At 72.4% G+C, this 57,209-nt stretch carries 51 protein-coding genes and 1 tRNA gene (2 of these 52 only partly in view); 24 read left to right on the forward strand and 28 right to left on the reverse strand.

Going from position 1 to position 57,209, the window contains the following annotated elements; all coding sequences use genetic code 11:
• Both ABZW32_RS06700 and ABZW32_RS06705 read left to right on the forward strand, forming a co-directional pair.
• Positions 1–537, forward strand: partial view of a PAS domain-containing protein gene (locus ABZW32_RS06700; RefSeq protein WP_356212075.1) — the 3' portion only. 2,835 nt of this gene lie to the left of the window's left edge; 537 of the gene's 3,372 nt are visible here — the last part of the coding sequence; its start codon lies off the left edge, out of view; the stop codon is at positions 535–537.
• Between the two features lie 13 nt (positions 538–550).
• Positions 551–1,126, forward strand: coding sequence for an antibiotic biosynthesis monooxygenase (locus ABZW32_RS06705; protein ID WP_356212078.1), 576 nt, complete (start codon positions 551–553; stop codon positions 1,124–1,126).
• Here ABZW32_RS06705 and ABZW32_RS06710 read toward each other — a convergent pair whose 3' ends face one another.
• The 15 genes from ABZW32_RS06710 to ABZW32_RS06780 form a co-directional block, all read right to left on the reverse strand.
• Positions 1,127–2,776 carry a long-chain fatty acid--CoA ligase gene (locus ABZW32_RS06710; protein ID WP_356212081.1) on the reverse strand — a complete coding sequence of 550 codons (1,650 nt, stop codon included), beginning with the start codon at positions 2,774–2,776 and terminating at the stop codon, positions 1,127–1,129. It abuts the gene before it with no gap.
• Between the two features lie 227 nt (positions 2,777–3,003).
• Positions 3,004–3,537 carry a SigE family RNA polymerase sigma factor gene (locus ABZW32_RS06715; protein ID WP_356212084.1) on the reverse strand — a complete coding sequence of 178 codons (534 nt, stop codon included), beginning with the start codon at positions 3,535–3,537 and terminating at the stop codon, positions 3,004–3,006.
• 135 nt (positions 3,538–3,672) lie between these two features.
• Positions 3,673–4,839 (reverse strand): lipid-transfer protein, encoded by a 1,167-nt coding sequence (locus ABZW32_RS06720; protein WP_356212087.1) that lies wholly within the window; start codon positions 4,837–4,839, stop codon positions 3,673–3,675.
• Positions 4,836–5,225 (reverse strand): MaoC family dehydratase, encoded by a 390-nt coding sequence (locus ABZW32_RS06725; RefSeq protein WP_356212090.1) that lies wholly within the window; start codon positions 5,223–5,225, stop codon positions 4,836–4,838. The genes ABZW32_RS06720 and ABZW32_RS06725 overlap by 4 nt, the downstream gene beginning before the upstream one ends.
• On the reverse strand, positions 5,222–6,262 hold the full coding sequence (locus tag ABZW32_RS06730; RefSeq protein WP_356212093.1) for an acyl-CoA dehydrogenase family protein: 1,041 nt from the start codon (positions 6,260–6,262) through the stop codon (positions 5,222–5,224). The genes ABZW32_RS06725 and ABZW32_RS06730 overlap by 4 nt, the downstream gene beginning before the upstream one ends.
• Position 6,263: 1 nt before the next feature.
• Entirely contained in the window at positions 6,264–7,208 is a 945-nt protein-coding gene (locus ABZW32_RS06735; protein WP_356212096.1) for a bifunctional MaoC family dehydratase N-terminal/OB-fold nucleic acid binding domain-containing protein, read from the reverse strand.
• Complete coding sequence (locus ABZW32_RS06740; protein ID WP_356212099.1) at positions 7,205–8,356, reverse strand: acyl-CoA dehydrogenase family protein; 1,152 nt, start codon at positions 8,354–8,356, stop codon at positions 7,205–7,207. Before ABZW32_RS06740 ends, ABZW32_RS06735 begins: the two co-directional genes overlap by 4 nt.
• Before the next feature lie 651 nt (positions 8,357–9,007).
• The gene (locus ABZW32_RS06745; protein ID WP_356212102.1) at positions 9,008–9,430 is read right to left on the reverse strand and encodes a DUF6344 domain-containing protein; all 423 of its coding nucleotides are present in this window, start codon (positions 9,428–9,430) and stop codon (positions 9,008–9,010) included.
• A 277-nt stretch (positions 9,431–9,707) separates the two neighbouring features.
• Positions 9,708–9,902, reverse strand: coding sequence for an antitoxin (locus ABZW32_RS06750; protein ID WP_356212105.1), 195 nt, complete (start codon positions 9,900–9,902; stop codon positions 9,708–9,710).
• A 144-nt stretch (positions 9,903–10,046) separates the two neighbouring features.
• Positions 10,047–10,131: transfer RNA gene (locus ABZW32_RS06755), tRNA-Ser, on the reverse strand.
• 72 nt (positions 10,132–10,203) lie between these two features.
• The gene (locus tag ABZW32_RS06760; RefSeq protein WP_356212108.1) at positions 10,204–11,151 is read right to left on the reverse strand and encodes a peptidase; all 948 of its coding nucleotides are present in this window, start codon (positions 11,149–11,151) and stop codon (positions 10,204–10,206) included.
• A gap of 236 nt (positions 11,152–11,387) precedes the next feature.
• Positions 11,388–12,446 (reverse strand): putative sulfate exporter family transporter, encoded by a 1,059-nt coding sequence (locus ABZW32_RS06765; RefSeq protein ID WP_356212111.1) that lies wholly within the window; start codon positions 12,444–12,446, stop codon positions 11,388–11,390.
• Positions 12,446–13,003 (reverse strand): cysteine dioxygenase family protein, encoded by a 558-nt coding sequence (locus ABZW32_RS06770; RefSeq protein WP_356212114.1) that lies wholly within the window; start codon positions 13,001–13,003, stop codon positions 12,446–12,448. The genes ABZW32_RS06765 and ABZW32_RS06770 overlap by 1 nt, the downstream gene beginning before the upstream one ends.
• Before the next feature lie 99 nt (positions 13,004–13,102).
• Entirely contained in the window at positions 13,103–14,008 is a 906-nt protein-coding gene (locus tag ABZW32_RS06775) for a LysR family transcriptional regulator (RefSeq protein ID WP_356212117.1), read from the reverse strand.
• Between the two features lie 82 nt (positions 14,009–14,090).
• Positions 14,091–15,569, reverse strand: a complete 1,479-nt coding sequence (locus ABZW32_RS06780; protein ID WP_356212120.1) for a trypsin-like peptidase domain-containing protein — start codon at positions 15,567–15,569, stop codon at positions 14,091–14,093.
• Between the two features lie 270 nt (positions 15,570–15,839).
• Between ABZW32_RS06780 and ABZW32_RS06785 the strand changes: the two genes are divergently transcribed.
• From ABZW32_RS06785 to ABZW32_RS06800, 4 genes are all read left to right on the forward strand, one after another.
• A complete protein-coding gene (locus ABZW32_RS06785; RefSeq protein WP_356212307.1) occupies positions 15,840–16,628 on the forward strand; it encodes a glycerophosphodiester phosphodiesterase in 789 nt (262 codons plus the stop codon).
• 85 nt (positions 16,629–16,713) lie between these two features.
• Positions 16,714–17,316 (forward strand): ATP-binding protein, encoded by a 603-nt coding sequence (locus tag ABZW32_RS06790; protein WP_356212123.1) that lies wholly within the window; start codon positions 16,714–16,716, stop codon positions 17,314–17,316.
• 39 nt (positions 17,317–17,355) lie between these two features.
• Positions 17,356–17,547, forward strand: coding sequence for a PT domain-containing protein (locus ABZW32_RS06795; RefSeq protein ID WP_356212309.1), 192 nt, complete (start codon positions 17,356–17,358; stop codon positions 17,545–17,547).
• A 49-nt stretch (positions 17,548–17,596) separates the two neighbouring features.
• The gene (locus tag ABZW32_RS06800) at positions 17,597–18,571 is read left to right on the forward strand and encodes a DUF5926 family protein (RefSeq protein WP_356212126.1); all 975 of its coding nucleotides are present in this window, start codon (positions 17,597–17,599) and stop codon (positions 18,569–18,571) included.
• 182 nt (positions 18,572–18,753) lie between these two features.
• Here the strand turns inward: ABZW32_RS06800 and ABZW32_RS06805 are convergent, their stop codons facing one another.
• Both ABZW32_RS06805 and ABZW32_RS06810 read right to left on the reverse strand, forming a co-directional pair.
• Complete coding sequence (locus ABZW32_RS06805) at positions 18,754–19,317, reverse strand: hypothetical protein (RefSeq protein ID WP_356212129.1); 564 nt, start codon at positions 19,315–19,317, stop codon at positions 18,754–18,756.
• Positions 19,318–19,408: 91 nt separating this feature from the next.
• The gene (locus ABZW32_RS06810; RefSeq protein WP_356212132.1) at positions 19,409–20,128 is read right to left on the reverse strand and encodes a bifunctional DNA primase/polymerase; all 720 of its coding nucleotides are present in this window, start codon (positions 20,126–20,128) and stop codon (positions 19,409–19,411) included.
• A 418-nt stretch (positions 20,129–20,546) separates the two neighbouring features.
• On the opposite strand from ABZW32_RS06810, the gene ABZW32_RS06815 reads away from it, so the two are divergent.
• Positions 20,547–22,121 carry a PP2C family protein-serine/threonine phosphatase gene (locus ABZW32_RS06815; RefSeq protein WP_356212135.1) on the forward strand — a complete coding sequence of 525 codons (1,575 nt, stop codon included), beginning with the start codon at positions 20,547–20,549 and terminating at the stop codon, positions 22,119–22,121.
• Between the two features lie 124 nt (positions 22,122–22,245).
• Positions 22,246–23,712: an aminopeptidase P family protein gene (locus tag ABZW32_RS06820; RefSeq protein ID WP_356212138.1), complete on the forward strand. Its 1,467-nt coding sequence runs from the start codon at positions 22,246–22,248 to the stop codon at positions 23,710–23,712.
• Positions 23,713–23,797: 85 nt separating this feature from the next.
• Here ABZW32_RS06820 and ABZW32_RS06825 read toward each other — a convergent pair whose 3' ends face one another.
• Complete coding sequence (locus tag ABZW32_RS06825) at positions 23,798–24,301, reverse strand: ATP-binding protein (protein WP_356212141.1); 504 nt, start codon at positions 24,299–24,301, stop codon at positions 23,798–23,800.
• Positions 24,302–24,552: 251 nt separating this feature from the next.
• Between ABZW32_RS06825 and ABZW32_RS06830 the strand changes: the two genes are divergently transcribed.
• The 9 genes from ABZW32_RS06830 (at position 24,553) to ABZW32_RS06870 (ending at position 34,381) form a co-directional block, all read left to right on the forward strand.
• A complete protein-coding gene (locus ABZW32_RS06830; protein ID WP_356212144.1) occupies positions 24,553–25,368 on the forward strand; it encodes a hypothetical protein in 816 nt (271 codons plus the stop codon).
• A 108-nt stretch (positions 25,369–25,476) separates the two neighbouring features.
• Positions 25,477–26,211, forward strand: a complete 735-nt coding sequence (locus tag ABZW32_RS06835) for a YcnI family protein (protein ID WP_356212147.1) — start codon at positions 25,477–25,479, stop codon at positions 26,209–26,211.
• A gap of 70 nt (positions 26,212–26,281) precedes the next feature.
• Entirely contained in the window at positions 26,282–26,935 is a 654-nt protein-coding gene (locus tag ABZW32_RS06840) for an SCO family protein (RefSeq protein ID WP_356212150.1), read from the forward strand.
• Positions 26,932–27,450 carry a copper chaperone PCu(A)C gene (locus tag ABZW32_RS06845; RefSeq protein WP_356212153.1) on the forward strand — a complete coding sequence of 173 codons (519 nt, stop codon included), beginning with the start codon at positions 26,932–26,934 and terminating at the stop codon, positions 27,448–27,450. Before ABZW32_RS06840 ends, ABZW32_RS06845 begins: the two co-directional genes overlap by 4 nt.
• A 22-nt stretch (positions 27,451–27,472) precedes the next feature.
• Entirely contained in the window at positions 27,473–29,500 is a 2,028-nt protein-coding gene (locus tag ABZW32_RS06850) for a copper resistance protein CopC (protein WP_356212156.1), read from the forward strand.
• Positions 29,501–29,505: 5 nt separating this feature from the next.
• Positions 29,506–30,789, forward strand: coding sequence for an iron uptake transporter deferrochelatase/peroxidase subunit (efeB, locus tag ABZW32_RS06855; protein WP_356212159.1), 1,284 nt, complete (start codon positions 29,506–29,508; stop codon positions 30,787–30,789).
• Positions 30,790–30,831: 42 nt separating this feature from the next.
• Positions 30,832–31,767, forward strand: coding sequence for a prephenate dehydratase (pheA, locus tag ABZW32_RS06860; RefSeq protein WP_356212162.1), 936 nt, complete (start codon positions 30,832–30,834; stop codon positions 31,765–31,767).
• Positions 31,768–32,294: 527 nt separating this feature from the next.
• Positions 32,295–33,572 (forward strand): serine--tRNA ligase, encoded by a 1,278-nt coding sequence (gene serS, locus ABZW32_RS06865; protein ID WP_356212165.1) that lies wholly within the window; start codon positions 32,295–32,297, stop codon positions 33,570–33,572.
• Positions 33,569–34,381 carry an HAD family hydrolase gene (locus ABZW32_RS06870; protein ID WP_356212168.1) on the forward strand — a complete coding sequence of 271 codons (813 nt, stop codon included), beginning with the start codon at positions 33,569–33,571 and terminating at the stop codon, positions 34,379–34,381. The genes serS and ABZW32_RS06870 overlap by 4 nt, the downstream gene beginning before the upstream one ends.
• Before the next feature lie 187 nt (positions 34,382–34,568).
• Here ABZW32_RS06870 and ABZW32_RS06875 read toward each other — a convergent pair whose 3' ends face one another.
• The 5 genes from ABZW32_RS06875 to ABZW32_RS06895 form a co-directional block, all read right to left on the reverse strand.
• The gene (locus ABZW32_RS06875) at positions 34,569–35,216 is read right to left on the reverse strand and encodes a rhomboid-like protein (RefSeq protein WP_356212171.1); all 648 of its coding nucleotides are present in this window, start codon (positions 35,214–35,216) and stop codon (positions 34,569–34,571) included.
• Between the two features lie 82 nt (positions 35,217–35,298).
• Positions 35,299–36,018 (reverse strand): ABC transporter permease subunit, encoded by a 720-nt coding sequence (locus ABZW32_RS06880; protein WP_356212174.1) that lies wholly within the window; start codon positions 36,016–36,018, stop codon positions 35,299–35,301.
• Positions 36,019–36,032: 14 nt separating this feature from the next.
• Positions 36,033–36,944 (reverse strand): ABC transporter ATP-binding protein, encoded by a 912-nt coding sequence (locus ABZW32_RS06885; RefSeq protein ID WP_356212177.1) that lies wholly within the window; start codon positions 36,942–36,944, stop codon positions 36,033–36,035.
• Positions 36,941–37,828, reverse strand: a complete 888-nt coding sequence (locus ABZW32_RS06890) for an ABC transporter permease subunit (RefSeq protein ID WP_356212180.1) — start codon at positions 37,826–37,828, stop codon at positions 36,941–36,943. The genes ABZW32_RS06885 and ABZW32_RS06890 overlap by 4 nt, the downstream gene beginning before the upstream one ends.
• Positions 37,818–38,858 carry an ABC transporter ATP-binding protein gene (locus ABZW32_RS06895; protein ID WP_356212183.1) on the reverse strand — a complete coding sequence of 347 codons (1,041 nt, stop codon included), beginning with the start codon at positions 38,856–38,858 and terminating at the stop codon, positions 37,818–37,820. Before ABZW32_RS06895 ends, ABZW32_RS06890 begins: the two co-directional genes overlap by 11 nt.
• A gap of 255 nt (positions 38,859–39,113) precedes the next feature.
• Here ABZW32_RS06895 and ABZW32_RS06900 point away from each other — a divergent pair, with 255 nt between their 5' ends.
• The 3 genes from ABZW32_RS06900 (at position 39,114) to ABZW32_RS06910 (ending at position 42,910) form a co-directional block, all read left to right on the forward strand.
• The gene (locus tag ABZW32_RS06900; RefSeq protein WP_356212186.1) at positions 39,114–39,983 is read left to right on the forward strand and encodes a M24 family metallopeptidase; all 870 of its coding nucleotides are present in this window, start codon (positions 39,114–39,116) and stop codon (positions 39,981–39,983) included.
• A 5-nt stretch (positions 39,984–39,988) separates the two neighbouring features.
• The gene (locus ABZW32_RS06905; protein WP_356212312.1) at positions 39,989–41,761 is read left to right on the forward strand and encodes an SDR family oxidoreductase; all 1,773 of its coding nucleotides are present in this window, start codon (positions 39,989–39,991) and stop codon (positions 41,759–41,761) included.
• Positions 41,762–41,995: 234 nt separating this feature from the next.
• Entirely contained in the window at positions 41,996–42,910 is a 915-nt protein-coding gene (locus tag ABZW32_RS06910; protein ID WP_356212189.1) for a MerR family transcriptional regulator, read from the forward strand.
• 104 nt (positions 42,911–43,014) lie between these two features.
• On the opposite strand, the gene ABZW32_RS06915 is transcribed toward ABZW32_RS06910, so the two are convergent.
• On the reverse strand, positions 43,015–43,809 hold the full coding sequence (locus ABZW32_RS06915) for an MIP/aquaporin family protein (protein WP_356212192.1): 795 nt from the start codon (positions 43,807–43,809) through the stop codon (positions 43,015–43,017).
• A 133-nt stretch (positions 43,810–43,942) separates the two neighbouring features.
• On the opposite strand from ABZW32_RS06915, the gene ABZW32_RS06920 reads away from it, so the two are divergent.
• The 3 genes from ABZW32_RS06920 (at position 43,943) to ABZW32_RS06930 (ending at position 49,590) form a co-directional block, all read left to right on the forward strand.
• A complete protein-coding gene (locus ABZW32_RS06920; RefSeq protein ID WP_356212195.1) occupies positions 43,943–44,482 on the forward strand; it encodes an RNA 2'-phosphotransferase in 540 nt (179 codons plus the stop codon).
• A 141-nt stretch (positions 44,483–44,623) separates the two neighbouring features.
• On the forward strand, positions 44,624–46,594 hold the full coding sequence (locus ABZW32_RS06925; RefSeq protein ID WP_356212198.1) for an HSP90 family protein: 1,971 nt from the start codon (positions 44,624–44,626) through the stop codon (positions 46,592–46,594).
• Positions 46,591–49,590, forward strand: coding sequence for a tetratricopeptide repeat protein (locus ABZW32_RS06930; RefSeq protein ID WP_356212201.1), 3,000 nt, complete (start codon positions 46,591–46,593; stop codon positions 49,588–49,590). Before ABZW32_RS06925 ends, ABZW32_RS06930 begins: the two co-directional genes overlap by 4 nt.
• Positions 49,591–49,672: 82 nt before the next feature.
• Here ABZW32_RS06930 and ABZW32_RS06935 read toward each other — a convergent pair whose 3' ends face one another.
• Positions 49,673–50,575: an LLM class flavin-dependent oxidoreductase gene (locus tag ABZW32_RS06935; protein ID WP_356212204.1), complete on the reverse strand. Its 903-nt coding sequence runs from the start codon at positions 50,573–50,575 to the stop codon at positions 49,673–49,675.
• A 172-nt stretch (positions 50,576–50,747) separates the two neighbouring features.
• On the opposite strand from ABZW32_RS06935, the gene ABZW32_RS06940 reads away from it, so the two are divergent.
• Entirely contained in the window at positions 50,748–51,626 is an 879-nt protein-coding gene (locus tag ABZW32_RS06940; protein ID WP_356212207.1) for a Cof-type HAD-IIB family hydrolase, read from the forward strand.
• A 6-nt stretch (positions 51,627–51,632) separates the two neighbouring features.
• Here the strand turns inward: ABZW32_RS06940 and ABZW32_RS06945 are convergent, their stop codons facing one another.
• The 3 genes from ABZW32_RS06945 to cydB form a co-directional block, all read right to left on the reverse strand.
• Positions 51,633–53,369 carry a GAF domain-containing protein gene (locus ABZW32_RS06945; protein WP_356212210.1) on the reverse strand — a complete coding sequence of 579 codons (1,737 nt, stop codon included), beginning with the start codon at positions 53,367–53,369 and terminating at the stop codon, positions 51,633–51,635.
• A 24-nt stretch (positions 53,370–53,393) separates the two neighbouring features.
• Positions 53,394–56,939: a thiol reductant ABC exporter subunit CydD gene (gene cydD / locus ABZW32_RS06950; RefSeq protein WP_356212213.1), complete on the reverse strand. Its 3,546-nt coding sequence runs from the start codon at positions 56,937–56,939 to the stop codon at positions 53,394–53,396.
• A gap of 87 nt (positions 56,940–57,026) precedes the next feature.
• Positions 57,027–57,209, reverse strand: partial view of a cytochrome d ubiquinol oxidase subunit II gene (cydB, locus tag ABZW32_RS06955; RefSeq protein ID WP_356212216.1) — the end only. 819 nt of this gene lie beyond the right edge of the window; only the last 183 of its 1,002 coding nucleotides appear in the window; the start codon falls outside the window, past its right edge; the stop codon is at positions 57,027–57,029.

The following is a 57,209-nucleotide window of genomic DNA, read 5'->3' on the forward strand; positions in this document are numbered from 1 at the left end:
CGGACCGCCCTGCAGTCCCTGCGCCAGGCCGCGGTGGCCGCCGAGGTGCCCGTACTGGTGACGGCCGGGCTGGGACACGCCACGCGGGAGGCCGCGTACGGCGCCGATCCGGCCGTGCTGCTGAAGGCCCTCGCGCCCCGCGACAGCGAGCAGCACCCTTCCCGGGTCCTGCTCATCGAGGAGCACGAGGAGATCGCGACCGCGCTGACCGCCGCGCTGGAGCGGCGGGGCCTGCAGGTCGCGCGGGCCGGCGCGGACACCGACGCCGTGGAGCTGGCGACCCGGATGCGGCCCAACCTGGTGGTCATGGACCTGATGCAGGTGCGGCGGCGGCGGGCCGGGATCGTGGACTGGCTGCGTGCCAACGGGATGCTGAACCGCACCCCGCTGGTCGTCTACACGGCCACCGGGATCGAGCCGGACCAACTGCCGCGGCTGGCCTCGGGCGAGAGCGTGCTGTTCCTCGCCGAGCGGGCCACGACGGCCGACGTGCAGGGCCGCATCGTGGACCTGCTGGCCAAGATCGGGACCAACTAGTCATCCTGGCCCGATGGCCATCACCAGCACGTCCGAGCAGACCGTACCCGCCGACAACGGAGAGGTGAACCTGCTCATCGCGCGGCAGGTGGAGCCCGGGCACGAGGAGGCGTTCGAGGCCTGGGCCCACGGGATCCTGGAGACCGCCGCCGGATTCCCGGACCACCTCGGGTACGGACTCTTCCGGCCCGCGGCGGAGGGCGGGCCCTGGTTCCTGGTGCACCGCTTCCGCAACCAGGCGGCGTTCCAGCGCTGGCAGGACTCCCCGGAGCGGGCGCAGTGGTTCTCGAACTGCCTCGGCCACCACCACACCGAGATAGCCCGGCGCGAGCTGCAGGGCATGGAGACCTGGTTCGCCAAGCCGGGTACGACCCGGCCCGCGCCGCCGCGCTGGAAGATGGCGATCAGCTCGGGGCTGGCCATCTTCCCGATCTCGCTCGCGGGCAACGCGGTGCTCGGGCCGTACCTGGTGGACGTGAACTTCGTGCTGCGGACCGCCGCCTTCGCGGTGGTCTTCAGCACCCTGATGACCTACGTGGCCATGCCCGCGGTCAGCAGGCTGCTGCGGCCCTGGCTCACGCGCGGCTGATCAGGCCAGGGTGGTGACGTCGAGGTCGCCGTCGGCGTACTGCTTGCGGATCACCTTCTTGTCGAACTTGCCGACGCTCGTCTTCGGTACCGCCTCCACGACCGTCCAGCGCTCCGGCAGCTGCCACTTGGCGATCGACTCGGAGAGGAAGGCGCGCAGTCCCGCGTAGTCCACCGTGGCGCCCTCCTTGAGGACCACCGTGGCCAGCGGGCGCTCGCCCCACTTCTCGTCCGGGACCGCGACGACGGCGGCCTCGGCCACCTCGGGGTGCGCCATCAGCGCGTTCTCCAGTTCCACGCTGGAGATCCACTCGCCGCCGGACTTGATGACGTCCTTGGCCCGGTCGGTCAGGGTGAGGAAGCCGTCGGGGCTGATCACGCCGACGTCCCCGGTCTTGAGCCAGCCGTCGGCGCTGAACTTGTCGTCCGGGTGCAGGGGTTCCCCGGCCGCGCCGCCGTAGTAGGCGCCCGCGATCCAGTTGCCGCGCACCTCCAGCTCGCCCGCGGCCTCCCCGTCCCAGGGCAGGCGGTCGCCGGCGGGGCCGATGAGGCGGGCCTCGACGCCCGCCGGGAAGCGGCCCTGGGTGACCCGGTACGGCCACTCCTCCTCGGCGCTCAGTCCGGCCGGCGGGTGCGCCATGGTGCCGAGCGGGGAGGTCTCCGTCATGCCCCAGGCGTGGCAGAGCCGGACGCCGAGCTTGTCGTAGGCCTCCATCAGGGAGGGCGGACAGGCCGCGCCGCCGATGGTGACCTGCTTCATCGAGGTCAGGTCGCGCGGGTGGGCGGTGACCTCGGCGAGCAGGCCCTGCCAGATGGTCGGGACGGCCGCGGCGTGCGTGGGCTTCTCGCGCTCGATCATCTCGGCGAGCGGGGCGGGCTGCAGGAACCGGTCCGGCATCAGCATGTTGATGCCGGTCATGAAGGTGGCGTGCGGCAGGCCCCAGGCGTTCACGTGGAACTGGGGGACCACGACGAGGCTGGTGTCCCGGTCGGTGAGGCCCATCGACTCGGTCATGTTGACCTGCATGGAGTGCAGGTAGATGGACCGGTGGGAGTAGAGGACGCCCTTGGGTTCTCCGGTGGTGCCGGAGGTGTAGCACATGGCCGCGGCCTGGCGCTCGTCCAGCTCGGGCCAGTCGTAGTGGTCGGAGCGGCCCTCCAGGAGGTCCTCGTACTCGTGGACCCGTACGTCGAGTCCGTCGAGGGCGGAGCGGTCGCCGATGCCCGTGACCACCACGTGCTCGACGGTCGGCAGGTGCGGCAGCAGGGGGGCCAGCAGCGGCAGCAGGGTGCCGTTGACCAGAACGACCCTGTCGGCGGCGTGGTTGACGATGAAGACCAGCTGCTCGGGCGGGAGCCGCAGGTTGAGCGTGTGCAGGACGGCGCCCATGGACGGGATCGCGAAGTACGCCTCCACGTGCTCCGCGTTGTTCCACATGAGGGTGGCGACCCGCTCGTCCTGCCGGACGCCGAGTTCATCGCGGAGTGCTCCCGCGAGCCGGGTGGCGCGGACACCGATCTCGGCGAAGCTGCGGCGGTGCGGCTCGGCCTCCCCGGTCCAGGTCGTGACCTGGGACTTCCCGTGGATCGTCATCCCGTGCTGCAGTATGCGGGTGACGAGGAGTGGTACGTCCTGCATGGTGCTCAGCAAAGCGTCCTCCCGGTGAGCGCTGCGGCGCTGCGGCGGCTGTCGGATGCTGCCGATTCTGTGCACATACCGGTCGGCATGTCACTACCCGGGGGTACAACAGCGGGGCGGATCACTGTCCGGAGCCGCGGGCGGGTCGGTGTTTCACGTGAAACACGCACGTCTGTTTCACGTGAAACATCGCGGGGCCGGGCGGACCGTTGTCAGGGACCGGGGTCAGCGGACTGGGGTCAGCGGACCGGGGTCAGCTCCGGGTCCTCGCGGAGCTTGACGAGCGCGCGGGAGACGGCGCTCTTGACCGTTCCGACCGAGACCCCGAGGAGCTCCGCGGTCTGCGCCTCGCTGAGGTCCTCGTAGTAGCGCAGGACGACCATGGCCCGCTGCCGGTCGGGCAGCCGGGTCACCGCGCGCCACATCGCGTCGCGCAGCGCCTGGGCCTCGGCGGGGTCGGCGGTCGGCGACTCCTCGACCTCCGGGATCTCGTCGCAGACGAACTCGTCGACCTTGCGCTTGCGCCACTGCGAGGTCCGGGTGTTGACCAGGGCCCGCCGGACGTAGCCGTCCAGGGCCCGGTGGTCCTCGATCCGGTCCCAGGCGACGTAGGTCTTGGCGAGGGCCGTCTGGAGCAGGTCCTCGGCATCGCAGGGATTGGCGGTGAGGGACCGCGCCGTGCGCATCAGGACCGTGCCGCGCGTCCGGACGTACGCCGAGAACGACGGGTACGGCGTCGGGTTCGAGGCGAGTGTGCACACAGGCGTGGTCATGACTCCACGCTAGGAGCGGACGGCGCCCCTGGGATCGGCCGCAGGTGCCGAAGGCGGGTCCATCTCAGGTTGTAGGGCCGGGCCGCGACCCACCTCCTGTAGGTGGAGGAGGCGGGGCGCGGACCGGGACCGCGGTCAGACGTCGGCGCCCAGGATCAGCCCGGAGGTGGGCACCCCGGTTCCGGCCGTGACCAGCACGTGCCCGGCGCCGGAGACCTGGTTGACGGAGGTGCCGCGCAGTTGGCGGACGGCCTCGGCGATGCCGTTCATGCCGTGCAGGTACGCCTCCCCGAGCTGGCCGCCGTGCGTGTTGAGCGGGAGCGCGTCGGCGGCGACGAAGTCGGCGGCCTCGCCCGGTCCGCAGAAGCCGAACTCCTCCAGCTGCATGAGCACGAAGGGGGAGAAGTGGTCGTAGAGGACGGCCACGTCGATGTCCGCGGGGCCCAGGCCACTGGTGCGCCACAGCTGGCGGGCGACCACGTCCATCTCCGGGAGCCCGGTGAGGTCGTCGCGGTAGAAGGAGGTCATCGCCTCCTGACGGCGGCCGGCCCCCTGCGCCGCCGCGGTGATCACGGCGGGGCGTTGGCGCAGGTCCCGGGCCCGCTCGGCGGTGGTGACGACGAGGGCCTGGCCGCCGTCGGTCTCCTGGCAGCAGTCGAGGAGCCGCAGGGGCTCCACGATCCAGCGGGAGGCGGCGTGGTCGGCGAGGGTGATGGGCTTGCCGTGGAAGTAGGCGGCGGGGTTGTTCGCCGCGTGCCGCCGGCCGGTGACCGCGACGTGGCCGAACGCCTCGGGGGTCAGGTGGTACGCGTGCAGGTAGCGCTGGGCCGCCATGGCCACCCAGGAGGCCGGGGTGAGCAGGCCCCAGGGCAGGGCCCAGCCGAGGGCCGCGCCCTCCGCCGAGGGCTCGCGCTGCTGGACCCCGGAGCCGAAGCGGCGCCCGGAGCGCTCGTTGAAGGCGCGGTAGCAGACCACCACCTCGGCCACTCCCGTGGCGACGGCGAGGGCGGCCTGCTGGACGGTGGCGCAGGCCGCGCCGCCGCCGTAGTGGATGCGGGAGAAGAAGGAGAGGTCCCCGATGCCGGCCGCCTGGGCCACCGTGATCTCGGGGCTGGTGTCCATCGTGAAGGTGACGAGGCCGTCGACGTCGGCGGGGGTGAGGCCGGCGTCGTCGAGGGCGGCGTGGACCGCCTCGACCGCGAGCTTGAGCTCGCTGCGGCCGGAGTCCTTGGAGAACTCGGTCGCGCCGATGCCCGCGATGGCGGCCCGGCCACCGAGGTCGTCCCGGGTGCGGACGCTCATGCCCCGGCCCCCAGGGTGACGGTCACGGTGCCCGTGACGTGGTGGCCGATGCGGTTGGCGCCGACGACCCGGATCTCGGCTGTGTCCCCGTCGAGGGCGCTGACGGTGCCGGTGAGGGTCATGGTGTCGCCGGGGTAGTTGGGGGCGCCCAGGCGGATGGCGACCTTGCGCAGGACGGCGTGCGGGCCGAGGTGGTCGGTGACGTAGCGGCCGACCAGGCCGTTGGTGGTCAGGATGTTCATGAAGATGTCCGGGGAGCCCTTCTCGCGGGCGAGTTCCGCGTCGTGGTGCACGTCCTGGTAGTCACGTGAGGCGATGGCGCCCGCGACGATCAGGGTGCGGGTGACCGGGATCTCCAGGGGCGGCAGTGCGTCGCCGACGTTCATGCGCTCTCCTCCTGCGTCGCGGCGAGGGTGTCGCCCAGCTCGGCCAGCAGTGCGCTGCCGCAGCCCAGGTAGGCGTCCAGCTGGCGCCCCCACAGGAAGTGCCGGTGGACGGGGTGGTCCAGGTCGGCGCCCATGCCGCCGTGCAGGTGCTGGCCGGTGTGGACGACCCGCTTGCCCGCTTCCGAGGCCCACCAGGCCGCCGTGAGCGCGTGCTCGCGGGCCCCGAGCCCCTCGTCGATGCGCCAGGCCGCCTCGTACGTGGTGACCCGGATCGCCTCGGTGTCCATGTACGCGTCGGCGGCGCGGAGCATGACCCCCTGGTTCGTGGACAGCGGCCGGCCGAACTGCTCGCGGGTGGAGGTGTACTCGACCGCGCGGGCCAGCGAGCCGGCGCAGACGCCCGCCTGGAGGCCGGCGAAGGCGGTGCGGGCGGCGGCGAGCACCCGGTCGTAGGCGTCCTCGCCGCCCAGCCGCTCCGCTGCGGCGCCCGTCAGGGTCAGTCGGCCCGCCGACCAGGGGGCGGTCGTCTCCACCGGCGCCGTGGCCACGCCTGGTGCGTCCGTCCGTACGAACCACAGGGCCCGCTCCGCGTCGGGGACCAGTAGGTGCGTGGCGTCGCGCAGCCAGGGGACGGCGGGCGCGGTGCCGGTGAGCCGGCCGTCGGGCGTGGCGGTGATCCGGCCGAGGTCCGGGAACGCGCCGGTGGCGACGGCCTCGCCGGAGCCGAGCGCGGGCAGCAGGGCGGCGCGCTGGGCGGGGCTGCCGTGGGCGGCGACCGGCAGGATGCCGTACGCGCAGGTGGCGGCGTACGGGACCTGCGCGGTGGTGCGGCCCTGCTCCTCCAGCAGCAGGACCAGGCCGAGGAGGCCGACCTCCTCGACGGCCGCGGTCAGTCCGGCGGAGGTGAGGGCCTTCCACAGCTCGGCGTCGCTGCCGGTGCCCGCCGCGGCGAGGCGTTCGTGGGTGGCCAGGTCGCGGAAGACGCGGGCCGCGAGTCCGGCCGCCGCGGTCTGTTCCTCGGTGGGGTGGAAGTCCACGTCAGCCCGCCTCTCCGCGGAAGACGGGGAGTTCGAGCGTGTCGTCGACGCGCAGGAACTCCAGCCGGACGGGCAGGCCGATGCGGACCTTGTCGTAGGGGACGCCGGTGATGTTGCCGATCACGCGCACGCCCTCGGCGAGCTCGACGAGGGCCACCGCGTACGGCGGGTCGAAGGCGGGGAAGGGCGGATGGTGCATGACGACGTAGCTGAAGACCGTGCCGGTGCCGGCCGCCTCGACGGTGTCCCACGCGGGGGAGGCGCAGGCGTTGCAGCCGGGCAGCCAGGGGAAGCGCAGGGTGGCACAGGCGGTGCAGCGCTGGATCAGCAGCTTGTGCTCGCGGACGCCGTCCCAGAACCCCTGGTTGTCGCGGTTGATCACGGGACGGGGGCGCGGCGGCTTGGGCGGGGCCTGTGGGGGCGCGGCGGCCGGGGCGTACTTGAGGATGCGGAAGCGGTGCGTACCGGCGGGCTCGCCGTTCGCGTGGACGTCCATCCGGGTCGTCACGAAGTGCCCGGTGCCGAGTCTGGTGGTCTTGCGCGGGGAGACCGATTCGATGACGGCGTCGAAGGTCACCGTGTCCCCGGGCCGCAGCGGGCGCAGGTACTCCTGCTCGCAGTCGGTGGCGACGACGGAGGTGCAGCCGGCGGCGTCGAGGAGGGAGAGGAGCTCGTCGTAGGCGGAGGAGCGGTCGGTGTGGCCGGAGAGCCCGCCCATGGTCCAGGCCTGGAGCATGGTGGGCGGGGCGATGGCGTCCGGGCCGGCGTAGGCCGGGTTGGTGTCTCCCATCGCCTCGCACCAGTGGCGGATCATCGGCTCGTTGACGGCGTCCTTGGCGCGGCCGGCGGTGGCGGCGGGGCGCCCTTCGAAGGTCTTGAGCAGGTGGTGGAACCGGTCGTCCCGGTCGTCCCTCTCGGCGCTCCCGGTCGCCGCGTCCGCCGTCATCGCTTCCTCCCCTTCATGCCGAGCCGCATCATGGCGACGATCTCCCGCTGTACCTCGCTGACGCCGCCGCCGAAGGTGTTGATCTGGGCGGCCCGGTTCATCCGCTCCAGCTCGCCGCCGGCGAACGCGTCCGGACCCCTGAGCAGGGCTTCCTCACCCACCACCTCCTGGCAGATCCGGTACACCTCGACGGTGGACTCGGTGCCGAGGAACTTCACCCCGCTGGCGTCGCCGGGGGCCAGGGTGCCCGCGCCGACGTCCTGGACGAGGCGCCAGTTGAGGAGGCGTACGGCGGCCAGGCGAGCGTGCGCCTCGGCCAGCCGGGACCGTACCCAGGGCCGGTCGGCCGGGCGCTCGCCGGTGGCGGGGTCGGGGGTGCGGGCGTGGGCGAGCGCCCCCGCGTAGAAGTCCTCGGCCTGCATGCCGATGGCGGCGAGGGCGACGCGTTCGTGGTTGAGCTGGTTGGTGATCAGACCCCAGCCGCCGTGTTCGGGGCCGACGAGGTGGCCCACGGGGACGCGGACGCCGTCGTAGTACGTCGCCGTGGTGGTGAGGCCGCCGACCGTGTCGATGGGGGTCCAGGCGAAGCCGGGGCTGTCGGTGGGCACGAGGACGATGGAGATCCCCTTGTGCTTGGGCGCCTCGGGGGCGGTTCGGCAGGCCAGCCAGATCCAGTCGGCGTTCTGGGCGTTGGAGGTGAAGACCTTCTGCCCGTCGATCACCCAGTCCCCGCCGTCGCGGACGGCGCGGGTACGCAGCGAGGCGAGGTCCGTACCGGCCTCGGGCTCGGAGTAGCCGATGGCGAAGACGATCTCGCCCCGCAGGATGCGGGGGAGGAAGTAGTCCTTCTGCTCCGGGGTCCCGTACTTCATGAGGGTGGGGCCGACGGTGTTCAGGGTGACCATGGAGACGGGGGCGCCGGCCCGGTAGGCCTCGTCGAAGAAGACGAACTGTTCGTCGGGGCCGCGTCCCCGGCCCCCGTACTCGACGGGCCAGCCGAGGCCGAGCAGGCCGTCGGCGCCGATGCGGCGCAGGAGCGCGCGCTGGGCGTCCGGGTCCTCGGGCACCCCGTCCGGCAGCAGGTTCCGGAAGTACTCCCGCAGTTCGGTGCGCAGCCTCAACTGGCCTTCGGACGGGGCGAGGTGCACGGCACTGGCCTCCCGGCATCGCGTCGGACGAATGGATCTGACTGTCCGTCAGATCCACTGCCGATGTCAAGGTCGGGAGGGGCCGGGACCGGGGCACGGGGAAGGGCGCCCGCACTACCGGACCCCAGCCGGTCCGGTCGTACGGGCGCCCTCGACGTGCGGCACTGCTCAGCCGACTCCTACCACCAGGGGCGGAAGTTCACCGCGATGTGGGAGTTGGCCTGATGGATCGCCGTGAGGGCCGATCCGTTGGCCTGCGCGCGAGATTGCTGCCGCCCACACCGCTGCCCACGGTGCCGGCGACGCTCGCATTCGTCCGGACATGCCGAAGAGGGCCGCATCGTCCGGGAACCCCGCCGTCTCCCGGTCCTACGGCCCTGCCTTACCAAGCTTCACGCCCCCCGCACGCCCCCGGCGCCCGCCGGGGCCAATCCACCGTGCCCCACTCCCGGGGGCACTCCGCGGCGCGATCCACGGCCACGACGACCGGGCTCCAGCGCCTGCGCACCTACGTCTCGTACGTTCCCTACCGGCCGTACCTGCCCTACCGGCCGTACCTGTCCCGCCTGCCTTGCCTGTCCCACCCGCCTTGCCTGTCGCACCTGTCGTGCATGTCGTGCCTGTCCCGTCGAGCCACCACGGGTCCCGCCACTACGCCGCGAGCGCCATCCGCCCCTGCTCCACGCCACCACCGCGCACGCGCACCACATCCGCGCCCACACCAACACCCACGCCCACACCCGCGTCCGTACCACTCGCACCGACAGCACGTACCGCTTCGGCCGCGAGCGCTGCCGCGGTGATGGACCGCCGGACCGAAGGGCTCTTGCCGTGCGCCTCGGCACGGATCCGCTGCTTGATGGTCGGCGGGAGCGAACCGCCCCGCATCATCGCCCGCCACGTCCGTCGCGCCACCGGAACCGGCCGGCGCACGGCGGGGGCCATCGGAGTGGTGACGGTGGCGGCGGCCTCGACCGGGGCCGCCTTCCCGCCGAAACCGAGGGCGGTCAGGACCGCCACGAGTGCTGCGAGGAGGGTGGTCCAGATCGACGTGATGCTGCTGCGGTGGGTCATGACGAGCGCCTCATTCCTCGATGTTCCGACGGGCGGATCTGCATACATTCGTCATGATGTGGCCGCAACCGGACCGCCCCCACCACGCGCGCCGTTCTTCTGACAAACACCACTCGTATGAACCAAAGCCGCGTTCCGGCCGCTGAAAGGATCATGCGACAACCAGCACCACCGGAACGCACGAAGGGCGGGCCCCACGCCGGGGCCCGCCCTCTGACCTGGGGATCAACCGCCAGGAGGCTCGGAAGGGTGGAGGAACCGCGGGGCCGCGCCCGCACTACGGCTGCGGCGGCTTGCCTTCCCCTTCGGGGCGCCCCAGCTGGTCCTTGATCTTGTCCTGGGCCATGTCGACCTGACCGGCGTACTTGCCCTGGGTCTTCCCGTCGACGTAGTCACCGGCCTTGTCGACGGCCTGACCGGTCTCTTTCTCGTGGCCCTTCAGCATCTGCTTGAGCTTGTCCATCATGGACATGGATGCTCCTTCCGCTGTGTTCCGTCCCCTCCAGCATCGCGGCCCACCCCGCACACCGCATCCGCGCGGCACCGCGCCCGCCTACGTGCCCGGAAGCGACGAACGGCCCCCGACCGGATTTCCCGGTCAGGGGCCGTTCTCATGCGGTGGGTGTGGGATTTGAACCCACGGTGACTCGCGCCACGACGGTTTTCAAGACCGTTCCCTTAGGCCGCTCGGGCAACCCACCTGGCCGGTACAGAGTACCGGGATGTGGAGGTGGGTGGGGTGGGTGTTTCCGGGGCGTTGGGGGTGGTCGGGATCAGGAGGTCTGGGCCTTGTCGTAGGCCGCTTTCGCCTCGTTGCCGAAGTAGGGGCCGAACATCCGGTTCGGCAGGAAGTTGTAGCCGAAGCTGTTCACCGACACCTGCGTGCCCAGGCCGGTCGCCTCGTCGAAGTCCTGGAGCCAGGGGCCGCCGCTGGAACCGCCCGTCATGTTGCAGCCCAGGCTGTGGTCCTTGGTGAGCAGGAAGTCCTTGCCCGTGGTGCCGCTGCAGTAGACGAGCTTGGTGCCGTCGTAGGGCGCGGCCGCCGGGAAGCCGAAGGAGTACATCTTCTTGGTGTAGCCGCCGTTGAAGAGGATGCCCTGGGCGCCGACGACCTCGCTGAGCTTCCGGCCGTTCGACGGGGCCACCACCGCCAGGCCGACGTCCATGTTCATGTCCTCGCTCGCCGCCCACTGGTCGGTCGTGAGGGTCTTGGTCGCCGGCCACTGGCCGTAGGGCGCGTTCCCGTTGTCGTAGGCGGGGACGAAGACCCAGTTGGTGTGCCAGGCGCCCTGGTATTTCACGCAGTGGCCTGCCGTGATGACGGTGCTGCCGTTGGCGCTCGTGATCGAGTCGCCGGAGCAGGAGGCCGTCCGGTCGCCCATGGTGAAGAAGACCCGGCCCGACGTCCGCACGATCGCCCCGCCGCCTGTCCAGGCCCCGCCGGCCTGCGGGAACGAGGTGGGGGACGCCGCCGCGGTGGGGGCCACCCGGAGGGTGGGGCCGGGCGCGGCCGGGGTCGTACGGGCGGAGCCGGGGGCGGCCGCCACGTCCAGCGGGGTGGCCTGCCGCATCCGTTCCGCCGTCCAGAATCCCGCCGTCTGCGACGGCCGGAACGAGGCGGGCGGCTCCGCGGCGGCCGAGGGGGAGGCCGCCGTCAGGGCCCCGGCGAGCAGGGCGCCCGCGGCGAGGAGGACGGACACGGCCGTGCGATGACGATTCACGCAGGACTCCTTCTGCCGTGCCCGGGCCCGTGTGACCCGGGCAGGGTGGGGTGAAGAGCTGTCGGTGCGGATCGGCTGTGCGGCTGTGCGGGTGAGCACGCGTGCGGGTGAGCTGGTGTACGGGTGAGCGCGTGTGCGGGGGCACCGTCGCACGCGCGCCTCGAAATGTCAGCGGGCAGTCCGGACGTTCGGTCGGTTCCGGCCAGGAAATGGCCAACTCCCGCTGGAGCGGGGGGTCATACGGTGAGCAGGACTCCGACGTACGAGACCCCGGCCACCATCACCCAAGCCCCCAGCCCCAGCAGGGCCGCTCGTCCCCCGGTCCGGGCCAGGGTGGGGAGGTCCACCGCGCTGCCCAGCCCGAACAGGGCCGCCGCCAGCAGCAGCCCCTGTGCGGTGTGTGCCCACTCCAGGGCCACGTCCGGCAGCACACCCGTGGCGCGCAGCGCGGCCGCGGCCAGGAACCCCACCACGAACAGGGGCACCGGAGCGGGCCTGCGCCCCGAGGAGGTGCGCACCCCGCGCCGCCGGGCGCGCATCGAGAAGGCCACGGCCGCCACCAGCGGAGCCAGGAGCGCCACCCGCATCAGCTTGACCAGTACCGCCTCGCCCAGCGCCCCGGGCCCGGCGGTCTGGGCCGTCGCCACGACCTGTCCGACGTCGTGGACGCTGGCCCCCACCCATCGCCCGAAGGCGAGGTCGGAGAGCCCCAACGGGCCTTGGAGAAGGGGGAGCACGGCGATGGCGAGCGTCCCGCAGAGGGTCACCAGCGCCACCGAAGTGGCCACGTCCTCCTCGTCGCTGCCGGACACCTCGCTCACCGCGCCGATGGCCGAGGCCCCGCAGATCGAGTAGCCGGTGGCGATCAACAGAGGCTGGTCCCCGGGGAGTCCGAGGCGTCGGCCCAGCCAGACGGTGCCGAAGAAGGTGGCCGCGACCACGCCGCTCACCATCGCCACCGTCGCCCAGCCCAGCCGGACCACCTGGTCCAGCCCCAGGGCGAGGCCCAGCAGGACGATGCCGATGCGCATCAGGCGCCGGCCGGCCAGCGACAGACCCGGGCGGGCCGGTCCGCGCACCACGCCCCGTAGACCGGGGAGGTGGGCCGCCGCGATGCCGAGCACCACCGAAGCGGTCAGCATCGGTACGGCCGGGACCATCTCGTGCACGCACCACGCCACCAGGGTCCCGGCGGCGGCCAGGCCCAAACCCGGCCAAGAGGTGGATGTTTCACGTGAAACACGGGGCAGTCGGGGCCGCACCGGCCGGTGGACGGTGCGGTTCAGGAGGGCCATCAGCCGGTCGGTTCCGGGTAGACGCGGCGCACGCTGCTGCCCAGGCGGCCCACGTCCGCCCCGTAGACGTGCAGGGATATCGCCGTCGTACGACAGGAGTTGCGCACCTTGTGGATGTCACCGGGCGGGGCGAACCCGCAGACGTCCCCCTGGCCGTTGACCACTTCCTCGGTCGCCACGAGCCGCGCGGCACCGCCGGGTCCCGCGGCGGGGGCCAGCCGGTAGCGGACCTCGCTCTCGGCGCCCTCGTGCACCCCGGCCACGCACCAGGAGACGTGGTCGTGGATGGAGGTCTCCTGGCCGGGCAGCCACACCAGGGCCACCACGGAGAAGCTCCCGTCGGGCTCGGTGTGCAGGATGTGCTGCCGGTACCGGTCGGGGTGCCCCTCGCGCTGTGCCGGAGTGAGCAGCTCGGGCTCGCCCAGGTGCGGGGCGAGGCGCTCGCCGACGAGGTAGGCGGTCAGGTCGGGGGCCAGCCCCCGGTCCACGACGGTGCGGATCTCACTGACGAGGGCGGCCATCCTCGCGGTCGTACGGGCCGGCGTGGTGGTGGTCATGGGAGCAGCGTCCGTCGCCGCATCCATCACGTCCAACGACAGTTCTTCCCTGAAATCCCAAGCTGGGCTTATGGATCGAGGGTGGGTGGAGCCGGAGGCTCAGCAGCCGATCCGGTTCGCGGCGACGCGCTTCAGCTCGTCCAGCACCACGGCGGTCGCCGGGATCCGCAGGTGGTCGCGGTAGACGTAGGCGGCGATGTGACGGCGGGCCGCGGGCTCCAGCACCCGCCCGCAAACACGGCTGAGGGAGAGCGAAGGCAGCACCAGCGCGGGCATCATCGCGACGCCCAGCCCCTGCGCGACGAGGCTCTGGACCACCAGGTTGTCGTCGGTGGCGAACCTGATGTCAGGGACGAAGCCCAGCTCGGCGCATTCGTGCAGCAGGTTGGCGCGACATCGGGGACAGCCCGCGATCCAGCGTTCCTCGGCGAGGTCGGCCAGGTGCACGGCGCGGCGCCGGGCGAGCGGGTGACCGGTCGGGAGCAGCACGGTCAGCTGGTCCTCCAGGAGCCTGACCTCGGCCACCTCCTCCGGGATCTCCTCGTGCAGCCCGGGATAGGTGAAGGCGAGGGTGATGTCGCATTCGCCGCGCTGGAGGCGGCGCAGGGACTCCGGGGGCTCGCCCTCCAGCAGCTCGACCTGGACGCCGGGGTGGTCCTTCGCCAGCCCGCTGAGGGCCTCGGGGACGAGGGTGACGTTGGCGCTGGGGAAGCCGCAGACCCGTACCCGCCCGGTGCGCAGCCGGGTGTACGCCTTCAGCTGGGCCTCGGCGGCCGAGAGGGAGCCGAGGATCGACTCGGCGTGCCGGGCCAGGGACTCTCCGGCCTCGGTGAGCTTCATCTTCCGGCCCACGCGGGTGAACAGCGGAGTGCCGACGGCGCGTTCGAGCGCCTTCATCTGCTGGGTGATCGCGGGCTGGGTGTAGCCCAGGACGCGAGCGGCCGCCGAGTACGAACCCGCGGCGACCACTTCATGGAATGTCCGTATGTGCCGTGAATCGAACACGAGCGAAGCATAAGCAGATATTGGGAGGGGCCGTAGACGGAATCCCGCCCACGGCCCCTCCCATCAAGCCAGTGTCGAGCGGCTACTTGTCGCCGACCCGCGAGCCGAGGGTGATGTCGACCGTGGTGGGCTTGCCGTCCCGCAGGTAGGTCAGCTTCACGGTGTCACCCGGCTTGTACGTCCAGATCAGGCTGATCAGCGTCGGACCGCTGTCGACCTGCCGGCCGCCGAACTCGGTGATCACGTCGCCGGGCTTGAGGCCCGCCTTGCCGGCCGGGCCGTTGGGGTCGACCAGCTCGTTCGCGGCCGCGCCCTGCTCGGAGATCTTGGCGCCGTCGGTCTTGGCCTGGAGGTCGACGGAGACCGAGATCACCGGGTAGACCGGCTTGCCGGTCTTGATCAGGGAGTCGGCGACGTTCTTGGCCTGGTTGATCGGGATGGCGAAGCCGAGGCCGATCGAGCCGGCCTGCCCGCCGCCGAAGCCGCCGTTGCCCGCGGACTGGATCGCGGAGTTGATGCCGATGACCGCGCCGCGGCCGTCGAGGAGCGGACCGCCCGAGTTTCCGGGGTTGATGGAGGCGTCCGTCTGGAGGGCGCTCATGTACGAGTTCTTGCCGCCGGAGCCGTCGCCGGAGGCCACCGGACGGTTCTTCGCGCTGACGATGCCGGTGGTGACCGTGTTGGACAGGCCGAACGGGGCGCCGATGGCGATGGTCGAGTCGCCGACCGCGACCTTGTCGGAGTCACCGAGGGCCAGCGGCTTGAGGCCCGCCGGCGGGTTCTTCAGCTTGAGCACGGCGACGTCGTAGCCCTGGGCGCGGCCGATCACCTCGGCGTCGTACTTCTTGCCGTTGGAGAAGGTCGCCGAGAGCTTGCCACCGTTGGCGGCGGAGGCCACCACGTGGTTGTTGGTGAGGATGTGGCCCTGCTCGTCGTAGACGAAGCCGGTGCCCGTGCCGCCCTCGCCGTCCCCGGCCGAGGCCTCGATGGTGACGACGCTGGGCAGCGCGGACGCCGCGAGGCCCGCGACGGAGCCGGGCTCGCGCTTGACGTCCTTGGGCGTGCTGGCGGTGATGGTGGTCGAGCCCGAGGCTTCGTCGCCGCGCTGGGCCGCCCAGTAGCCGACGCCACCGCCGATGCCGCCCGCGAGGAGGGCCGCCGCCAGGACTGCGGCGACCAGGCCGCCCCTGCCCTTCGGCTTGGGCTGCGGGGCGCCGTCGGTGTGGAGCGGGGTGCCCCAGCCGCCGCCGTGGCCGCCCTGGCCGCCGTACGCGGGCACCGCGGGCGGCGGCGGGGGCCAGCCCTCGGCGCCGTACGCCGTCGGGGCGTCGGCCGGGGGCTGCGACTGGGTGTTCCCGTAGGCCGGGGGCTGGTCCTGCGGCCGGGCGTACGCCGGGGGGCCGGCCGGGGTGGGCGGCAGCTGCTGGGTCTGCTCGGCGCCGGGCACGGGCTGCGCGGAGGCGGCGGCCGGGTCGGGGGTGGGGGCGGCCACGGGCACGGGGGGTGCGGACGGGGCCGCGGGGGGTGTCGGGGCCGCGGTGCCCTCGTTCTCGGTGCTCACAGCGCTCTCTCCTCAGTCACACACGGCCTACACGGCTACTGGAAATCAGGCGATCCCGGGCCTTTCACCGGCCCGGCACCGGTCCGACTGAACGTTCGACGTGCCGCACAAGTTCCAGGGGGAAGCCTTTCCCATGCCCCGTCAGAGCACTGTAAGCCGGACCTGTGCATCTCCCCCCATCCTTTATCTCCGACATATCAGGCGCATCCTCAGGACTCACCCCGACGCGGGACGGCCCCTCGGTGGCACCATGACCAGGTGACCCACGCAATGCCGCGCCCCATCCAGGTCGTCGCCCACCGCGGCGCCTCGGAGGACGCCCCCGAGCACACCCTGGCCGCCTACCGCAAGGCCATCGAGGACGGCGCCGACGGCCTCGAATGCGACGTCCGGCTGACCGCCGACGGCCATCTGGTCCTGGTCCACGACCGCCGGGTGAACCGCACCTCGAACGGCCGCGGCGCGGTCTCCGCCCTGGAGCTGGCCGAACTCGCCGCCCTCGACTTCGGCTCCTGGAAGGACCGCGAGGAGTCCCCCGACTGGGACGGCGACCCCGAGCGCACCTCCGTGCTCACGCTGGAGCGGCTGCTGGAGCTGGTGTCCGACGCCGGGCGCCCCGTCCAGCTGGCGATCGAGACGAAGCACCCGACCCGCTGGGCCGGACAGGTGGAAGAACGCCTGCTCTTCCTCCTCAAGCGCTTCGGACTCGACGCCCCGCCCGCCGGGGGACCCCACCCCGTCCGGGTCATGAGCTTCTCCGCCCGCTCCCTGCACCGGGTGCGGGCGGCCGCCCCCACCGTCCCGACCGTCTACCTGATGCAGTTCATCTCGCCCCGGATGCGCGACGGGCGGCTGCCGGCCGGCGTGCGGATCGCCGGGCCCGGCATGCGGATCGTGCGCAACCATCCGGGCTACATCCGCAAGCTCCAGGCCTCCGGGCACTCCGTCCACGTATGGACCGTGAACGAACCCGGAGATGTTCAGCTATGCGCTGATCTGGGTGTAGAAGCGATCATCACGAACCGGCCACGCCAGGTTCTGTCACAGCTGGGACGCTGACGTCCCGTTTTGCGCACCCGTCACACGCACCCCGTACGTGACAGGGTGTGCCCCGGCGCATCCGCTCCGCGTTCAATGGTCATGAATGCGTCAGAGGCCCTCGTCAGGGCGGTTTCCGGTCCAGGCCATTGGGGCATCCAGACCATGGCGTGGGGCTAAGGAGGTTCCGGGGGTGACGTTGGTGATGGCACAGGAAGTGCCCACGTCGTCGTGCATGGACATTCGCCATGGGCCGGCGGGCGTGGGCGAGGCGAGACACCGCATGCGCGAACAGCTGCGCATCAGCGGCCTGTCCGAATCGGTCGTGGACGATGCCGTGCTGATCCTTTCCGAACTGCTCAGCAACGCCTGTCGGCACGGCCGGCCGCTGGGCGCACGGGAGGTCGGCGACGGGGAGATACGCGCAGCCTGGCGCGTCGACACGGCGGGGCGGCTGACGGTCGAGGTCACGGACGGCGGCGGTCCCACGCGCCCCGTCCCGTCCACGCCTTCGGTCACCGCGCGCGGCGGCCGGGGACTGAACATCATCAGCGCCCTGGCCCAGGACTGGGGCGTCCGCGACGGAGCGGCGGGTGAGGTCACCGTGTGGGTGATCGTGGCCCACGGGCCCCGGCACGACGATTTCGCTACGCGCGTCACTGCCCCGGCGATCGACTTCGTGTCGGCCTTCGACGACCTGGATCCCTGAAGCGGATCCCCGGTCCGGAACCCGACCGCAGCACGGGCCATCCGCACGGGTCAGCCGCACGGGCATCCGTCCGGGCATCCGTCCGGGCATCCGTCCGGGCATCCGTCCGGGCATCCGTCCGGGCATCCGTCCGGGCATCCGTCCGGGCATCCGTCCGGGCATCCATCCGGGAGCGCACGCCGACCGCGCTCCCGGCCGCACCCCACCGGTTCCGGCGGTACGAACGGCTAGGCTCGCGCCAGAGACACCGCCGTACCGCCGCAACCGGGAGACACCCACGATGGCCAAGAAGCGCCCCGCCGCGAAGACCGCGAAGCCGCAGATCCAGAACGGGGAAATCCCGGTGGTGGGCGCCCGCGAGCCCTGTCCCTGCGGATCCGGGCGCCGCTACAAGGCCTGCCACGGCGCAGCCGCCTCGCACGCGGTGACCGAGCACGTGCGGCGCCCCTTCGAGGGACTGCCGGGCGAATGCGACTGGGTGGCGCTGCGCGAGCTGGTCCCCGCGGCGACCATCCCCCTGACCCTCAAGGGCGGCCTGCCCGAGGGCGTCCCCTCCGTCACGCTGGTGACCGTACTGCCCATGGCCTGGCCGGCCCTGCGCCGCGAGGACGGCTCCGTCCTGATCGGCCTGCAGAACGACTCCACCTCCGGGGACCTGGCCCGCGACATGGCCGACACCCTGGAGCGCGCGCTCGTCGCCGAGCCGGGCACCCCGGTTCCGGCCCGCCGGGTTCCCGCCGAGGGCAGCCGACTTCAGGATCTCCTGGACCTCGACGGCGTTTTCGAGCCGGTTGTGCACAGCGGCTTCGAATTCTGGATTCCGGAGTCGGAGAACGCCCAGAACGCCTCCCCGGAGATCGCCGCCTCGCTGGAGCGGGCCAACGCCGCCGCCATCCCCACCGTCAAGCTGGCCTCCGTGGACTCCGCCTACTGGTGCGAGACCCCGGACAAGAACCACCTGCGCTGGGTCATGCCGCACCCCGAGGAGAAGCTGCTCGACGCGCTCGCGCGGCTGCACGCCGCCGGCACCTCCTCGCTCGGCGAGGGCACGAAGCTCGTCGGCTCCTTCCGCGCGCACGGCCTGATGGTCCCGGTCTGGGACCTGCCCACCGGGGTCACCGCCGAGGACGTGGAGAAGCCCGCCGCGGAGTTCGCCGAGCGGCTGGCCGGGGCCCTCGCCACGGATGCCCCGCTGACCACGGAGGAGCGCCGGGCGCGTGGCGGTCTCACCAACCGCCAGGTGACGCTCAGCTGACGTCCGCACAGTCCGCGAGGCCGGTGACCGGAGTCACAACTCCCGCTAATCGCCTGCAAATCGATGTCTGAATATCAGAGATCGAATTTGCGAACAGGCGATCTCTTGTTACCGTTCTTGTAGCCCGGTCGCTGGTGCATCCCCCGTCGCCAGCGACCGGGCGCTTACTTTTCAGGTGGCGCTCAACCCTCGCGGGGTGCCGGTGAGTTGCTCCCGGACCGCAGCAGCAGTCGCCCTTCATCATCCGGAACTGCAAACTCCGCAACGGCCGAGTAGCCGTCGGGCGCACCCACCGATTCGCCCCGGGGCGTCTCGCACAGGCCCGGCTCGTCCCCCGGACCGACCGCACAGCGGATCTGCACGGTGCGGCCGGCCGGCCCCATGACGGTCAGTACGGCGTCCAGGGCCCGCCCGCTCGTGTTGCGGTAGTAACTGCGGCCCCAGGTCTGCCCGTCACCCTCCAGCACGCAGGTCTGCGCCTCCAGACCCTGCGGAGCGGTGAGCTCGGGTCCGCAGTGGGAGTCCGTGCGGGGCTGTTCGGCCGGCCCGGGGCTCGCGGCGCGGTCCGCGGCGCGAGCCGCCGCGTCCGGCGTACGGGAAGGACCCGACAAGCCGAGCGAGGAGAGCAGCCCTCCCCCCTTCCCGTCACCCTGACCGGCGAGATCCGGCCCGGCGATCGCTCCGGCCAGGGGGAGCGACAGGATGGTCAGCACGCCGGCGCCGATGGCGATCAGACGGAGATTCATCCGCCGAAGATAGCGACGCGGGAATGGGGCCCGGAGATCCCCGCGCCCAATTCCCTTGGAAACCCGTCGCACCGACACTCGTACGAGTGACTCAGTACGCGAGCCGGCTGCCCCCGCCGGGAGCCCCGCTGCTCGCCTCGACGAGCGCGTCGACGACCGCCTCGACCTCGGGCAGCCACAGGCCGTCGCGACCCGCCGCGGGCTCCCGCTCCCAGCGGACCTGCCCGCCGCCGGAGGCCGCCGAGGGCGGCAGCAGCAGGTACCCGCCCTCACCGTGGAAGCGCAGCGAGGACGGGACGTGGTCCTTGGCGTAGAGGAGTTCGCCGAGCCGCTCCAGCGAGTACGGCGCCACCAGCAGGGACCAGCGGGTGGGCGTGGCGACGATCGGGCCGAGCCGCATGCCCAGCGCGTCCAGCCGTACGACGGCACGCGCGGCCGCCCCGGCCGGCAGGCTCACCGCGCACGGTGCGGTCCCGCCGGTGGCCAGCAGCACCGGGGCGGCGGGCCGCCGGGCCCACCACCAGGCCACCATCCGGGCGTCGGCCGTCGCCGCCAGCAGCCCGGGATCGAAGGGATGGGCTCCGGGCACCACGCAGTCGGGGTCGGGGCAGGCACAGCGGGTGCTGTCCGCACCGGCCCGGCCGACGCCGGGCAGTACGGGCCACTGCCAGAGGGTGGCGCAGCTCAGGGCGCCGTCAAGGAGGGACACGGCCGCCGCGTCCGCGGCCGCCGCGGTGGAGCGGGAGGCGGCGCGCGGGAATTTGAAGCGATCGCGGAGCCGCTGGAGACGCCTTCCGAGGATCTCGCGCATGAGCGCTCGTTCCTTTCCGTTGAACGCCGAGGGCCACATCACACCATGTAAGCGGTGTTTCACCACACGTACACGTTTCGCGTCACTGTCCGCCGGAAGCAGGTTCACACGGTTCGTGCAGTTTTCTCATCGGGTCCGTCAAACGTCCGGCGGGGTCCGCTGCCAACGCCCCGGACGGCCCGCACCGGTAACAGGACCGGCTGCCGCCGCTAAGGACGACGGCCCACACCGGGCGGTTCCCGGCGGTGCCGGAGGCGCCAACTGGCCCCGGCCACTGCCGATTACGTACCCGGAGTGCCCGTGACGCCCGTCCAGTCGATCGCAAAAACCGTCCGCTTCCCGCGTTTTCCGGCCAAGTTTTAGCCCTGGCTCGACCGTGAGTTGCCGTCCCACGGACACCAGGATTCCCGCCTGGGCAATGCTGGACATCGCTCCTCGTGTGCGTGTAGATGTGGATCCATCGATGGCGGCGCAGCACGATCTGGGGGTTTGCGATGCTATATGGCGAATCGCACCAGGTGGAAAGGCGGACGCCATGAGCGCCCCGCATCTGCCGAAAGTGGCTGGAATCGATCCAGCAGTTACAGCGTCAGCGCACACTCCGGCGCCCACGCCCGTTTCCAGCTCACCCTCCACCCCGCCTCGAACCGCCCCCGCCCAGGCCGCACCGCCTGCCGCGAGCAGCGTCATCCAGGACCGGCTGGCGGGCATGGTCTCGGACCTCACCACCCTCCACGAGCTCACCGAACGCCTCGCCCGCGCCAGTGACCTCGCCTCCTCCCTCCAGGAGTTCCTGCGCGCCGGCGCCGCACTCGTCGGCGCCCGCCGCGGACTCGTCGTCCTGGAGCCCTCCGACGGCCTCGGCCCCAGCACCACGATCGGCCTCGGCCTGGGCCGCGCGGACCTCGGGCACATCGAGACGGTGCCGCGCAGCGCCACCTCCTACGGACGCATCCTCGACGGACTCCCCGACGCCCACGGCGGCTCCGAGGTGCTCCCCGAACCCGGCTCCCCGGTGCCGTCCCCCGCGGCCGGCGGCCACGAACCCGCCGTCGACCCCCGCCACCGCGAGGTGGCCGCCCGGCTCGGCTACGCCGCCAGCTACGCGCTGCCCCTGACCGCGGACGCCACCGGCCGGCTCGGCGCCGCCGTCTGGCTCTACGACGAACAGGCCGAGCCGGACGACCGCCAGCGCGACCTCGTCGGGCTCTACGTCCGGCACGCCGCCGAGCACCTGGCCCGGATGCTGGAGGTGGAGCGCTCCCGCGCCCGGCTCGCCACCGTCTCCGAGGAACTGCTGCCCAGCCGGCTGCCCCGGATCCCCGGCGTCCAGCTCGCCGCCCGGCACCACACCGGACCGCGGGGCGGTGGCGACTGGTACGACGCGCTCCCGCTGCCCGAGGGCGCCATGGGACTGGCCGTCGGCTCCGTCACCGGCTCCGGGCCGAGCGCCGTCGCCGCGATGGGCCGGCTGCGGGCCTCGCTGCGCGCGTACGCCGTCATGGAGGGGGAGGACCCCGTCGCGGTCCTGTCCGACCTGGAGCTGCTGCTGCGCCTGACCGAACCCGCGCGCTCGGCCACCGCGCTCTTCGCGTACTGCGAGCCCGCCGCCCGGAAGATCATCCTCGCCGGGGCCGGGCACACCCCGCCGCTGCTCATCGGCGAGCGGCGCACCGAGTACGTGGAGACCTCCCTCTCCGCACCGCTGGGCATGCTGGCGTGCTGGGAGGCGCCGAGCGTGGAGATCGAGCCCGCACCCGGAGAAACGGTGCTGCTCTACACGGACGGCCTGCTGCGGCGCACCGGCGACCCCATGGACCGGGCGTACGCCCGGCTGCACGCGGCGGCCGCGGGGGTCCCCCGTAGCGCCCGCGACGACCCGGCGGCCCTCTGCGACCACATCCTGCGCACCGTGCTGCCCGGGGAGGACCCGGACGCCGTGGCGGCCGACCCGGCCGAGGACATCGTGCTGCTCGCGGCCCGGTTCGACTGACGCGGGGCCCGTCGCCCGGTATGACTGATATGTCACAGCCATCGCCGGGCGCCGCCTCCCCCCACATACGATGAACGGGGTCCGCACCCGGACCCTGCGTAGTCGTAGCGGCTGAGGAGAAGACGTGGCGGACGAGCTCACCCCGGAGACCCCGGCAGAAGAGCAGCCCCAGAAGAAGCACAAGCAGCGCAAGAACGGCCTGTACCCGGGCGTCAGCGAGGAACTCGCGGAGAACATGCGCACCGGCTGGGCCGACACCGAGCTGCGCGGTCTGGAGCCCATCGCCCAGGCGGGACACACCGCCGACCGCCGCGCCGCGCTGTCCGCACGCTTCCCCGGCGAGCGCCTGGTCGTCCCGGCCGGCCGGCTGAAGACCCGCTCGAACGACACGGAGTACCCCTTCCGCGCGTCGACCGAGTACGCCTACCTCACCGGTGACCAGACCGAGAACGGCGTGCTGGTCCTGGAGCCCACGGGCCCGGCCGGCCACACCGCCACCGTCTACCTGCTGCCCCGCTCCGACCGGGAGAACGGCGAGTTCTGGCTGTCCGGCCAGGGCGAGCTGTGGGTCGGCCGCCGCCACTCCCTGACCGAGGCCGAGCAGCTGCTCGGGATCCCCGCCAAGGACGTGCGCGAGCTGGCCGACGCCCTCGCCGAGGCCGAGGGCCCCGTGCGGAACGTGCGCGGTCACGACGCCGTCATCGAGAAGGCGCTGACCGACAAGGTCACCGCCGAGCGCGACGAGGAACTGCGGGTCTACCTCTCCGAGGCCCGAGCGGTGAAGGACGCGTTCGAGATCGGCGAGCTCCAGAAGGCCTGCGACTCCACCGTCCGCGGCTTCGAGGACGTCGTGAAGGTCCTCGACAAGGCCGAGGCCACCTCGGAGCGCTACATCGAGGGCACCTTCTTCCTGCGCGCCCGCGTCGAGGGCAACGACGTCGGCTACGGCTCCATCTGCGCCGCCGGCCCGCACGCCTGCACCCTGCACTGGGTCCGCAACGACGGCGACGTCCGCCCGGGCGACCTGCTGCTGCTCGACGCCGGCGTGGAGACCCACTCCCTCTACACCGCCGACGTCACGCGCACGCTGCCCATCAACGGCACGTACACCGACATCCAGCGCAAGATCTACGACGCGGTCTACGAGTCCCAGGAAGCCGGCATCGCCGCCGTGAAGCCGGGCGCGAAGTTCCGCGACTTCCACGACGCCTCCCAGCGCGTGCTCGCCGAGAAGCTCGTCGAGTGGGGCCTGGTCGAGGGTCCGGTCGAGCGCGTCCTGGAGCTGGGCCTGCAGCGCCGCTGGACCCTGCACGGCACCGGTCACATGCTCGGCATGGACGTCCACGACTGCGCCGCCGCCCGCACCGAGGCCTACGTCGACGGGACGCTGGAGCCGGGCATGTGCCTGACCGTCGAGCCCGGTCTGTACTTCCAGGCCGACGACCTGACCGTGCCCGAGGAGTACCGCGGCATCGGGGTCCGGATCGAGGACGACATCCTCGTCACCGAGGACGGCAACCGGAACCTGTCGGCCGGTCTGCCCCGCACCTCGGTCGAGGTCGAGGCCTGGATGGCGCGGCTCAAGGGCTGACGCGTTCCTCAAGTGACGGTGGGCGGGAACCGGTCCGGTTCCCGCCCACCGGCGCGTGCGGGGCCTGCCGCCTGCCGCCTGCCGCCTACGACACCTTCAGCAGCGCGTCGTCGCGCCACTTCAGCATCTTGTCGAAGCTCACCACCGCTCCCCGGCCCGGCCGGTTGCGCAGGCGGACGTGGTCGGAGAGCTCGGCGATCAGTCCCAGGCCCCGGCCGTGCTCGGCCAGGGAGGGTCTGCGGCGGGACACCGTGGCGGGCGGGAACCCGGGGCCCGAATCGGTCACCTCGATGCGGCAGCGGTCCCCGTCCAGATAGGCCGTGACGTGGTACGCCTCGGTCCCGTCCGGGACACCGACGGCACGGGCACCCCCGCCGGAGGCCCCGCCGTGACCGCCGTGACCACGGTGGTCTCTGCGGCCACCACCGTGCTCCACCGCGTTCGCACAGGCCTCGGTCAGGGCGACCGACAGGTCGAAGGAGATGTCCGGATCCACCCCCGCGGTCTCCATCGCCCCCAGCAGCAGTCGCCGTGCGAGCGGCACGCTCGCGGCTTCGCGCCTCAAGTGGAGAGACCACCAGATGCTCATACGGATACCTATTGCCGCCCACGGGCGGGCGTAAGCCCCCGAGCGCCGGGAGAGCCCTCATTCGGCCGATGCGACACTCCCGGACGCCGGTGTATGCCCGGCCGGGACGCCGTTTCCGGCCCGCCGCTGACTACGCACTGTGCCCGCGCTGACGGCACGCCGTGCGCGCGCTGACCTTGGACCGGAACCCTACGGTCCCTCCAGTACCTGCCGTATGCAGGGCTTAAGCGCAGTGCGATGATGGCCCGGCCATGACTACCACCCACACGACACGCGCCGGAGCAGACCTCCGGACGACCCGGGCCGCGGTGTTCACCGCGGTCTGCGTCGCGCTGTCCGCAGCCGGCCACGCCGTGGCCTCCTGCGCGACCGTGCCGTGGTGGGCACTGGCCCTGGCGTTCGTCGCCGTCTTCGCGGTCGCGGCACCCCTCGCGGGGCGCCGCCGTCCGCTGCCCGGCATCGCCGCCGGGCTCGTCGTCGGCCAGCTCGGACTGCACGCGCTGTTCGGACTCGGCCAGCACGGCGCCACCGCCGCCCAGGCCCCGGCCGAGGGGGCCGACACCTCGCTCGCGGCGCTCGCCGCCCGGCTGGTCTGCGGGGGCAACTCCGTACCGCTCAGCCCGGCCGACGCCCGGCAGATCCTGGAGACCGCCGGACTGGACCCGGCCGCCCTGGCCGGGGAGGCCGCCGCGCAGGCCCACATGGCCCACGCGCACATGGCCTCCGCCTCCGCGGAGCCCTCGATCGGCCTGTTCAGCCCCGCCATGCTGGCCGGCCACCTGCTGGCCGCGCTCGCGGCCGGCTGGCTGCTGGCCCGCGGTGACGCCGCGCTGTTCCGGCTGATCGAGCTGTCCCGGCTGTCCCGCGAGGCCGACCCGGTCCGTCCGCTGCGCGCCGCGCTGGCCTTCGTACGCGCCCTCGCGGCCGGACTCCCCGGCGCGCCCGCCCGCGGCCCCCGGGCCCGCCGCACCACGGCGGCACCCGCCGTCGCGACCGGCCGCGACGCACTCCTGCACACGGTCATCAGGCGCGGACCGCCCGCGGCGGCGTTCGCCCTCGCAGCCTGACGCGGCACCCCACTCCCCGTACGCACAGCGGGAGCACCGGTGCCGCGACCTCCGCGCGCGCCCGTGCCCGGAGCCACCGTCACCCCTGCATCCTGGAGTGTTCCCGCCGTGAAGACCTCTCGCGTCTCCCTCGCCGCCGCCCTCGCCGCCGGCGCCGTCCTCGTCCTGTCCGGTCCCGCCTTCGCGCACGTCAGCGTGCAGCCCTCGGGCGAGGCGGCGAAGGGCGGGTACGCGGTCATCAACTTCAAGGTGCCCAACGAGCGCGACAACGCCTCGACCACGCAGCTCGAAGTGAACTTCCCGGTGGACCAGCCGCTCACGTCCGTGATGCCGCAGGACATCCCCGGCTGGACCGTCACCGTCGAGAAGAGCAAGCTCGACAAGCCGCTGACCGTGCACGGCAAGCAGATCAACGAAGCCGTCACCAAGGTGACCTGGACCGGCGGCAAGATCGAGCCCGGCAAGTTCCAGCAGTTCCCGGTCTCCGTCGGCAAGCTCCCCGACAACGCCGACCAGATGGTCTTCAAGGCCATCCAGACGTACGACAACAACGAGGTCGTGCGCTGGATCGAGGAGAGCAAGCCGGGCGCCGCCGAGCCGCAGAACCCGGCCCCCGTGCTGAAGCTGACCGCCGCCAATGCTGCCGACGGCCACCACGACGACGACGCGGCCAAGCCCGCCGCCGGGGCCACCGCCACCGAGGGCGACAAGAAGGACGCGCACGACGAGGCCGCCGCCAAGAGCGGCTCCGACACGACGGCCCGTGCCCTCGGCATCGCCGGCATCGTGATCGGCCTCGGTGGCGTCGCCTTCGGCATCGCCTCGCGCCGCCGCGCCTCCTGACACCGCGCGCCCACGGGCGCTGTCGTTACGAGTACGTCCGTACCATCCCCGATCACAGGGACACCTCTTCATGCGCACCACACGTGTGACGGTCGCCGCCCTCGCGGTGGCGACCGCGCTCGCCCTCACCGCCTGTGGCGGTGAGACGGCCAAGAACACCGGGACGGTCACGCAGATCTCCGGCCAGAAGAAGGCCGGAGCCGCCACCGTCCTCGACCGCCCCTTCGACAAGCCGGAGCTGGTCCTCACGGACACCACCGGCAAGCCGTGGAACCTGCGCGAGCAGACCAAGGGCCGCCCGACCCTCATCTACTTCGGCTACACGAACTGCCCGGACGTCTGCCCCCTGACGATGAGCAACATCGCCGTCGCCAAGAAGGCGCTCCCCCAGGCGGACCGGGACAAGCTCCAGGTCGTCTTCGTCACCACCGACCCCGAACGGGACACCCCCGACTCCCTCGGCGCGTGGCTCAGGGCCCAGGACCCGTCCTTCACCGGACTGACCGGGGACTTCGCCACCATCCAGGCCGCCGCACGCTCACTCGGCATCGGTATCGAGGCCCCCAAGAAGGAGGCCGACGGCAGCGTCGTCTCCATGCACGGGGCCCAGGTCATCGCGTTCTCGCCCAAGACCGACGAGGGCTACGTCCTCTACGGCGAGGGCACCACCGTCGATGACTACACCAAGGACCTGCCGAAGATCGTCAAGGGAGAGAACCCGTGAACACCCGCACCACCCGCACCCTCGCCGTCGCCCTCTCCCTGACGGCGGCACTCGCGATATCCGGCTGCTCGTCCTCCGACTCCTCCGGCTCCTCCGCCGCGTCCGGCTCCTCGGACGGCGCCGGGGAATCGGCCAAGCCGAAGATGACGGTCAGCGGGGCCTTCATGCCCGAACCGGTCAACGACAAGATGGCCGGCGCTTTCATGGTCATCAAGAACGACTCGAAGACGGCCGACAAGCTGACCGCCGTCACCAGCCCGCTCTCGGACGATCTCCAGATCCACGAGACCAAGGACCAGAAGATGCAGCAGGTCCAGGCCATGGACGTGCCCGCGAACGGTGAGCTGAAGCTGGAGCGCGGCGGCAGCCACGTCATGTTCATGGGTCTCAAGAGCACGCCGAAGGTCGGTGACAAGATCACCGTCGAGCTGCGTTTCGAGAAGGCCGACCCCGTCAAGGTCGAGCTGGACGTCAAGGAACGGACGTACAACGCGCAGAACTCCAATGCCCACTGACGGACCGAGGAACTGACACGCCATGACGGCCACCGCCCCCGCTCCTTCACCGGCCCGCGCCGCCCGAGCCACGGCATACCTGCCACGGCTGGCGCTGGTCCTCGCAGCCCTGCTGGCATCCCTGTTCACCGCGGCCTCCCCGGCCACGGCACACGCCGCACTCACCGCGAGCGACCCCAAGGAAGGGGCGGTGGTCGCCACGGCACCCGCCCAGGTCACCCTCTCCTTCTCGGAGCAGGTCGCCATGGGTGACGACTCCATCCGCGTCATGGACCCGCAGGGCAAGCGGGTCGACACCGGAGAACTGCGGGACATGTGCAGCGGATCGACCGTCCGCTACGGCACTGCCCTGCACACCGGCCTGCCGAACGGCACCTACACCGTCGCCTGGCAGGCCGTCTCCGCCGACAGCCACCCGGTCTCCGGCGCCTTCACCTTCTCCGTCGGCGCCCCGTCGGCCACCAGCGTCTCCCTGCCCGACCGGCAGGTGGGCGGCGGGCCCGTCGGCGTCGTGTACGACATCGCCCGCTACGCCGCCTACGCCGGGTTCACCGTCCTCGTCGGCGGCGCCGCCTTCATCCTGCTGTGCTGGCGCCGGGGCTCCGCCGAACGGCCACTGCAGAAGCTGGTGCTGCGCGGCTGGGTCACCCTCACGGCCGCCACCCTGGCGATGCTCGTGCTGCGGACCCCGTACACCGGCTCCGGGAAGTTCGCGGACGTCTTCGACCTCGACGGGCTCCGGGCCGTCCTGGAAACCAAGACCGGCGCCTCCTTCGTCTCCCGGCTGCTGCTCCTCGGCGCGGCCGCCCTGTTCATCGCCGTGCTCTTCGGGGCCTACGCCCGGCGCCAGAAGGCCGTCGGCGAAACCGCACCCGTCGGGGCCGGCGAAGCCGACGAGGCCGCCGAAGCCGACGAAGCCGGGGCGGACGAAGAGGCGAAGAAGGAGACGAGCGACCTCGCCTTCGGGCTCGCCATCGGCGGCACCGTCGTGGCCGGCGGCATCGCCGCCACCTGGGCGCTCGCCGAACACGCCTCCACCGGAATCCAGCCCGGCATCGCGATGCCCGTCGACATCCTGCACCTGCTCGCCGTGGCCACCTGGCTCGGTGGCCTGGTCGCCCTGCTGGTCGCGCTCCACAAGGTGCCTGACATCGAGCGGGAGGCCGTCCAGCGCTTCTCCAAAGTCGCCTTCATCAGCGTCCTGGTACTCGCCGTGACCGGCGTCTACCAGTCCTGGCGCCAGCTGGGCAGCTGGTCGGCCCTGACCGACACCAGCTACGGCCGGCTCCTCATCATCAAGGTCTCGCTGGTCGCCGTCCTGGTCGCCATCGCCTACCTTTCGCGGAAGTGGACGGGGCGGCTCGGGGAGGTCCGTTCCTCCGAGGCCGCCGAGGCCGGGGCATCCGTGGAAGAGCCCGCCGAGGTGCTCACGGGGGCCGATGTTTCACGTGAAACATCGAGCGGATCCGACGCCGACCCCCGACGGGCCGCACAGCTGGCACGTCAGCGCGCCGCCCGTGAGAAGGCTCGGGAGAAGCAGGCCCGCGACGCCGATCCCGGCCGCGCGGGGCTGCGCCGCTCGGTGCTCGCCGAGGCCGGTGTGGCCGTGGTCCTGCTGGCCGTGACCACCGTCCTGACCAGCACCGAACCCGGCCGCGCCGCCCAGCTGGAGACGAACCGCAGCGCGTCCGGCCCGGCGGTGCCCAACCGGGCCGTCAAGATCACCCTGCCGTTCGACACCGGCGGCCAGAACGGCAAGGGCACCGTCCGGCTGGAGCTCGACCCGGGCCGCGTCGGCGCCAACACCCTGCACCTGTGGGCCGACGGCGAGGACGGCCAGCCCCTCGACCTCCCCGAGATCAAGATCGCCTTCACCCTCCCGGCCAAGGAGATCGGCCCGCTGCCGGTCGTCCCGGACCGTGACGCTCCGGGACACTGGAGCGCGTCCGGGGTCCAGCTGCCGCTCGCGGGGGAATGGCGCATCGACGTGACCGTCCGTACCTCGGACATCGACCAGACGACCGTCCAGAAGAACGTGAAGATCGGCTGAAGAGCGTGACCGAAAGCACCGGGAGCAACCCCGACATCGAGATCTCCCGGCGCAGGCTGCTGGGCACCGTCGGCGCCGCGGGCGCCGCCGGGCTCGCACTCGGCGCCACCGGCGGCGCCCTGGTGCACTCGGCGGTCTCCGACTCCCCGGCCGGCGCCTCGGGCGCCGCCGGGTCCGCCGGCTCGCTCGGGGCCACCCGGGTCGCCTTCGAAGGGGACCACCAGGCGGGCATCACCACCCCGCTCCAGGCCAAGGGGCACGTCCTCGCCTTCGACCTGGCCCCGGGCGCCGGGCGCAAGGAGGCCGCCGCGCTGATGCGCCGCTGGTCCGACACCGCACGGCGGCTCATGGCCGGCGAGACCGCCCCGACGTCGGACAGCGGGATCGCCCTCGACGCGGGGCCGTCCTCCCTGACCCTCACGTTCGGCTTCGGACACTCCTTCTTCGAGCGCACCGACCTCGTGACGCGCCGCCCGGCGGCCCTCGACCCGCTGCCGGACTTCTCCTCCGACCGCCTCGACGCCCAGCGCAGCAACGGTGACCTGTGGGTGCAGATCGGCGCCGACGACGGACTCGTCGCGTTCCACGCCCTGCGCGCGATACAGAAGGACGCCGGCGAGGCCGCCCGGGTGCGGTGGCAGATGAACGGCTTCAACCGGTCCCCCGGTGCCACCAGCACCCCGATGACGGCACGCAACCTGATGGGCCAGGTCGACGGCACCGGGAACCCGAAGCCCGCCGATCCCGACTTCGACCGGCGGATCTTCGTCCAGGGCGCCGGCCCCGGGCCGGCGGAACATTCCTGGATGGCCGGCGGATCGTACGCGGTCGTCCGCCGGATCCGGATGCTGCTCGACGACTGGGACAAGCGCTCCCTGGCGCAGCAGGAGCAGGTCATCGGCCGGACCAAGGCCACCGGGGCACCCCTGACCGGCGGCAGCGAGACCACGAAGCCCGCCCTGGACAAGCTCGGCCCCGACGGCAAGCCGGTCATCGCCTCCAACGCCCACGCCCGGATCTCCGCCCCGGAACAGAACGGCGGCGCCGCGATGCTGCGCCGGCCCTTCTCCTTCCACGACGGGATCGCCCCCGACGGCACGCCCGACGCCGGACTGCTCTTCATCTGCTGGCAGGCCGACCCGCTGCGCGGATTCGTGCCGGTCCAGCGCAAGCTCGACCGCGGCGACGCGCTGTCGGAGTTCATCCGGCACGAGTCGAGCGGTCTGTACGCCGTCCCGCCCGCGCCGCGCAGCGGGGAGTACGTGGGGCAGCACCTGCTCGAAGGGTGAACAGCCCCACGGGGGCGGGTGCCCCGGCATTAGGCTGATCGCATGTCGGCCACCCGCTTCACCTATCTCGGTCCCGAGGGCACGTTCACCGAAGCCGCCCTGCGCACCCTGCCGGAAGCCGCCACCCGGGAACTCGTCCCGATGGTGTCGGTCCCGGCCGCCCTGGACGCCGTGCGGGGCGGCGAGGCCGCCGCGGCGCTGGTGCCGATCGAGAACTCGGTGGAGGGCGGGGTCACCGCCACCCTCGACGAGCTGGCCTCGGGCGAACCGCTGATGATCTACCGCGAGGTGCTGCTGCCGATCGCGTTCGCGCTGCTGGTGCGGCCCGGGACCAAGCTGTCGGACGTCAAGACCGTCACCGGGCACCCCGTGGCCCAGCCCCAGGTGCGCAACTGGCTGCGGACCCACCTGCCCGACGCGGTGTGGGAGTCGGCGGCCTCCAACGCCGACGGTGCCCGGCTCGTGCAGGAGGGACGCTTCGACGCCGCCTTCGCGGGCGAGTTCGCGGCCGCCACGTACGGGCTGGAGGCGCTGGTCACCGAAATCCACGACGCGCAGAACGCCGAGACCCGCTTCGTGCTCGTCGGCCGGCCCGCCCGGCCGGCGGCCCCCACCGGCGCCGACAAGACCTCCGTGGTCCTGTGGCTCGGCGACGACCACCCCGGTGCGCTGCTGGAGCTCCTCCAGGAGTTCGCCGTGCGCGGGGTGAACCTGATGCTGATCCAGTCCCGCCCGACGGGAGAGGGCATCGGCAACTACTGCTTCGCGGTCGACGCCGAGGGCCACGTCTCCGACCGCCGGGTGAGCGAGGCGCTGATGGGCCTCAAGCGGACCTGCCCGCAGGTGCGCTTCCTGGGCTCCTATCCGCGGGCCGGGGTCGCTCTGAGTGAGGTGCGCGCCGCGCGGCCGGGAACCTCCGACAGTGACTTCACGGAGGCCTCCGACTGGCTGACGCGCTGCCTCGACGGCCGGGCGTAGGCCTTCGTCCACTGTCCACAGAGTTATCCACAGGCCGAGATGGGGACCTGGGGACAAGTCGACAGAGCGGCACGACAAGGTCGACAAATCGGCCGGGTGGCCCAGGTTTCGCGCTGGGGAGCGGCAGGTGAACGGCGTCACCCGTGTATCACCGATCAACTCTTTGGAGCGAGTCATTCCCACCCGAATGAGTGTGTGAGGGCGGTTTGAACCCTGACCGGCCCCGACCGCTCGCCGATCCCTATTGATCTAATTCCGTGTCCACAGAACCGGCGCACAGCCTGTGGATAAGACGGCTCCAGGGGGAATTCCTGTGGACAAGGAAGCCCCCGCGCGGCTGCTCAGGCCCCGGCCAACACCCGCCGTTGTGCCCCTTTTCGGGGAATGGGACCGGTTTTATCGACCGGCCCGCAGGAGCCGGATCCGGCCGCCGGGCAAGACTTTTACATTCGTGCCAATTGGGACATAGCGACACGCAGCGTGATATCGATGTGATCCCGGGAAGCCCAGCCCGGTAGCCTGGAGGGGTGATTGACCTTCGGCTGCTCCGTGAAGACCCTGACCGTGTCCGCGCCTCGCAGCGCGCCCGTGGAGAGGACGTCGAGCTCGTCGACGCACTCCTCTCCGCCGATGAGCGCCGCAGGTCCTCCGGCATGCGCTTCGACGAGCTGCGCAACGAGCAGAAGTCCCTCGGCAAGCTCATCCCCAAGGCCTCTCCGGAGGAGCGGGCCGAGCTGCTGACCAAGGCCGAGCAGCTCAAGCAGGACGTCAGGGCCGCCGAGGCCGAGCAGAACGAGGCTGACGAGGCCGCCAAGAAGCTCCTGCTCCAGCTCGGCAACATCGTCCACAGCGACGTTCCGGTCGGCGGCGAGGAGGACTTCACCGTCCTGGAGACGCACGGCACGATCCGCGACTTCGCCGCCGAGGGCTTCGAGGCCAGGGACCACCTGGAGCTGGGCGAGTCCCTGGGCGCCATCGACGTCGAGCGCGGCGCCAAGGTGTCGGGTTCGCGCTTCTACTACCTCACCGGTGTCGGCGCCCTGCTGGAGCTGGCCCTGGTCAACGCCGCGATCGCGCAGGCCACCGAGGCCGGCTTCATCCCGATGCTCACCCCCGCGCTGGTCCGCCCGCGCGCCATGGAGGGCACCGGCTTCCTCGGCCAGGCCGCGGAGAACGTCTACCACCTGGAGAAGGACGACTACTACCTGGTCGGCACCTCCGAGGTCCCGCTCGCCGCGTACCACATGGACGAGATCATCGACGCCGACAAGCTGCCCCTGCGGTACGCCGGCTTCTCGCCGTGCTTCCGCCGCGAGGCCGGTACGTACGGCAAGGACACCCGCGGCATCTTCCGCGTCCACCAGTTCGACAAGGTCGAGATGTTCTCGTACGTCGCGCCGGAGGACGCCGAGGCCGAGCACCAGCGCCTCCTGGACTGGGAGAAGCAGTGGCTGACCAGCCTGGAGCTGCCGTTCCAGGTGATCGACGTCGCCACCGGCGACCTGGGCTCCTCCGCCTCCCGCAAGTTCGACTGCGAGGCCTGGATCCCGACCCAGGGCAAGTACCGCGAGCTGACCTCCGCCTCGAACTGTGACGGCTTCCAGGCCCGCCGCCTGTCGATCCGCTACCGCGAGGGCAAGAAGACCGCGCCCCTGTCCACGCTGAACGGCACCCTGTGCGCCGTCCCGCGCACCATCGTCGCCATCCTGGAGAACCACCAGCAGGCCGACGGCTCGGTTCGGGTTCCCCCGGTGCTCCGTCCGTACCTGGGCGGCCGCGAGGTACTGGAGCCGATCGCCAAGTGAGCCCGGCCCCGTTCCCCTACAAGCTCGTCGCGACGGACCTCGACGGCACGCTGCTGCGTGACGACGACAGCGTCTCGGAACGCACCCGTGAAGCGCTCGCCGCGGCCACCGCGGCGGGCGCGGCACACATCGTGGTCACCGGCCGGGCCGTGCCCTGGACCCGGCACGTGCTGGACGACCTCGGCTACAAGGGGATCGCCGTCTGCGGGCAGGGCGCCCAGGTCTACGACGCCGGGGCGCACCGGCTGCTGACCTCGGTGACGCTGGACCGGCAGCTGGCCGGACTGGCGCTGTCGAAGATCGAGGCCGAGGTGGGTCCGCTGGCCCTGGCCGCCAGCCGGGACGGGGTGGACGGCGAGGTGCTGTTCGGCCCCGGCTACCAGGTGCAGGAGGGCCTCCCCGCCCAGTACCTGGAGGACACCGCGGCGGTCTGGACGGCACCGCTGAACAAGCTGTACATCCAGCACCCGGGGATGGGCGAGGACGAACTCGTCAAGGTGGCACGGGCGACCGTGGGCAACCTGGTCGGCATCGTGATGGCCGGTCCGGGGATAGTGGAGATCCTGCCGCTGGGCCTGAGCAAGGCCACGGGCCTCTCGCTCGCCGCCCGCCGGCTGGGCGTGAAGGCCGCCGAGACGATCGCCTTCGGCGACATGCCCAACGACATCCCGATGTTCGGCTGGGCCGCGCACGGCGTCGCGATGGCCAACGCCCACGCGGAGCTGAAGGCCGTGGCCGACGAGGTCACCACCTCCAACCAGGAGGACGGCATCGCGGTGGTGCTGGAGCGCCTGCTGGGCGCCGCGTAGCGCGACGCGTAGGGGTACGAGAGGTCCGGGACGGCCCGCGCCGCGAGGCGCGCTCGAAGTGGCTGCCCCGGACCTTTTGTTGCTCCCCGCACCCCTCACTCTGCCGGGGGCGCAGGACCCGTACCAGCGAATTTCCCGGCGGCGCGGAGGGCGCAGCCGGTGTTTCACGTGAAACATCGGCGGGACGTCAGGGGGCGGCGGCTGCCGGGTGGGGGTCCGGGTGCAGGGTCAGCGGCCAGGCGAGCAGCCCGACGGCGAGCGAGATGGCGTGGCCGAGGTCGGTGAAGGTACCGCCGGTGAGCAGCGGGAGGCCGAAGAAGGCCACGGCTCCGGCGAGGTACAGCCATCGCCAGGGGCCCGGCAGCCGGTAGGTCAGAACGCCGACGGAGGCCGCGATGCCGTAGCTGACGCCGATGTCGACGACGTGGGTCATGCTGTGCGGCGCGCGGTTGTCCTGGATGGCCATCAGGAGGAACTTCTGGGTGGCGAGGGTGGCGACGACGTGGGCGGTCGCGACGATCACGAGCCAGCGCAGGGTGCCGAGCCAGCGCTCGACGGTGGCGTGGAAGACCTCGAAGAGCACGGCGTACAGGGCGAGGGAGGCCGGGTCCTCGATCCAGAAGGCACTGCTGATCAGGGCCCGTATCGGGTGTTTGACCAGTTCGTGGATGTTGCTGCTGTTGCGGTGGAGCAGGACGTGCTCGACCCGGTCGGGCGCGATCAGGACGACGACGCTGGTGACGGCGATGATGAGCAGCCAGATGTGGGTTCCGGGCGAGGCACGTATCCAGGACCACAGGGGCCTGGACGGCTCGGGCTCGGTGTGCTCGATCATGCACCGATGATGCCGTGTACGACGGTGCCCCGCCTGGCCGGTGGGCCGGGCGGGGCACGGGTCGCGCGGTGGTGCGGGGGGCCTACTCCTCGCCGGCGAGGGTGAGGCGGCGCAGCTTCTGGCCCGCGTACGCGGTGGCGCCGACGGTGACCACGATCAGCAGGACCACGGCGGTGGGCAGGCCGACGCTCGCGTCCACGTAGCCCTGTCCGGCGACCTTCTCGGCCAGGGCGAGGGACCACTGCTGGACGCTGAGGGTCTTGGCCCCGGAGACCAGGCTGCCGAAGAGGGACTCCCAGATCAGGGCGTAGACCAGGCCGAAGACGACCGCGTGCCGGCTGACGGTGCCCAGCAGCAGGAACAGGGCGCTGTAGGCGATGGAGGCGACGAGCGCGGCGACCGTGTAGGCCACGGCGATCTGCTGGCCGTTGCCGTTGAGGATGAAGCCCGCGATCAGGGTCGGGATGGCGGAGAAGGCCATCGTGACGGCGATCGCCACGATCAGCTTGGTCAGGATGATCGTCGGGCGCTTCACCGGCTTGGAGAGCAGGTAGACGATCGATCCGTCGTCGATCTCGGGGCCGATGGCTCCGGTGCCGGCGATGACGCCGATCAGCGGGACCATCGTCGCGAGGGCGAAGCCGCCGAGCAGGTCGGCCGCCACCTTGTCGTCCACGCCGGTGAACGCTCGGACGGCCACGGAGATGACGATCAGCAGGGCGGGCAGCGCGAAGAGGATCAGCGCGCGGCGGCGGCCGAGCAGGGCCCGGTAGGTGAGCCGGGCGACGGTGGGGTTGTACATGGGTGCCAGCTCCTTCAGGCCGCGACGAGGTAGGAGAAGACCGACTCGAGGGACTCGTCGGAGGGCGAGACCGTCAGCAGCCGGATGCCGTGCGCGCGGGCGACCTGCGGCAGCAGCTCGGTGAAGCGCCCGAAGTCGACGGCCTGGACGCGCAGGGCGCCTTCCTTCAGGTCGACCTCGATGCCGGCCGTGGACGGGTCGGCGATCAGGGCCGCGGCGAGGGCCCGGTCGTCGGAGGAGCGGATGAGGTAGCGGTGGGGGCGGTCCGTCATCAGGCGGCGGATCTTGCGGAAGTCGCCGGAAGCCGCGTGCCGGCCGGCGACCACCACCTCGATGTGGGAGGCGAGCTGCTCGACCTCCTCCAGGATGTGGGAGGAGAACAGCACGGTGCGGCCCTCGTCGCCCATGCGCCGCAGCAGGTCCATGAGCTGCATGCGCTGGCGCGGGTCCATGCCGTTGAAGGGCTCGTCCAGGAGCAGGACCGAGGGGTCGTGGACGAGCGCGGAGGCCATCTTCACGCGCTGCCGCATGCCCTTGGAGTACGTGGAGATCTTGCGGTCCTGCGCGTACTCCATCTCGACGGTGGCGAGCGCCCGCTGGGCGTCCGCGTCGTCGAGCCCGTGGAGCTCGGCGTTGGCGACGACGAACTCCCGGCCGGTGAGGAAGTCGTACATCGCCTCGCGCTCGGGAACGACGCCGATCTGCTTGTAGACCTGCTCGTTGCGCCAGATCGGCGCGCCGTCGAGGGTCACGGTGCCCGTGGAGGGGGCGAGGAAGCCGCCCATCATGTTGATGAGGGTGGACTTCCCGGCGCCGTTGGGGCCGAGCAGGCCGGTGACGCCGGGACCGATGCGCATGGTCACGTCGTTGACGGCGACGACGTTCCCGAACCAGCGGGAGGTGTGGTCGATGTCGATGATGGTCACAGCCCGGCCTTCCGGTAACGGGCCATCAGGGCGGCGTACGAGCCGACGATGAGGCCGAGGGCGACGAGCAGGTAGACGGCGCCGACCCCGGCGGAGGGGCCCTCGCCACCGGGGAAGGCGGAGGTCGCGCCGAGGAAGGCGGTCTGCACGCCGTCGATCAGGGTGATGGGGGAGAACAGGCCCATCCAGTCGATGGCCGCGGTGTGGCCGGTGTTGTAGGCCACGCCCTGCACCGCCGTGACGGCGCCGTAGGGGATCAGGAGCAGGCCGATGACGGCGGCGACGCCGAACCCGCGGCGCGGGGTGAGTGCGGCCATGACCAGGCCGAGTCCCGCGAAGAGCAGCGACAGCAGCAGTACGGACACCAGTCCCTGCCCGAATCCCTTGGTCTGGTGGGCGAAGTCGAACTTCGCCAGCAACGAGCCGATCCACATGATCAGCAGCGGAGTGGCGGTGAGGATGAAGAGGGCCGAGGCCATGGCCGCGTACTTGGCCACGACGTAGTCGACCCGCTCGATCGGCCGCGAGAAGTACAGCGGCACGGTCTTGAAGCGCAGGTCACGGGAGACCGACTGGGGTGCCTGGGACGCGAGGTAGAGGCCGATGATCACCTGGGTGGTCAGGGCGTACGTCGTGTACTTGATCGGCAGGTCGGTGGAGCCGGGAACGGCGATCGCCACCGCGACGATGATCAGCGCGGGGACGCACATCACCGCGAAGAGGATCATCGGCAGCACCTTGGACTTGGCCGAGCGGCCGAGTCCGTACGCGCCCCGGAGGGACTGCGAGAAGAGCGAGGTGCGGGCGTAGGCGCGCCCGAGGCGGGGCCCGTCGTAGGACCGGTAGCCGATGTTGTGGATCTGGGTCGAGGTGTCAGGCGCCATCGGAACCGGCTCCCTTCTGCTGGGTCTGGAACTGCGGGACGGGCACGGCTGCCTGCGCGGCCTGCGCGGCCGCCGCGGTCTGCGCGGCCCGGTCGCCGTCGCGGAAGACCTCGGCGATGTGGTGCCGGCGCTGCTCCATGCGGACCAGGCCGAGCCCGAGGTCGGCGACGGTGTCGCGGACGGTGTCGTACGTGTCCTCGCCGGTGGCCTCGACCAGGAGGATGTGGCCGGCGCCGGGCAGGCCCTGCTCCTCGCCCACGTGCAGGACGATGCCCGCCGCGGTGAGCGCCGCACGCACGGCGGCGGTGCCGTCCGGGTGCGCGTCGGAGTCGGTGACCTCGACCGCCAGGGTGGTGGTGGTCTGGGTGAAGTCGCTGGTGGAGCTGGAGCGCAGCAGCTTGCCGCCGTCGACGACGACCACGTGGTCGCAGGTCCGCTCCAGCTCGCCGAGGAGGTGGGAGGTGACCAGGACGGAGATGCCGAAGTCCGTGTGGATGCGGCGGATCAGGCCGAGCATCTCGTCGCGGCCGACCGGATCCAGGCCGTTGGTCGGCTCGTCGAGGAGGACCAGCTGCGGGTCGTGGACGAGTGCCTGGGCCAGTTTGACCCGCTGCTTCATGCCGGTGGAGTAGCCGCCGATGGGGCGGTAGCGCTCCTCGTACAGCCCGACGTGGCGCAGGGTGTCGGCGGTGCGCTCGCGGGCCGCGGTCGGCGGCAGCCCGGACATGCGCGCCATGTGGACGACGAACTCCGTGGCGGAGACGTCGGGTGGCAGGCAGTCGTGTTCGGGCATGTAGCCGACGCGTTCACGGATGGCGCTGCCATGCGTGGCGACGTCGAGTCCGAGCACGGCGGCGCGGCCCTCGGTGGCGGGGGACAGTCCGAGCAGGATCTTGATCAGCGTGGACTTGCCGGCTCCGTTGGCGCCCACGAGCCCGGTCACTCCGGGCCCGATGTCCAGGGAGAGCCGGTCGAGGGCGGTCACTCGGGGATACCGCTTGCTCAGGCTTTCGGTCGCGATGACAGTCACGCGTTCGACGTTAGTGCCGCGGGCGGGCCGGATCGTCAGACCTGGAGCGGGATCGCGTATCCGCCTTGAGGACTACGGGCCCTGCCCCAAGGCTGATGCGGGCCCGGCCGTCGGCGGGCACCGCGGGCACTTTGAGCATGACCCGGACAAGTTTGTCCACAGGTCCGTGCACGGGCCTTGACGTGATCTCCGGTCATTGTCACATTCATCAGTGTCAAGTTACGGGCGCGTACGCCTACAGGACGGACGGCTGGCATGGCTGGGGAAACCAAGCAACGCACCGCGCACGACCGGGCAGGGCTCTCCGCCGAACTGCGCGGGTTCAGAGAGGTCCAGCGCCTCGCCTACGAGTGCGCCGAGACCGTGGCGGCGCAGCTCCGGCCCGGCGTGACCGAGCGCGAGGCGGCCCGGATGCAGCGCGACTGGCTGCGCGAGCGCGGGGTGCGGGACTGGTTCCACCTGCCCTTCGCCTGGTTCGGCGACCGCACCGCCTTCGCGAACTTCAAGATCCCCGTCCAGTTCTTCCCGACGGGGCGGAAGCTGGAGCCGGGCATGCCGTTCATCCTCGACATGGCCCCCGTGTACCGGGGATACGCCGCCGACGTCGGGTACTCCGGCAGCCTCGGCCTGCACCCCGTGCAGGACCGGCTGATGTCCGACCTGCGCCCGCACCGGGAGCTGATCCTGGAGCAGGTGCGCGAACGCCGCTCCCTCCGGGAGATCTACGAGAACGTCGAGCGGCTGATGACCCGCCAGGGGTACGCCAACCGCCACCGGGCCTACCCCTTCGGCGTCATCGCGCACAAGATCGACCGCGTCGCGGAGCGGCGCTGGTCCCCGACCGCGTTCGGTTTCGGTACGCGGTCCCTGAGGGGACTGGTCTCGGACGCCCTGCACGGGCACCGCGAGGGCTGGTCCCCGCTGTGGAGTCCGTACCACTTCTCCGACCATCCGCCGCAGCCCGGCCTGTGGGCGGTGGAGCCGCACCTGGGCTTCCGGGGGACCGGCGCGAAGTTCGAGGAGATCCTGGTGGTGACCGACTCCCGGGACCCCGAGGAGAGCGCGTTCTGGCTGGACGACGACCTGCCGCACGTGCGGCGCTGGGCTGAGGAGAACGCGGCATGAGCACAATGAGCGGTACGGCACTGGCCGGCGCCCGGGAGCGCCGGGTGCGCACCGGCGGCATCGAACTGTGCGTAGCGGAGCTCGGGGAGACGAACCGTCCGACCGTGGTGCTGGTGCACGGCTACCCGGACAGCAAGGAGGTCTGGTCGGAGGTCGCGGTGCGGCTCGCGTCCCGCTTCCACGTGGTCCTGTACGACGTACGCGGGCACGGGCGCTCCTCGGCACCGGTGCCGCTGCGCGGGGGCTTCACCCTGGAGAAGCTGACCGACGACTTCCTGGCCGTGGCGGACGCGGTCAGCCCGGACCGCCCGGTGCACCTGGTCGGCCACGACTGGGGCTCCGTACAGGGCTGGGAGTTCGCCACGGTCGCCCGCACCGAGGGGCGGATCGCCTCCTTCACCTCCATGTCGGGCCCCTCGCTCGACCACTTCGGGCACTGGATCAAGAAGCGGATGACGCGGCCGACCCCGCGGCGGGCCGCCCAGCTGCTGAACCAGGGCGTGAAGTCCTGGTACGTCGGCATGCTGCACACCCCGGTACTGCCGGAGCTGGCATGGCGCGGGCCGCTCGGCAAGCGCTGGCCGAAGATCCTCCAGCGGACGGAGAAGTTCCAGGACAGCACCTACCCGACCGCCTCGCTCCGCGAGGACGCGGCGCACGGCGCCTGGCTCTACCGCGACAACGTCCGGCCGCGGATGCGCCGGCCGCGCACCGACGCCTACGCGCACGTACCGGTACAGCTGATCGTGCCGACCGGGGACGCGTTCCTCTCCGAGCGGCTCTACGACGACACGGAGCTGTGGGCCCCGGACCTGCTGCGGCGGACCCTGTCCGCCAAGCACTGGATCCCGCGGACCCGGCCGGACCAGGTGGCGTCGTGGATCTCCGAGTTCGTGACCGCACAGGAGGAACCGGCCGCGCGGGCTCCGCAGCGGAAGGCCCCCGGCCGCCACTCCGACCGGTTCGGCGGCCGACTGGTGCTGGTCACGGGCGCCGCCAGCGGCATCGGACGGGCCACCGCGTTCGCGTTCGCCGAGGCCGGGGCCCGGGTCGTGGCCGTGGACCGGGACGCCGAGGGCGCGGCGCGCACCGCCGAGATGGCCCGGCTGGTCGGTGCGCCCGAGGCCTGGGGCGAATGCGTCGACGTCAGCGACGAGCAGGCGATGGAGAAGCTCGCGGCGAAGGTCGCCGCCGAGTACGGCATCGTCGACGTCCTGGTGAACAACGCCGGGATCGGGCTGTCGGGCTCCTTCCTGGAGACCACCTCCGAGGACTGGAAGAAGGTCCTCGACGTCAACCTGTGGGGTGTCATCCACGGCTGCCGGATCTTCGGGAAGCAGATGGCCGAGCGCAATCAGGGGGGCCACATCGTCAACACCGCCTCCGCCGCTGCCTACCTGCCCTCCCGGACCCTGCCCGCTTACAGCACCTCCAAGGCGGCGGTGCTGATGCTGAGCGAGTGCCTGCGCGCGGAGCTCGCCGGGAAGTCGATCGGCGTCTCGGCGATCTGCCCGGGGATCGTCAACACCAACATCACCGCCACCTCGCGGTTCGCCGGGGTGGACGCGGCCGAGGAGAAGCGCCGCCAGGAGCGCTCCTCGCGGCTGTACGGGCTGCGCAACTTCCCGCCGGAGAAGGTCGCCGACGCGATCCTGCTGGCCGTGGTGAAGAACCAGGCGGTGGTGCCGGTGACCCCGGAGTCCAAGGGCGCCCTGTGGATGTCCCGCTTCGCGCCGCGCGCGCTGCGGCGGATCGCGAGGGTGGAGCCCCGGCTGTGAGCGGGCGTGGAGCGCCGGCTGCGAGCGGGGGCGGAGGGGGCCGGGTCGTGGCCGGGGGACCGGGGCCGGCGTGGAGAGAGCCGGGCACGGCCATACCCCGCTCCTTCCGGCGGTCGTACCATCCCTCGCAGGAGGGCTCGCTGCGCAGGGCGGTCGAGTGCCTGGCGGCGTCTCCTGCCGCCCGGACCGCGGCGGGCGCGGTCGGGCGAGCCGCCATGTCGTAGGGAGCCGGGATTGTCCGATCAGGCGGTAGCCGAGTACCGGATCGAGGATCTGGCCCACCACAGCGGAGCGACGGTACGCACGATCCGGGCGTACCAGGACCGCGGTCTGCTTCCGAAGCCGGAGCGCCGCGGCCGGTCCAACGTCTACCGGGACACGCATCTGGCGCGGCTGCGGCAGATCGCGGACCTGCTGGACCGCGGCTACACCCTGGCCTCCATCAAGGAGTTGCTGGAGGCCTGGGACGCGGGGCGCGGACTGGGCGGCGTACTCGGCCTGGTGGCCGAGGTGCACGGACCGTGGACCGACGAGGAGGCGGCCCGCATCAGCCGGGCCGACCTCAACGAGCGGTTCGGGGGCCGGCCCGACGACGACGCCGTGGACGAGGCCTGCGAGCTGGGGGTGCTGGAGCGGATCGCGGGGCGCCCGGACCAGTTCCTGGTGCCGTCACCGCAGGAGCTGGCGGTCGCCGCCGAGCTGTACGCGGCCGGGGTACCGCTGGTGGCGATCACCGGACACCTGCGCGAGCTGCGCGGGCAGGTCGAACACATCGCCTCCCGCTTCCTGGAGTTCACCACCGAGCACGTCTTCGCCCGCTACCTCGGTCAGGTGCCACCGACCGACGCGGACGCGGCGGAGGCGGCGACGATGGTGCGCAGGTTGCGGCCCCTGGCCCAGCAGACGGTGGACGCCGAGCTGGCACGGGCGATGCGGCTCTTCGCGACCCGGCACCTCCAGCGGCACCTGGGGGCCGCCGGCGGGGCGCAGCCCTCGGGCCCGGCGCCGGTGGCCCTGCCCGCCGAGACGGTGCGGGCGGTACAGGAGCTGGTGGGGTCCGCGCACGTGGCGGAGTTCGTCCGGGCCGCGACGGAACGCGAGCTCCAGGCACGGACCATGAACGATCTGGTCAGCAAGGGCGGCCGATAGTGCTCGATCAGCAGTCCACAGGGCGAATCACACTCTTATCACCGAAACCCACCGAAACAGCTGTGGACAACTCCCGTTCGGCTGTGGGGAACCCGGCCTGATCCTCAGACCACGGCCTCGAAAGCGGGATCGGTGCGGGTGATATCGGCCACCGGTTTCCCCTCGTCCGGAGCGGTCGGTCCGGCGGCCCGCACACGCTCCGCCGACCGGGTGCCGCGCTCACGCCCGTAGAGGAGGGTGGCCAGGGCGAGGCCCACGCAGCCTCCCAGCAGCTGGGCCGCGACGAAACCGGGCAGCGACTGCGGGGCGATGCCGGTGAAGGAGTCGCTGAAGGCCCGGCCGACGGTGCCCGCGGGGTTGGCGAACGACCCCGAGGAGGTGAACCAGATCGCGGCGGCGATGTACGCGGCGACGGCGGACGGGATCAGACGGGACCGTCCGATGCGGCCGAGCCCCTGGATGACCAGGACCAGGCCGGCGGTGGCGACGATCTCCCCGATCAGCAGGTGACCACCGTCGCGGACCTGCGTGGAGAACTCGCCGGGGGTGCGGCCGAACATCACCTCGGCGAGGACGGCCCCGCCGATGGCCCCGGCGGTCTGGGCGGTGGCGTAGGCGAGGGCCTCCCGGACGTCGAGCCCCTCGCCGCCGGTGCGACGGGCCCACCACGCGGTCAGGGTGACGACCGGGTTGAGGTGGGCTCCGGACAGCGGCCCGAAGAGCGTGATGATCAACCCGAGGCCGATGGCGGAAGCGAGCGAGTTGGCGACGAGGGCCACTCCCGCGTCACGGCTGAGGGACGCGGCCTGGATGCCGGAACCGATCACCACCACGAGCAGGCTCGCGGTGCCGATGAGCTCAGCAGTCGCGCGCCGTAGCAGTGAAGCCTTATTTGTCATAGTTTCTCCCTGTGGGCAGCAGTTCAGCGGAAAATGTATTCCGTATCTTGGAAACGCGATAGAGGGAGTCCGCGTTCAACGGGGCGGCCAAAAATCGCTGCCCAGACCCGTCCCGGCCCGGCAAGCTGGGGCCATGGACGACAGACGCGCCGTAAAGGTGTCCAAATACGTCTCGAAACACCTGCGACATCAGCCGGATCGCATCGGACTGGTGCTCGACACCCAGGGGTGGGTGGAGATCGATGATCTTCTGCGCGCCGCCGCGGCCCACGGATTCCGCTTCACCCGGGCCGAACTCGACCACGTGATCGCCTCCAACGACAAGCAGCGCTTCGCCGTCGACGGCACCCGCATCAGGGCCAGCCAGGGACACACGGTGGCGGTGGACCTGGGCCTGCCGGAGGCCGAACCACCCGCGCACCTCTACCACGGCACGGTCGCCGCGGCCCTGGACGCCATCCGCGCCGAAGGCCTGCGCCCCATGGCCCGCCACCACGTGCACCTGTCACCCGACCGCGAAACCGCGACGCGCGTGGGGGCACGCCGGGGCCGGCCGGTGGTGCTGACGGTGGACGCCGGCGCGATGCGCGCGGCCGGGCACGTGTTCCGCATCAGCGCCAACGGGGTGTGGCTGGCGGACGCCGTCCCTCCGGAGTTCCTGCGTTTCCGATAGGCCCGGACAAGTAGGAGCGGGCGAGCGGGAATTCACGGGATGACCGTCGGATCATCCCCCTAATCTGTTCTCGTTCCGGGATCATGAGGGGGGCACCTCGCGATCACCGACCATCCCTGTGACCACGCGAGGTGACACCCCATGACGTCCGACTCCCTTTCCTCATCCGGCTTCCCCGACGACACGAAAGGCGCCGCGGCGACCGGCGCCTCGACCGGCGCCGAAGCCGAAGCCGAAGCCGAAGCCGAAGCCGGAGCCGAAGTCGGAGCCGAGGTCAACAACTTCCAGGTCGACCTGCGCGGGCTGGTCGACCTGCTCTCCCACCACCTCTACTCCAGCCCCCGCGTCTACGTCCGCGAACTCCTGCAGAACGCCGTCGACGCCGTCACCGCCCGCCACGCCCACGAACCCGGCACCCGCGTCCGCATCCGCCTGTCCGCGTCCGCCGGCCACGTCACCATCGAGGACTCCGGCATCGGCCTGACCGCCGCCGAGGCCCACTCCCTCCTCGCCACCATCGGCCGCAGCTCCAAGCGCGGCGGCGACGGCACCGACCCCGACATCCGCGGCCTGGAGACCACCCGCCAGGAGTTCCTCGGCCAGTTCGGCATCGGTCTGCTCGCCTGCTTCGTCGTCGCCCGCCGGATCAGGGTCGTCACCCGCTCCGCCCGCGACCCCCTGGCCGCTCCCGTGGAATGGCTGGCCACGGACGACGGCTCGTACACCGTGCGCGAACTGCCCCACGAGGCCCGCCCGGAGCCCGGCACCACCGTCCACCTGGAGGCCCGCCCCGGCGCCGAGGAATGGACCGAAGCCGCCAGGGTCGAGCGGCTCGCCCGCGACTACGGCTCCCTCCTTCCCTACGAGATCACCTTCGACGACGGCCTCGGCGGCGCCCCGCGCCCCGTCACCGACCGGCCCGCCGTGTGGGACCGCGCCTTCCCCACCCCGGCCGCCCGCCGCGTCGCGCTCGCGGGACACTGCGCCGCCCTCTTCGGCTTCACCCCCCTCGACAGCATCGACCTCGACCTGCCGGTGGCCGGGATCCGCGGCGTCGCGTACGTCCTGCCCGACCCGACCAGCCCCGCCCACCGGGCCGGACACCGCGTCCACCTCAAGGGCATGCTGCTGACCGACCAGGCCGACAACCTGCTGCCCGACTGGGCGTTCTTCGTCCGCGTCGTCCTCGACACCGACACGCTGCGCCCCACCGCCTCCCGCGAGAACCTCTACGACGACGAGACCCTGGCCGCCGTACGCGAAGCCCTCGGCGCCCGCGTCCGGGCCTGGCTGGCCGAGCTCGCCGCCGGCGAACCCGAGCGGCTGGCAGCCTTCCTGAGCGTCCACCACCTCGGCGTGAAGTCGCTGGCCAGGCACGACGCCGAACTGCTCGCGCTGATGCTGCCCTGGCTGCCCTTCGAGACCAGCGACGGCTCGATGAGCCTGGAGGAGTTCGCGGCCGCCCACTCCGACATCCACTTCACCCGCACCGTCGAGGAGTTCCGCCAGATCGCCCCGATCGCGGCGGCCCACGGCCTCGGCGTCATCAACGCCGGCTACACCTACGACGCCGACCTGCTGGCGCTGCTGCCCTCCGTACGTCCGGACCTCAAGGTCACCGAACTCGACGCGGGAGCCGTCACCGAACGCCTCGACCCCGTCGCCACCGAGGTCGAACTGGCCCTCGCCGGCTTCCTGGCCACCGCCCGCACCCGCCTGGAGTCCCAGAGCTGCGACGTGGTGCTGCGGGCCTTCCAGCCCGTGGCCGTCCCCGCCCTCTACCTCGACGACCGCCAGGCCCGCCAGGAACGCGACCGCACGGCCGCGCTCGACAACGCCGATTCCCTGTGGAGCGGCATCCTCGGCTCCCTGCGCGGCTCCGGCCCCCGGGCCCGCCTGGTCCTCAACCACAACAACCCGCTGATCAGGCGCATCGCGGGCCTCCCCGACCCCACCCTGACCGGCACGGCGGTCGAATCCCTCTACGGACAGGCCCTGCTGATGTCCCAGCGGCCCCTGCGCCCGGCGGACTCCACCCTGCTCAACCGGGCCTTCCTCGGGCTCCTGGAATGGGCGACCCACTCCACCCCGGCCCAGGAGGACGGCAAGTGACCGCCATGACCAACGAAGAGATCCGGCAGGGACTGCAGCAGAACCGCGGCCTGCCCCACGGTGCGGCCCGCAACGCGCAGGCCGAGGCCCTCACCGCGGCCGCCGAGGTCAGCGGGGACCCCGCGCTGTTCCGCCACGCGCTGATCACCCAGATCGACGCCTACGAGTACAGCGCCGAACGCACCCGCATGGTCATCCCGTTCGCCCGCCTCCTCCAGGAGTACGACCGCGACCCCGCGGCCTTCGACGGCTCCGCGGCCCACTCGCTGTTCTGGCGCTTCAAGTGGGTGGCCGGCCGGATCGTCGAATCCCCCGAGATCCCCATCGAGACGGTCACCCGCTGGCTCGACGACATGGAACGGCGCTACCGGATCGCCGGGTACAGCGAACGCGCCGTGCGGCAGTCCGAGTTCTACCTCGCCCACGCCACCGGCGACCGCGAGCGGGCCGAACGGGCCATCGCCCGGTGGCGGGCCGCCGACCGCGACGCCATGAGCGACTGCCGCGCCTGCGAGACCCACACCCAGGGCTGGTTCTGGGCCGACCGGGGCGAGGACGCGAAGGCGATCGAGGTCTGGGAGCCGGTCCTCGGGGGCGGCCAGACCTGCATGGAGGAGCCGCACCGGGTCCTCGCGCGCTCCCTGCTGCCCCTCGTGCGACTCGGCCGCGCCGACGAGGCCCGCTCCCACCACCTGCGCGGATACCGCCTGGCCCGGGGCAAGGAAAGCCTGCTGCGCTCCCTCGGCGAGCACATCGAGTTCTGCGCCCTGACCGGCAACGAGGCCCGCGGCCTGGAGATCCTCTCCGAACACGCCGTCCACCTCGTCCCGCTCGCGGACGTCGACACCCAGATGGAGTTCCTCGGCGGGGTGCTCGTCCTGCTGGGCCGGCTGAACCGGCTCGGGCACGGCGCGGACCTGTCCGTCCCCTACGAGGGCACCCCCCGCACCGTCGACGAGCTGTACGGGATCCTCCACGGCCAGGCCCTGGCGATCGCCGCCCGCTTCGACGCCCGCAACGGCAGCAGCCGGGTCTCGGACGAGCTGCGCGAGCGGATCGGGCGGGAACCGCTGCTCGACGTCCTCCCGCTGGGGGTGCGCAGCGCCGGACTGCCCCGGGCCGTGCCGGTGGCCCCCGCGCCGGCCGTGGCCCCGGCCCGGCCGGAGGCCCCCGGGGCCGGTCTCGACGCCCTCGTGGAGCGGGCCCGCACCGCACGCGACTCGGGTCACCCGGGAGCGGACGCCCTGTGGGCGGAAGTGGCCCTACGGGTCCGCTCCCTCCCCGAAGCGGAGGCGGACCCGCTGGTCACCGCCGACGTGGCCGACCAGCAGGCCCTGGCCGCCGCGCGGGCCGGCACGAAGGAGGCGCCGCGGCTGCTGGCGGACGTCCGCGACCGGTACCGGGCACTGGGACGGGCGGAGCGCGTGGCCCTCACCGAGCTCCGGCTGGCGACCGTCGCCGCCCAGTCCGGCGAGGAGCCGGGGCGGGTCCGGGAACTGCTGGCGACCGCCCTGCGCGCCGCCGAGGCACTGGACCCGGCCGAACCGCTGCGGACCCGGCGGATCGCGCTCGCGGAGCTGTCCTCGATGCGCGTGGAGTCGTACCTGCGCACGGTCGAGGCCACGCGCACGCAGGACCACGAGCACGGGGAGGAGCACGGCCACGAGGTGCTGGTGGCCGAACTCGGCGCGTTCGTCGCCGCCTACGGCCCGGACCTCGCGGACCTGACCGCCGAGGCCGAGGAGATGCTGGGCCGGCTGGCGCTCTCCGCGGGCGACCCCGACCGGGCCCTGCCCCTGCTGGCCTCCGCCGCGGCCCGGGTGATCGAGGCCGACCGCCCCTGGGAGGCCGTGGACCCGCTCGTGCTGCGGGCCGGCGTACTGGTGTCCCTGGAGCGGCCCGAGGAGGCCGAGCAGGCGGCGCGGTCCGCCGTGGAGCACGCCGCCGAGATCGTCGACGCCGAGCAGCAGGGCACCGTACGGATCACCCTCGCGGACGTCCTGCTGCGCCGGGGCTCGGCGGCGGAGGCCGCCGAGCACGCCCTGACGGCGGCGCACTGGTTCGACCAGGCCGGCCTGACCTCCGAGGGCGGCGCCCAGGCCCGGCTGCTGCTGGCCCGGGCCTACGCCGGGGAGGGCCGGACCGCCGATGCGGCGGAAGTCCTCCAGTCCACGCTGGCCGACCTGCTCCGGCACGGTGAGGGCCAAGCCGTCTCGGCGCGGGACTTCCTGGGCAACCTGCTGCGGGAGCTGCGTGATGCGCGGGGCGCGGCGGAGCAGTTCCTGCTGGCGGCGGAGCTGGTGCAGGGCTGGGAGGACCCGCGTCCGCAGGCGGGCTTCGCACAGGCGGCCGCCGACTGCCTCTCCGACGCCGGTCTGGCCGAGGAAGCCGTCGCCGCCTACGAGCGCGCCCTGGAACTGCGCCGGCTGACCGGGGAGGCGGTCGTCTCCGAGGCCCGGATCCTGCGTTCGCTGGCCTGGCTGGGACTGCGCGAGACCGTCACGGACGCGACGACGGCCGCCGCCCGGGCGCGAATGGACGAGGCGGCCGGGGTCCTGGAGGGCGCCCTGGCCCTGGACCCGGAGGATCCGGAGCTGCGGTCCGAGCTGGCCCAGACCTGGCACCAGCTGGCCCAGGTGCTGGACCGGCGGGTCAGTGCCGAACTCCCCGACGAGGACGGCAACGGGGACGAGGACGCCGACGGGGACGAGGACGGCACGCTGGGCGCGGCGGGCGTCGAGGCGCTGCGACGGGAAGAGGTCGGGCTCTGGGAGCGGGCGGCCGCGCTCTACCGCACGCTCGGGACCGCGTACCTCCAGGAACGCTTCCAGTGCCTGAACAACGCCGCCTGGACGGATCAGGAGCTGGGACGGCCGGCGGCGGGTGCCGCCCGGATCACCGCGCTGATCGAGGAGGTCGGGGCGCTGCCCGAGGGGACCGCTCCGGAGTGGCTGCTGCCGCAGGCGGAGCGGGTCGTCGCGCACCTGACGGCCTGAACACACGACCGGCCCGGCCTGGTCCCGCCACGCGGCGGGTCCCGGCCGGGCCACCTGGTCTCGTCAGGGCCGCCGGGTCTCGTCAGGCGTCGAGCTGGGCGAGCGCCTCGGTGGCGATCCGCTCGAAGACGGCCTCGTCGGCCGCGAAGTCGGAGTCCGGGATCGGGGCGTGGATGACGATCTCGGTGAAGCCCAGCTCGCGGTGACGGCCCGCGAAGTCGACGAACGCGTCCACCGACTCCAGCATCGTGCCGCGCTCCGGCGTGAAGCCGGTCAGCAGGACCTTCTCGATGGTGTCGGACTCGCGCCCGATCTCCGCCAGGGCCTTCTCCAGCTTGCCGACCTGGCCGCGCAGGGCCTCCAGCGACTGCTCGGGCGTCCCCTCGAAGACCTTCGGGTCACCGGCCGTCACCCAGGCCTGACCGTGGCTCGCGGCGAGCTTCACCCCGCGCGGGCCGGTCGCGGCCACGGCGAACGGCAGCCGCGGGCGCTGCACGCACCCGGGGATGGCGCGGGCCTCGACGGCCGAGTAGAAGGTGCCGTGGTGGGTCAGGGCGCTCTCGGTCAGCAGCCGGTCGAGCAGCGGCACGAATTCGGCGAAGCGGTCCGCCCGCTCGCGGGGGCTCCACTCCTCCTGGCCCAGCGCCACCGCGTCGAAGCCGTTGCCGCCCGCGCCGATGCCGAGGGTGATGCGCCCGCCGGAGACGTCGTCGAGCGTCATCAGGTCCTTGGCCAGGGTCACCGGGTGCCGGAAGTTCGGCGAGGTCACCAGCGTGCCCAGCCGCAACCGGTCGGTAACGGCGGCGGCAGCGGTCAGGGTGGGTACGGCCGCGTACCAGGGGCCGTCTCGGAAGGTCCGCCAGGTCAGGTGGTCATAGGTGTAAGCGGTGTGGAACCCGAGCCGCTCGGCCCGCTCCCACTGGTCACGCCCGCCCTCGTGCCAAGGACGGACCGGGAGGATGACAGTGCTCAGACGCAGACTCATGCGTTCGAGCCTACGGGCGCCTCCGCACCAACCGCACATTCCGCACCACGCGCCCCCGCCATTCCAGGTCCCCGCCGCCGTGTTTCACGTGAAACATCTACGCACCGTCTGGCTTGGGCACCGTGTTTCACGTGAAACATCTGCCCACCGTCTGGCTTGGGCCCCGGGGACCATGGGCGAAGATGGAGCGGTGACCTCGGCTCCCCAGCGCCCGGACGGGCCAACCCCCGTGACCCGGCTCATCGCCACCGACCTCGACGGAACCCTGCTGCGCGACGACAAATCCGTCTCGCACCGCACCGTCGCCGCACTCGCCGCCGCCGAGGAGGCCGGGATCGAGGTCTTCTTCGTCACCGGCCGCCCGGCCCGCTGGATGGACGTGGTCAGCGATCACGTCCAGGGCCACGGCCTGGCGATCTGCGCGAACGGCGCGGCCGTCGTCGACCTTCACGCCGACCGGGAGTTCGTGCAGGTCAGAGCGCTGCCCCGGGCCACCGCCCTGACGGTCGTACGGACCCTGAGGGAGGCCGCCCCCGGTACCTCCTTCGCGGTCGAACTGACCACCGGCATCAACTACGAGCCGGCCTATCCGCCGTTCTTCGAGAGCCCGGGCGCCACGGTCGCCACCGCCGAGAAGCTGCTGAACGAGGAGCCCGACGACACGGCGGCGCCCGTGCTGAAGCTGCTCGCCCACCACGCCGAACTGGCGCCGGACGAGTTCCTCGCCCTGGCCCGCTCGGCCGCCGGCTCCTACGCCTCGATCACCCGCTCCAGCCCGACCGCCCTGCTGGAGATCAGCGGGCTCGGCGTGTCCAAGGCCAGCACCCTGGCCCGGTGCTGCGCCGAGCGCGGTATCTCGCCGGCCGAGGTGGTCGCCTTCGGCGACATGCCGAACGACGTGGAGATGCTCCGCTGGGCGGGCACCTCGTACGCGATGGGCAACGCCCACCCGGACGTGATCGCGGCCGCCTCGGGCCGTACGGTCGCCAACAACGAGGACGGGGTCGCCGTCGTCATCGAACGCATCCTCGCCGAACGCTCCGCGGGGTGACCGGGCCTAGAGCGGGGCCTCCCACACCAGGGTCGTCCCGCCGCCGTCCTCGCCGATGCCGGGCCCGTAGAAGCTGGTGCCCCCCAGCGACTCGGCCCTGCGTCGCAGGTTGCGCAGGCCGCTGCGCCGTCCGCCCTCCGCGATGCCCACCCCGTCGTCCGCGACCTCCAGCCGTACTCCGGGCCGGCCGTCGTCCAGGGTGACGGTGGAATCGAGCACCACCTCGATGCGGGAGGCCTCCGCGTGCCGGAAGGCGTTCGACAGGGCCTCGCGCAGGGCCGCGATCAGGTTCTTGCCGACCAGTTCGCCGACGACCGCGTCGATCGGGCCCAGGAACCGGTGCGCGGGCTTGAAGCCCAGCGGCACCGCGGCCATGTTGATCTCCCTCAGCACCCGGGTGCGCAGCCCCGAGGGGGCCTCCGCCGGGCCCTGCTGGAGCGCGAAGATCGCGGTCCGGATCTCCTGGATCGTCACGTCCAGCTCGTCCACGGCCTTGCCCACCCCGTCACGGACCTCCGGAACGATGGACCGCCGCTGGGCCCCCTCCAGCATCATCCCCGTGGCGAACAGCCGCTGGATGACCAGATCGTGCAGGTCGCGGGCGATCCGGTCGCGGTCCTCGAACACCGCGAGCCGCTCCCGGTCGCGCTGTGCCTCGGCCATCATCAGCGCGAGCGCGGCCTGCGAGGCGAACTGCGTGGCCAGGGTCCGTTCGGCCTCGGTGAACGGCCTCTTGCCGCGGGCCCTGGGGGTGACCAGGGCGCCCAGGACCCGGCCGCCGCTGTGCAGGGGAAGCATCATGCAGGGCCCGTACTGGCTGGTGAGCCGGCTGATCATGCGCGGGTCGCCGGCGGCGTCCTCCACGAACACGGGCTCACCGCGCAGCAGCCGGTCCACCACCGGGCTCTCGGCCGGGATGACCACGCCGAGCGAGGTGGCCGGGTTCTCGGCGGAGACGGCCACGATCTCCATCCCGCCCTCCTGCGCGGGCAGCATCACGATCCCCGCGGCGGAGTCGGCCAGTCGGCGGGCCTGTTCGGCGACCACCGCGAGGGCGTCGTCCGCGTCCCCGCCCGACAACAGGGCGGTGGTGACGGCCACCGACCCGTCGATCCACCGCTCGCGCTGGGTGGCGGCCTCGTACAGCCGGGCGTTGCCGATGGCGATGCCCGCCTCGGTGGCCAGCACCCGGACCATGTTGACGTCGTAGTCGTTGAACTCGCCGCCGCCGTTCTTCTCGGCGAGGTAGAGGTTGCCGAAGATCTCGCCCTGGACCCGGATGGGCACCCCGAGGAAGGTCTTCATGGGCGGGTGGTGCGCGGGGAACCCGGCCGACCTCGGATCCTTCGCCAGATCGGCGAGGTGCACCGTGTCCGGATGGGAGATCAGCGCACCGAGCAGCCCCCGCCGCCCGTCCGGACGGCTCCCGATCTTCCGCGCCAGCTCGGCGCTGACGCCGTAGGTGACGAAGTCCGAAAGACCGCGGCCCTCGACGTCCACGACACCGATCGCCGCGTAGCGGGCGTCGGCGAGCTCGGCGGCCGTCTCGCAGATGCGGTCGAGCACGGAGTGCAGTTCGAGTCCGGTACCGACCGAGCGCATGGCTTCCAGGAGTTGGGGGACCCGGGCGGTCAGCTCGGTGGACAGCCCCTGCAGACTCCGGGTGGCCCGGGTGGCGGCCTCCAACGGGTCCGGCGTTCCCCGTGTCGGGTCCGGTGGTTCCTGAGACTCCTGCGCTGACATGCCCTTGAGAGTAGTTAGTCCCCTTTAGGAGGGAAAGTCAGCAAGGTGGAACTCGGCCAGCGCCCCGTCCGCCTCCCGTTCCCGTTCCAGGAGCCCGCGCAGCGGACCCTCGACCGCCGCCAGCTCGGCGTAGGCACCCCGCTGGACGACCGTTCCCCGGTCGAGGACGAGGACCTCGTCCACCGCTTCCAGCCCGGCCAGCCGGTGCGTGATCAGCACGGTGGTCCGGCCCTCGGTCGCCGCCAGCAGATCCGCCGTCAGGGCGTCCGCCGTCGCCAGGTCCAGGTGTTCGGCCGGCTCGTCCAGCACCAGCACCGGGAAGTCCGCCAGCAGCGCCCGTGCCAGGGCGAGCCGTTGGCGCTGTCCCCCGGAGATCCGCTCTCCGTGCTCGCCGACCAGGGTGTCCAGCCCGTCCGGCAGCCCGTCCGCCCACTCCAGCAGCCGGGCCGCGGCCAGGGCCTCGCGCAGTTCCTCCTCGCTCGCCCCGGTCCGGGCCAGACGCAGGTTCTCGCGGACCGAGCTGTCGAAGAGGTGCGCGTCCTGGGCGCACAGGCCCACGAAGCGGCGTACGTCGTCGCCGTCCAGGGTGCGCGCGTCGACACCGCCCAGGGTGTACCCGCCCTCGCGCTGGTCCAGGAACCGCAGCAGGACCTGGGCCAGGGTGGTCTTGCCCGAGCCCGAGGGCCCGACGACCGCGATGCGCCGCCCCGCGTCCAGGGTCAGGTCCAGCCCGTGCAGCGCGTCACGCTGCTGGCCCGGGTGGCGGGCGGCCAGTCCGGTCAGCCGCAGCGGGAAGGGCGAGGCCGCCGGCTCGGCCGGCTCCGCCGGCTCGGTGACCGGCACGGGCGCGTCGATGACCTCGTAGACCCGCTCCGCGCTACGACGCACCCGCTGGCGGTACTGGACCGCCAGCGGCAGCCCGCTGACCGCCTCGAAGGCGGCGAGCGGGGTGAGCACCACCACCGCCATGGCCACTCCGGACAGCCGTCCGGAGGCGACGGCCCCCGCGCCCGCGAGGGCCGCGCACACCACCGTGAGCCCGCACACCAGCGCCGACAGCCCGCCGCCGAGTCCGGTGGCGGCGGCCCCGCGCGAGGCGATCCGGGTCAACACGCCGTCGCTCTCCCGCGCCCGCCCCTTCCGGTCGGCCAGGGCTCCGGCGACGGTGAGTTCGGCGGTCCCGGTCAGCAGGTCGGCCACCCGGGTGGCGAGCTCGCCCCGCGCGGGTGCCAGTCGCCGCTCCGCTGCCCGCGAGCAGGCCCCGCTCACCAGCGGCACGACGACGCCGGCCAGGAGCAGCCCCACCGCGAGCACGGCCCCGGCCTCGGGCAGCAGCCAGGCGGTGAACGCCACCGACCCGGTGCCGACCAGTACCGCAGTGCCGACCGGCAGCAGCCAGCGCAGCCAGTAGTCCTGCAGGGCGTCGGCGTCCGCGACCAGCCGTGACAGCAGGTCCCCGCGCCGCTGCTCCCGCAGTCCGGCGGGCGCGATCCGCTCCAGGCGGCGGTACACCGCGACCCGCAGATCCGCGAGCATCCGCAGCACGGCGTCGTGCGACACGAGCCGCTCCGCGTAGCGGAAGACGGCCCGCCCGATACCGAAGGCACGCGTTGCCGTGACGGCCACCATCAGGTACATCACCGGCGGCTGCTGCGAGGCCCGGGAGATCAGCCATCCGGACACGGCCATCAGGCCGACGCTGCAGCCGACGGCCAGCGCACCCAGCAGCAGCCCGCGCCCGAAGCGGCCCTGCCACGCCGACGCCACCGCCCGCACCCGGCGCAGCGGGTCACCGCCGCCGGTGTCGCCGCCCCCGGCGACCGCGTCCCCCTCGGGCGCCGCACCCAGGATCCACTCCCCGGGATCGGCCGCCGCCGGACCTCGCGGGGCACTCACCACTGCCGGGACCGGGTCCGCGGAGGGGACCGGAGCCCCCTCGCCCACCCGCACCACCCGGTCGGCCACGGCCAGCAGCGCCGGCCGGTGCACCACCAGCAGCACGGTCCGCCCGACCGCGAGACGGCGTACGGCCTCCACCACGGCGGCCTCGGTACCACCGTCCAGGGCGGCCGTCGGTTCGTCCAGCAGCAGCACCGGCCGGTCCGCGAGGAACGCCCGGGCCAGGGCCAGTCGCTGGCGCTGGCCGGCGGACAGGCCCACCCCGCCCTCACCGAGCGGGGTCCGCGTCCCGCCCGGCAGGGCCGACACGAACTCCCACGCCCCGGCGTCGCGCAGCGCGGCCTCGACGGCCTCGTCGCAAGCCCCGGGGCGGGCCAGCCGTACGTTCTCGGCGATCGTCCCCGCGAACAGGTGCGGGCGCTGCGGCACCCAGGCCACCCGCTCCCGCCACTGCTCCAGGGAGAGCGCGCCCAGGTCCGCGTCCCCGATCCGGACCCGCCCGCCGGTCGGCGTCACGAAGCCCAGCAGCACGTGGAGCAGGGTGGACTTGCCCGCCCCGCTGGGCCCGGTGAGGGCCACGCACTCGCCCGGCGCGACGGCGAACGACACCGGTCCGGGCGAGCTCGCGCTCCGCCCCTCGTAGCGGACCTCGACCGAGTCGAACTCGATCCGCAGCCCGTCGGCGGGCACCGGCGCCCCGCCGCCCGGCGCGGGGGCGGGGGTCTCCAGCACCTCGAAGATCTGCTCCGCGGCGGCCAGCCCCTCGGCGGCCGCGTGGTACTGCGCCCCGACCTGCCGCAGCGGCAGGTACGCCTCCGGTGCCAGGATCAGGATGACCAGACCGGTGTACAGGTCGAGTTCCCCGTGCACGAGCCGCATGCCGATGGTGACCGCGACCAGCGCGACCGAAAGCGTGGCGAGCAGCTCCAGCGCGAACGAGGAGAGGAAGGCGATGCGCAGCGTGCGCATCGTGGCCCGGCGGTAGTCGTCGGTGATCGAGCGGATCGACTCGGCCTGCGCCTTGGCCCGGCCGAAGACCTTGAGCGTCGGGAGCCCCGACACGACGTCCAGGAAGTGCCCCGAGAGCCGGGACAGCAGCCGCCACTGGCGGTCCATCCGGTTCTGCGTGGCCATACCGATCAGGATCATGAACAGCGGGATCAGCGGCAGGGTGACCACGATGATGGCCGCCGACACCCAGTCCTCGGTGACGATCCGGGCGAGGACCGCCACCGGGACCACCACCGCGAGCCCCAGCTGGGGCAGGTAGCGGGAGAAGTAGTCGTCGAGCGCGTCCACGCCCCGGGTGGCCAGCGCCACCAGCGAACCCGTCCGGTGGCCGTCGAGCCGTCCCGGCCCCAGGTCCGCGGCCCGTTCCAGCAGCCGGCCCCGCAGCTCCGACTTGACCGCCGCACTGGCCCGGTGCGCGGCGAGCTCCGTGAGCCAGGCGACCAGCCCGCGCCCCAGGGCCACCGCCGCGAGCAGCAGCAGGGGCGTCCGCAGCGCCCCTCCGTCGAGCCCCTGCTCGAAGGCGCCGACCACGATCTCGGCGATGAGCATCGCCTGACCGATCACCAGCCCGGCCCCGGCGAGCCCCAGGGCGACCACCGCCCCGAGGAAGAGGCGGGTGGAACGGGCGTACCGCAGCAGGCGCGGGTCGATCGGTTTCACGTGAAACATCCCCTCGGCAGGGTCAGGCAGGAACCGGTCCCCCGGGCCGTCCGTCGGATACGGGCGGCCCGGGGGCCGGGCGCGGGGTCAGTGCGCGTCGGCGATGTGCTGCGTACCGATGCGCTTGCGGAACACCCAGTAGGTCCAACCCTGGTAGAGCATGACGAGCGGAGCGGTGATGACCGCGCACCAGGTCATGATCTTCAGCGTGTACGGGGTGGACGAGGCGTTGGTGACCGTGAGGCTCCACGCGTCGTTCAGCGAGGACGG

Origin of the sequence: Streptomyces sp. NPDC004667 (genome assembly GCF_040609475.1) — a bacterium.
Taxonomy (GTDB): Bacteria; Actinomycetota; Actinomycetes; order Streptomycetales; family Streptomycetaceae; genus Streptomyces.

Excerpts from the sequence above, each read along its gene's own strand:
- ABZW32_RS06705 (WP_356212078.1), top strand. The coding sequence starts at position 551 with ATGGCCATCACCAGCACGTCCGAGCAGACCGTACCCGCCGACAACGGA.
- ABZW32_RS06715 (WP_356212084.1), bottom strand. The coding sequence starts at position 3,537 with ATGACCACGCCTGTGTGCACACTCGCCTCGAACCCGACGCCGTACCCG.
- ABZW32_RS06720 (WP_356212087.1), bottom strand. The coding sequence starts at position 4,839 with ATGAGCGTCCGCACCCGGGACGACCTCGGTGGCCGGGCCGCCATCGCG.
- ABZW32_RS06725 (WP_356212090.1), bottom strand. The coding sequence starts at position 5,225 with ATGAACGTCGGCGACGCACTGCCGCCCCTGGAGATCCCGGTCACCCGC.
- ABZW32_RS06735 (WP_356212096.1), bottom strand. The coding sequence starts at position 7,208 with ATGACGGCGGACGCGGCGACCGGGAGCGCCGAGAGGGACGACCGGGAC.
- ABZW32_RS06745 (WP_356212102.1), bottom strand. The coding sequence starts at position 9,430 with ATGACCCACCGCAGCAGCATCACGTCGATCTGGACCACCCTCCTCGCA.
- ABZW32_RS06750 (WP_356212105.1), bottom strand. The coding sequence starts at position 9,902 with ATGTCCATGATGGACAAGCTCAAGCAGATGCTGAAGGGCCACGAGAAA.
- ABZW32_RS06765 (WP_356212111.1), bottom strand. The coding sequence starts at position 12,446 with ATGGCCCTCCTGAACCGCACCGTCCACCGGCCGGTGCGGCCCCGACTG.
- ABZW32_RS06770 (WP_356212114.1), bottom strand. The coding sequence starts at position 13,003 with ATGACCACCACCACGCCGGCCCGTACGACCGCGAGGATGGCCGCCCTC.
- ABZW32_RS06785 (WP_356212307.1), top strand. The coding sequence starts at position 15,840 with ATGCCGCGCCCCATCCAGGTCGTCGCCCACCGCGGCGCCTCGGAGGAC.
- ABZW32_RS06790 (WP_356212123.1), top strand. The coding sequence starts at position 16,714 with ATGCGTCAGAGGCCCTCGTCAGGGCGGTTTCCGGTCCAGGCCATTGGG.
- ABZW32_RS06800 (WP_356212126.1), top strand. The coding sequence starts at position 17,597 with ATGGCCAAGAAGCGCCCCGCCGCGAAGACCGCGAAGCCGCAGATCCAG.
- ABZW32_RS06805 (WP_356212129.1), bottom strand. The coding sequence starts at position 19,317 with ATGAATCTCCGTCTGATCGCCATCGGCGCCGGCGTGCTGACCATCCTG.
- ABZW32_RS06810 (WP_356212132.1), bottom strand. The coding sequence starts at position 20,128 with ATGCGCGAGATCCTCGGAAGGCGTCTCCAGCGGCTCCGCGATCGCTTC.
- ABZW32_RS06815 (WP_356212135.1), top strand. The coding sequence starts at position 20,547 with ATGCTGGACATCGCTCCTCGTGTGCGTGTAGATGTGGATCCATCGATG.
- ABZW32_RS06825 (WP_356212141.1), bottom strand. The coding sequence starts at position 24,301 with ATGAGCATCTGGTGGTCTCTCCACTTGAGGCGCGAAGCCGCGAGCGTG.
- ABZW32_RS06830 (WP_356212144.1), top strand. The coding sequence starts at position 24,553 with ATGACTACCACCCACACGACACGCGCCGGAGCAGACCTCCGGACGACC.
- ABZW32_RS06840 (WP_356212150.1), top strand. The coding sequence starts at position 26,282 with ATGCGCACCACACGTGTGACGGTCGCCGCCCTCGCGGTGGCGACCGCG.
- ABZW32_RS06850 (WP_356212156.1), top strand. The coding sequence starts at position 27,473 with ATGACGGCCACCGCCCCCGCTCCTTCACCGGCCCGCGCCGCCCGAGCC.
- pheA (WP_356212162.1), top strand. The coding sequence starts at position 30,832 with ATGTCGGCCACCCGCTTCACCTATCTCGGTCCCGAGGGCACGTTCACC.
- ABZW32_RS06875 (WP_356212171.1), bottom strand. The coding sequence starts at position 35,216 with ATGATCGAGCACACCGAGCCCGAGCCGTCCAGGCCCCTGTGGTCCTGG.
- ABZW32_RS06880 (WP_356212174.1), bottom strand. The coding sequence starts at position 36,018 with ATGTACAACCCCACCGTCGCCCGGCTCACCTACCGGGCCCTGCTCGGC.
- ABZW32_RS06890 (WP_356212180.1), bottom strand. The coding sequence starts at position 37,828 with ATGGCGCCTGACACCTCGACCCAGATCCACAACATCGGCTACCGGTCC.
- ABZW32_RS06900 (WP_356212186.1), top strand. The coding sequence starts at position 39,114 with ATGGCTGGGGAAACCAAGCAACGCACCGCGCACGACCGGGCAGGGCTC.
- ABZW32_RS06905 (WP_356212312.1), top strand. The coding sequence starts at position 39,989 with ATGAGCGGTACGGCACTGGCCGGCGCCCGGGAGCGCCGGGTGCGCACC.
- ABZW32_RS06915 (WP_356212192.1), bottom strand. The coding sequence starts at position 43,809 with ATGACAAATAAGGCTTCACTGCTACGGCGCGCGACTGCTGAGCTCATC.
- ABZW32_RS06920 (WP_356212195.1), top strand. The coding sequence starts at position 43,943 with ATGGACGACAGACGCGCCGTAAAGGTGTCCAAATACGTCTCGAAACAC.
- ABZW32_RS06925 (WP_356212198.1), top strand. The coding sequence starts at position 44,624 with ATGACGTCCGACTCCCTTTCCTCATCCGGCTTCCCCGACGACACGAAA.
- ABZW32_RS06935 (WP_356212204.1), bottom strand. The coding sequence starts at position 50,575 with ATGAGTCTGCGTCTGAGCACTGTCATCCTCCCGGTCCGTCCTTGGCAC.
- ABZW32_RS06940 (WP_356212207.1), top strand. The coding sequence starts at position 50,748 with ATGGGCGAAGATGGAGCGGTGACCTCGGCTCCCCAGCGCCCGGACGGG.
- ABZW32_RS06945 (WP_356212210.1), bottom strand. The coding sequence starts at position 53,369 with ATGTCAGCGCAGGAGTCTCAGGAACCACCGGACCCGACACGGGGAACG.